Origin of the sequence: Paracoccus yeei ATCC BAA-599 (genome assembly GCF_000622145.1) — a bacterium.
GTDB lineage: Bacteria > Pseudomonadota > Alphaproteobacteria > Rhodobacterales > Rhodobacteraceae > Paracoccus > Paracoccus yeei.
In genome coordinates this window covers 110,984-165,155 of sequence record NZ_JHWH01000013.1, presented here as the reverse complement: position 1 = coordinate 165,155, position 54,172 = coordinate 110,984, and the positions used below count along the sequence as shown (strand labels likewise).

At 68.2% G+C, this 54,172-nt stretch carries 51 protein-coding genes and 1 pseudogene (1 of these 52 only partly in view); 20 read left to right on the top strand and 32 right to left on the bottom strand.

The genetic code is table 11. The features are described 5' to 3' along the window. Positions 1-276 (bottom strand): annotated as a pseudogene (locus BU28_RS0108770) (IS110 family transposase); the annotation flags it as partial. A gap of 232 nt (positions 277-508) precedes the next feature. Here BU28_RS0108770 and BU28_RS0108765 point away from each other — a divergent pair. The 3 genes from BU28_RS0108765 (at position 509) to BU28_RS0108755 (ending at position 3,103) form a co-directional block, all read left to right on the top strand. Further along, entirely contained in the window at positions 509-1,810 is a 1,302-nt protein-coding gene (locus BU28_RS0108765) for a lipoprotein-releasing ABC transporter permease subunit (RefSeq protein ID WP_028719146.1), read from the top strand. After that, positions 1,803-2,465, top strand: coding sequence for an ABC transporter ATP-binding protein (locus BU28_RS0108760; RefSeq protein ID WP_028719145.1), 663 nt, complete (start codon positions 1,803-1,805; stop codon positions 2,463-2,465). The genes BU28_RS0108765 and BU28_RS0108760 overlap by 8 nt, the downstream gene beginning before the upstream one ends. 221 nt (positions 2,466-2,686) lie before the next feature. After that, positions 2,687-3,103: a phosphatase PAP2 family protein gene (locus tag BU28_RS0108755; RefSeq protein ID WP_036762427.1), complete on the top strand. Its 417-nt coding sequence runs from the start codon at positions 2,687-2,689 to the stop codon at positions 3,101-3,103. Positions 3,104-3,784: 681 nt separating this feature from the next. On the opposite strand, the gene BU28_RS0108750 is transcribed toward BU28_RS0108755, so the two are convergent. The 7 genes from BU28_RS0108750 to BU28_RS0108720 all read right to left on the bottom strand — a co-directional run bounded on the left by BU28_RS0108750 (position 3,785) and on the right by BU28_RS0108720 (position 11,288). After that, complete coding sequence (locus BU28_RS0108750; protein ID WP_028719143.1) at positions 3,785-4,063, bottom strand: SH3 domain-containing protein; 279 nt, start codon at positions 4,061-4,063, stop codon at positions 3,785-3,787. An 89-nt stretch (positions 4,064-4,152) separates the two neighbouring features. After that, a complete protein-coding gene (locus BU28_RS0108745) occupies positions 4,153-4,485 on the bottom strand; it encodes a YnfA family protein (protein WP_028719142.1) in 333 nt (110 codons plus the stop codon). Further along, positions 4,482-6,452, bottom strand: a complete 1,971-nt coding sequence (gene parE / locus BU28_RS0108740; protein WP_028719141.1) for a DNA topoisomerase IV subunit B — start codon at positions 6,450-6,452, stop codon at positions 4,482-4,484. The genes BU28_RS0108745 and parE overlap by 4 nt, the downstream gene beginning before the upstream one ends. A gap of 251 nt (positions 6,453-6,703) precedes the next feature. Beyond that, positions 6,704-7,885, bottom strand: coding sequence for a dipeptidase (locus BU28_RS0108735; protein ID WP_028719140.1), 1,182 nt, complete (start codon positions 7,883-7,885; stop codon positions 6,704-6,706). A gap of 216 nt (positions 7,886-8,101) precedes the next feature. Then, on the bottom strand, positions 8,102-9,970 hold the full coding sequence (locus BU28_RS0108730) for a M3 family oligoendopeptidase (protein WP_081791323.1): 1,869 nt from the start codon (positions 9,968-9,970) through the stop codon (positions 8,102-8,104). Between the two features lie 48 nt (positions 9,971-10,018). After that, positions 10,019-10,999: an alpha/beta fold hydrolase gene (locus BU28_RS22460; RefSeq protein WP_051578053.1), complete on the bottom strand. Its 981-nt coding sequence runs from the start codon at positions 10,997-10,999 to the stop codon at positions 10,019-10,021. Positions 11,000-11,003: 4 nt separating this feature from the next. Then, a complete protein-coding gene (locus BU28_RS0108720; protein WP_028719138.1) occupies positions 11,004-11,288 on the bottom strand; it encodes an SCP2 sterol-binding domain-containing protein in 285 nt (94 codons plus the stop codon). A 57-nt stretch (positions 11,289-11,345) separates the two neighbouring features. Between BU28_RS0108720 and BU28_RS22455 the strand changes: the two genes are divergently transcribed. The 5 genes from BU28_RS22455 (at position 11,346) to BU28_RS0108695 (ending at position 16,701) form a co-directional block, all read left to right on the top strand. Further along, positions 11,346-12,023 (top strand): tetratricopeptide repeat protein, encoded by a 678-nt coding sequence (locus tag BU28_RS22455; RefSeq protein WP_081791322.1) that lies wholly within the window; start codon positions 11,346-11,348, stop codon positions 12,021-12,023. Beyond that, positions 12,023-15,052: a helicase-related protein gene (locus BU28_RS0108710; protein WP_028719136.1), complete on the top strand. Its 3,030-nt coding sequence runs from the start codon at positions 12,023-12,025 to the stop codon at positions 15,050-15,052. The genes BU28_RS22455 and BU28_RS0108710 overlap by 1 nt, the downstream gene beginning before the upstream one ends. Before the next feature lie 9 nt (positions 15,053-15,061). Further along, complete coding sequence (locus BU28_RS0108705; protein ID WP_028719135.1) at positions 15,062-15,340, top strand: S4 domain-containing protein; 279 nt, start codon at positions 15,062-15,064, stop codon at positions 15,338-15,340. Positions 15,341-15,518: 178 nt separating this feature from the next. Next, a complete protein-coding gene (fdxA, locus tag BU28_RS0108700) occupies positions 15,519-15,857 on the top strand; it encodes a ferredoxin FdxA (protein ID WP_028719134.1) in 339 nt (112 codons plus the stop codon). Between the two features lie 334 nt (positions 15,858-16,191). Further along, positions 16,192-16,701 (top strand): CarD family transcriptional regulator, encoded by a 510-nt coding sequence (locus BU28_RS0108695; protein WP_028719133.1) that lies wholly within the window; start codon positions 16,192-16,194, stop codon positions 16,699-16,701. Positions 16,702-16,765: 64 nt separating this feature from the next. Here the strand turns inward: BU28_RS0108695 and BU28_RS0108690 are convergent, their stop codons facing one another. Both BU28_RS0108690 and puuE read right to left on the bottom strand, forming a co-directional pair. Continuing rightward, complete coding sequence (locus BU28_RS0108690; protein WP_233144968.1) at positions 16,766-17,614, bottom strand: bifunctional allantoicase/(S)-ureidoglycine aminohydrolase; 849 nt, start codon at positions 17,612-17,614, stop codon at positions 16,766-16,768. A gap of 11 nt (positions 17,615-17,625) precedes the next feature. Next, on the bottom strand, positions 17,626-19,032 hold the full coding sequence (gene puuE, locus BU28_RS0108685) for an allantoinase PuuE (protein WP_028719131.1): 1,407 nt from the start codon (positions 19,030-19,032) through the stop codon (positions 17,626-17,628). A 219-nt stretch (positions 19,033-19,251) separates the two neighbouring features. Here puuE and BU28_RS0108680 point away from each other — a divergent pair, with 219 nt between their 5' ends. From BU28_RS0108680 to BU28_RS24590, 4 genes are all read left to right on the top strand, one after another. Continuing rightward, positions 19,252-20,553, top strand: coding sequence for an NCS2 family permease (locus BU28_RS0108680; protein ID WP_028719130.1), 1,302 nt, complete (start codon positions 19,252-19,254; stop codon positions 20,551-20,553). A gap of 189 nt (positions 20,554-20,742) precedes the next feature. Beyond that, positions 20,743-21,117, top strand: coding sequence for an NADH:ubiquinone oxidoreductase subunit NDUFA12 (locus BU28_RS0108675; RefSeq protein WP_028719129.1), 375 nt, complete (start codon positions 20,743-20,745; stop codon positions 21,115-21,117). A 1-nt stretch (position 21,118) separates the two neighbouring features. Continuing rightward, positions 21,119-21,577: an outer membrane lipid asymmetry maintenance protein MlaD gene (gene mlaD, locus BU28_RS0108670; RefSeq protein ID WP_028719128.1), complete on the top strand. Its 459-nt coding sequence runs from the start codon at positions 21,119-21,121 to the stop codon at positions 21,575-21,577. Then, positions 21,574-22,071, top strand: a complete 498-nt coding sequence (locus BU28_RS24590) for a DUF2155 domain-containing protein (RefSeq protein WP_028719127.1) — start codon at positions 21,574-21,576, stop codon at positions 22,069-22,071. The genes mlaD and BU28_RS24590 overlap by 4 nt, the downstream gene beginning before the upstream one ends. Here BU28_RS24590 and aat read toward each other — a convergent pair. The 6 genes from aat to tkt all read right to left on the bottom strand — a co-directional run bounded on the left by aat (position 22,035) and on the right by tkt (position 28,625). Next, the gene (gene aat, locus BU28_RS0108660) at positions 22,035-22,667 is read right to left on the bottom strand and encodes a leucyl/phenylalanyl-tRNA--protein transferase (protein WP_028719126.1); all 633 of its coding nucleotides are present in this window, start codon (positions 22,665-22,667) and stop codon (positions 22,035-22,037) included. The two genes, BU28_RS24590 and aat, sit on opposite strands and share 37 nt — an antisense overlap. Before the next feature lies 1 nt (position 22,668). Further along, complete coding sequence (accC, locus tag BU28_RS0108655; protein ID WP_036762423.1) at positions 22,669-24,024, bottom strand: acetyl-CoA carboxylase biotin carboxylase subunit; 1,356 nt, start codon at positions 24,022-24,024, stop codon at positions 22,669-22,671. A gap of 8 nt (positions 24,025-24,032) precedes the next feature. After that, a complete protein-coding gene (gene accB, locus BU28_RS0108650) occupies positions 24,033-24,548 on the bottom strand; it encodes an acetyl-CoA carboxylase biotin carboxyl carrier protein (protein ID WP_028719124.1) in 516 nt (171 codons plus the stop codon). Positions 24,549-24,662: 114 nt separating this feature from the next. Beyond that, positions 24,663-25,547: a lysophospholipid acyltransferase family protein gene (locus tag BU28_RS0108645; protein WP_028719123.1), complete on the bottom strand. Its 885-nt coding sequence runs from the start codon at positions 25,545-25,547 to the stop codon at positions 24,663-24,665. Further along, positions 25,544-26,449: a DMT family transporter gene (locus BU28_RS0108640; RefSeq protein ID WP_088239174.1), complete on the bottom strand. Its 906-nt coding sequence runs from the start codon at positions 26,447-26,449 to the stop codon at positions 25,544-25,546. Before BU28_RS0108640 ends, BU28_RS0108645 begins: the two co-directional genes overlap by 4 nt. A gap of 157 nt (positions 26,450-26,606) precedes the next feature. Then, complete coding sequence (tkt, locus tag BU28_RS0108635; protein WP_028719121.1) at positions 26,607-28,625, bottom strand: transketolase; 2,019 nt, start codon at positions 28,623-28,625, stop codon at positions 26,607-26,609. 320 nt (positions 28,626-28,945) lie between these two features. Between tkt and BU28_RS0108630 the strand changes: the two genes are divergently transcribed. Beyond that, complete coding sequence (locus BU28_RS0108630; RefSeq protein ID WP_198944937.1) at positions 28,946-30,439, top strand: nucleobase:cation symporter-2 family protein; 1,494 nt, start codon at positions 28,946-28,948, stop codon at positions 30,437-30,439. A gap of 6 nt (positions 30,440-30,445) precedes the next feature. Here BU28_RS0108630 and BU28_RS0108625 read toward each other — a convergent pair whose 3' ends face one another. From BU28_RS0108625 to BU28_RS0108615, 3 genes are read right to left on the bottom strand one after another with little or no spacing between them, the layout of a single operon-like run. Continuing rightward, positions 30,446-31,417 (bottom strand): tyrosine recombinase, encoded by a 972-nt coding sequence (locus BU28_RS0108625; RefSeq protein WP_028719119.1) that lies wholly within the window; start codon positions 31,415-31,417, stop codon positions 30,446-30,448. 3 nt (positions 31,418-31,420) lie between these two features. Then, a complete protein-coding gene (locus BU28_RS0108620; protein WP_028719118.1) occupies positions 31,421-33,022 on the bottom strand; it encodes a hypothetical protein in 1,602 nt (533 codons plus the stop codon). Then, entirely contained in the window at positions 33,009-33,236 is a 228-nt protein-coding gene (locus BU28_RS0108615; RefSeq protein ID WP_028719117.1) for a hypothetical protein, read from the bottom strand. The genes BU28_RS0108620 and BU28_RS0108615 overlap by 14 nt, the downstream gene beginning before the upstream one ends. A 157-nt stretch (positions 33,237-33,393) precedes the next feature. On the opposite strand from BU28_RS0108615, the gene BU28_RS0108610 reads away from it, so the two are divergent. Beyond that, on the top strand, positions 33,394-33,930 hold the full coding sequence (locus tag BU28_RS0108610; protein ID WP_028719116.1) for a shikimate kinase: 537 nt from the start codon (positions 33,394-33,396) through the stop codon (positions 33,928-33,930). After that, positions 33,927-35,033 carry a 3-dehydroquinate synthase gene (aroB, locus tag BU28_RS0108605; protein ID WP_028719115.1) on the top strand — a complete coding sequence of 369 codons (1,107 nt, stop codon included), beginning with the start codon at positions 33,927-33,929 and terminating at the stop codon, positions 35,031-35,033. Before BU28_RS0108610 ends, aroB begins: the two co-directional genes overlap by 4 nt. On the opposite strand, the gene mnhG is transcribed toward aroB, so the two are convergent. From mnhG to BU28_RS0108545, 12 genes are all read right to left on the bottom strand, one after another. Continuing rightward, positions 35,030-35,512 (bottom strand): monovalent cation/H(+) antiporter subunit G, encoded by a 483-nt coding sequence (mnhG, locus tag BU28_RS0108600; RefSeq protein WP_028719114.1) that lies wholly within the window; start codon positions 35,510-35,512, stop codon positions 35,030-35,032. The genes aroB and mnhG overlap by 4 nt on opposite strands. Further along, a complete protein-coding gene (locus BU28_RS0108595; RefSeq protein WP_028719113.1) occupies positions 35,509-35,790 on the bottom strand; it encodes a K+/H+ antiporter subunit F in 282 nt (93 codons plus the stop codon). Before BU28_RS0108595 ends, mnhG begins: the two co-directional genes overlap by 4 nt. Beyond that, positions 35,787-36,275: a Na+/H+ antiporter subunit E gene (locus BU28_RS0108590; protein ID WP_028719112.1), complete on the bottom strand. Its 489-nt coding sequence runs from the start codon at positions 36,273-36,275 to the stop codon at positions 35,787-35,789. The genes BU28_RS0108595 and BU28_RS0108590 overlap by 4 nt, the downstream gene beginning before the upstream one ends. Beyond that, positions 36,272-37,978 (bottom strand): monovalent cation/H+ antiporter subunit D, encoded by a 1,707-nt coding sequence (locus BU28_RS22450; RefSeq protein WP_051578049.1) that lies wholly within the window; start codon positions 37,976-37,978, stop codon positions 36,272-36,274. The genes BU28_RS0108590 and BU28_RS22450 overlap by 4 nt, the downstream gene beginning before the upstream one ends. After that, positions 37,975-38,319 carry a Na+/H+ antiporter subunit C gene (locus BU28_RS0108580; RefSeq protein ID WP_028719111.1) on the bottom strand — a complete coding sequence of 115 codons (345 nt, stop codon included), beginning with the start codon at positions 38,317-38,319 and terminating at the stop codon, positions 37,975-37,977. Before BU28_RS0108580 ends, BU28_RS22450 begins: the two co-directional genes overlap by 4 nt. Then, on the bottom strand, positions 38,319-41,198 hold the full coding sequence (locus BU28_RS0108575) for a monovalent cation/H+ antiporter subunit A (protein ID WP_028719110.1): 2,880 nt from the start codon (positions 41,196-41,198) through the stop codon (positions 38,319-38,321). The genes BU28_RS0108580 and BU28_RS0108575 overlap by 1 nt, the downstream gene beginning before the upstream one ends. Positions 41,199-41,434: 236 nt before the next feature. Beyond that, a complete protein-coding gene (locus BU28_RS0108570) occupies positions 41,435-42,664 on the bottom strand; it encodes a type III PLP-dependent enzyme (protein WP_028719109.1) in 1,230 nt (409 codons plus the stop codon). Continuing rightward, entirely contained in the window at positions 42,645-42,881 is a 237-nt protein-coding gene (locus BU28_RS0108565; protein WP_028719108.1) for an acyl carrier protein, read from the bottom strand. Before BU28_RS0108565 ends, BU28_RS0108570 begins: the two co-directional genes overlap by 20 nt. 21 nt (positions 42,882-42,902) lie before the next feature. After that, positions 42,903-44,471: an AMP-binding protein gene (locus BU28_RS0108560; RefSeq protein ID WP_028719107.1), complete on the bottom strand. Its 1,569-nt coding sequence runs from the start codon at positions 44,469-44,471 to the stop codon at positions 42,903-42,905. Next, positions 44,468-45,004, bottom strand: coding sequence for a serine O-acetyltransferase (locus BU28_RS0108555; protein ID WP_028719106.1), 537 nt, complete (start codon positions 45,002-45,004; stop codon positions 44,468-44,470). Before BU28_RS0108555 ends, BU28_RS0108560 begins: the two co-directional genes overlap by 4 nt. A gap of 77 nt (positions 45,005-45,081) precedes the next feature. Next, positions 45,082-46,143 carry a glycosyltransferase family 61 protein gene (locus BU28_RS0108550; RefSeq protein ID WP_028719105.1) on the bottom strand — a complete coding sequence of 354 codons (1,062 nt, stop codon included), beginning with the start codon at positions 46,141-46,143 and terminating at the stop codon, positions 45,082-45,084. A 61-nt stretch (positions 46,144-46,204) separates the two neighbouring features. Next, the gene (locus tag BU28_RS0108545; RefSeq protein ID WP_036762447.1) at positions 46,205-47,383 is read right to left on the bottom strand and encodes an SGNH/GDSL hydrolase family protein; all 1,179 of its coding nucleotides are present in this window, start codon (positions 47,381-47,383) and stop codon (positions 46,205-46,207) included. 126 nt (positions 47,384-47,509) lie between these two features. Here BU28_RS0108545 and BU28_RS0108540 point away from each other — a divergent pair, with 126 nt between their 5' ends. Beyond that, on the top strand, positions 47,510-48,367 hold the full coding sequence (locus BU28_RS0108540) for a universal stress protein (RefSeq protein ID WP_028719103.1): 858 nt from the start codon (positions 47,510-47,512) through the stop codon (positions 48,365-48,367). On the opposite strand, the gene proS is transcribed toward BU28_RS0108540, so the two are convergent. Continuing rightward, the gene (proS, locus tag BU28_RS0108535; protein ID WP_028719102.1) at positions 48,364-49,716 is read right to left on the bottom strand and encodes a proline--tRNA ligase; all 1,353 of its coding nucleotides are present in this window, start codon (positions 49,714-49,716) and stop codon (positions 48,364-48,366) included. The two genes, BU28_RS0108540 and proS, sit on opposite strands and share 4 nt — an antisense overlap. Before the next feature lie 126 nt (positions 49,717-49,842). On the opposite strand from proS, the gene BU28_RS0108530 reads away from it, so the two are divergent. The 4 genes from BU28_RS0108530 to BU28_RS0108515 all read left to right on the top strand — a co-directional run. Further along, positions 49,843-51,177: an AI-2E family transporter gene (locus BU28_RS0108530; RefSeq protein WP_028719101.1), complete on the top strand. Its 1,335-nt coding sequence runs from the start codon at positions 49,843-49,845 to the stop codon at positions 51,175-51,177. A 3-nt stretch (positions 51,178-51,180) separates the two neighbouring features. Next, positions 51,181-51,900, top strand: a complete 720-nt coding sequence (locus BU28_RS0108525; RefSeq protein ID WP_028719100.1) for a P-loop NTPase family protein — start codon at positions 51,181-51,183, stop codon at positions 51,898-51,900. Then, positions 51,897-54,062 (top strand): RNA degradosome polyphosphate kinase, encoded by a 2,166-nt coding sequence (locus BU28_RS0108520; RefSeq protein ID WP_028719099.1) that lies wholly within the window; start codon positions 51,897-51,899, stop codon positions 54,060-54,062. Before BU28_RS0108525 ends, BU28_RS0108520 begins: the two co-directional genes overlap by 4 nt. Before the next feature lie 69 nt (positions 54,063-54,131). Continuing rightward, a protein-coding gene (locus BU28_RS0108515) for a Ppx/GppA family phosphatase (protein WP_028719098.1) crosses the window boundary here: on the top strand, positions 54,132-54,172 show its start. It continues 1,501 nt past the right edge of the window; only the first 41 of its 1,542 coding nucleotides appear in the window; its start codon is at positions 54,132-54,134; its stop codon lies off the right edge, out of view.

The following is a 54,172-nucleotide window of genomic DNA, read 5'->3' as shown; positions in this document are numbered from 1 at the left end:
GGCGACATCGTTCTTCTGGCGCTTCACAAAGGGCTTCACATAGGCCGGCGGGATGAGCCGCACCTCATGGCCCAGCTTCCCGATCTCACGACCCCAGAAATGGGCGCCACCGCACGCCTCCATCACGACGACGCAGGATGGTAGCTGGCTGAAGAACGCCAGCACCTGGTCCCGCCGAAGCTTCTTGCGCAGCACCGCTCGCCCAGAAGCGTCGGCCCCGTGAAGCTGAAACACATGCTTCGCAAGATCGAGCCCGATCGTGGTAATCTCCGACATGACCTCTCCCCTCTGTGGATCGTCCCAGACCCACCCTGGCACAGCGAAGCCGTCGGGGGGGCGGTCACATCATCAGAGCCTCGGCAGCCTGTAAGACGCAAACAACGACGAAGTAGCCGACCGTCCGCCATGGCCCCCCTCGCACCATCCCCACGCCCCCCTCACGCCCTTGTAGCCTTGCCTTTCGTGATCGCCCGCGCCAATCAGTCCCGAACCAAACCCAAGGTGACCGATGGCCAGTTCCCGCCCGTTCTCGCGCTACGAATTCCTGATCGCCTGGCGCTACCTGCGCGCCCGCCGGGCCGAGGGCGGGGTCAGCGTGATGACCTGGATCAGCCTGATCGGCATCATGCTGGGCGTGGCCGCGCTGATCGCCACGCTGGCGGTGCGGGCGGGGTTCCGGGCCGAGTTCGTCGACACCATCCTGGGCGCGAACGCCCACAGTTCGGTGTCCTACATGCCGACCTCGGTCTATAACGATCTGACCGAGGAAACCTATGTCGTGCCCGGCACGATCCAGGATGCGGACGCGCTGGCGGCGCGGCTGGCGGCCGTCCCGGGCGTCACCCGCGCGACCCCGGTTGTTCGCGGCCAGGTGATGGTCTCGGCCAACGATTCCAACAACGTGGCCGAGGTCTATGGGGTGACGCTGGCCGATCTGAAGGCCATGCCGCGCATTTCCAACCCCTCGACCGCCGGCGGCAATATCGAGGATTTCGACCGCGGCATCGCCATTGGGGCCGAGCTTGCGCGCGACCTGGGCGTGGGCGTCGGCGACCGGGTGCAGCTGATTTCCCCGCGCGGGGCGCAGACCGCCTTCGGCACCACGCCCCGGATCGAAAGCTATGACGTGGTCTATATCTTCTCGGCCGGGCGCTATGACATCGACAAGACCCGCGTCTACATGCCGATGTCTCAGGCGCAGTCCTATTTCAACCGCGAGGGCGTCGCGGACGAGATCGAGGTCTTCGTGCAGGACCCCGAGCGCGTGGACGCGCTGACCCCGGCGCTGCTGACCGCCGCCGGCGAACGCGCGCAGATCTGGACCTGGAAGGATGCCTCGGGCAGCTTCCTGCGCGCGCTGACGATGGAGGACAACGTGATGTTCGTCATCCTGTCGATCCTGGTGCTGATCGCCTCGATGAACATCACCTCGGGGCTGATCATGCTGGTCAAGAACAAGGGCCGCGACATCGGCATCCTGCGCACCATGGGCCTGACCGAGGGCTCGGTGCTGCGGGTGTTTTTCCTCTGCGGGGCCTTCACCGGGGTGATCGGCACGGTCGCGGGCGTCGCGCTGGGGGTGGCCTTCGCGCTGAACGTCCAGCATGTGCTGGATTTCGTGAACTGGATATCCGGCGGGGGCGCATGGGACGCCTCGGTCCGCGGCATCTATGAACTGCCGGCGCGGCTGCGCTGGGTGGATGTCGCCAAGGCCGTGGGCCTGTCGCTGGCGCTGTCCTTCGTCGTCACCATCTTTCCCGCCCGACGCGCGGCGCGGATGAACCCGGTCGAGGCCCTGCGCTATGAATGACGTTCTGGTTCTGGACGCGATCTCCAAGACCTACGGCAAGGGCGGCCCGGCCCCGGTGCCGGTGCTGTCGGATCTGTCGCTCTCGGTCGCGCGGGGCGAGGTGGTGGCGCTGGTCGCGCCCTCGGGGGCCGGGAAATCGACGCTGCTGCATATCGCGGGTCTGCTGGACACCGCCGACGCGGGCCGCGTGGTGCTGAACGGGCGCGACATGACCGGGCAGGGCGACCGCGCCCGCACCGAGGCGCGCCGCGTCTCGCTGGGCTTCGTCTATCAGTTCCACCACCTGCTGCCCGAATTCTCGGCCGCCGAAAACATCGTTCTGCCGCAGCTGGCGAACGGCGTTTCCCAGGGCGCGGCGCGGGCCCGGGCGGCGGACCTGCTGGGCCGTGTCGGGCTGTCGCACCGCGCCGATCACCGCCCGGCGCAGCTCTCCGGGGGCGAACAGCAGCGCGTGGCCTTTTGCCGGGCGCTGGCGAATGCGCCCGCGCTGCTGCTGGCGGACGAGCCGACCGGGAACCTGGACCCCACGACCTCGGACAAGGTCTTCGACGTGCTGATGGGCCTGGTGCGCCAGACCGGGCTCTCGGCGCTGATCGCGACGCACAACATGGATCTGGCGGGGCGCATGGACCGGGTGATCCGGCTGGGGGGGTGATGGAGCGGCGCAAAGTCCGGTGCATCGCCGGTGTACGGCCGGTGTACGCCCTGTGCACGGCTGTCACAGCGAAAATCCCGGTGATTGCTGGGTTTCTTGCACCGACGCGGCGCGCGGTCACAGCGCGCAACGCACGCAGCCGTTGCGCAACATCGCTGACCCTCGTCGCCGCCCTCGCATCCCCGGCGGCGGCGGACCCGTTCGAACAGTTCGGCACGGCGATGAAATACGGGTTGCCGCTGGCCGCCGCCGCCTGCGCCGCCGATCAGGACCGGCTGGAGGATTTCGCCGTGCGGGGCGCCCTGCAGGCGGCGCTGGTCTGGGGCATGAAGGAATTCTTCGACGGCGCGCCGATCTCGCGCCGCCCCTCGGGCGAGGGCAAGGGCTTCCCCTCGGGCCACACCGCGGCGGCGTTCTTTGGCGCGGGCGATCTGGCGGGGAAGTGTTTCGAGGACAAGCCCTGGGCAGGCGCGGCGGCCTATGGCGCGGCCGGGCTGACCGGCTGGAGCCGGGTGCACGCGGGCGAGCATACCCCGGAGCAGGTATTCACCGGCGCGCTGATCGGGGTCAGCTTCGGCGCGGCGAGCTTCGGGATCGGGACCGAGGGGGTCGGGTTTCGGTGGGGGATGCGGTTTTAAAGCCATTGCTGCCGGTCACGAAGGGGGTAAAGCTCTGGGCAAAGGCTTACAGGTTCAGAGCGGGACATGCGTATCGCATTTTTTGCAGTCACCCTTTTAGCATCTTCATGCGTCGAGCAGCCTGCCTCAGTGGGAGCAAGCCTCGACAAATGCGGGTGGCAGGGTCCGTCACGCCACCCCGACCGCGTATTGGTGGAGCATCCTGCCAGCTATGAAGGAGGGTCATATGTTGGCCTCGCGACTGAAGAATACCCGAAAAAGCCGAACGACCCTCGCGGACATGCGCAGCGGTTCACTCTGATAAATTGCTCTAACTATGACACAATCAGACTAGATGCAGGTTTCATCGAGCCTCCTAACACGCTCGCGGTACCAGAGCTTCTCAAACGGATTTCCGATCTTCGCGAGAGTGATCGCCTGACCAAGCCAGGGAGTCTTCAAAAACTTGGGGAAGAGAATGTTTGGGGGGTATCCGAGGGTAACTCTGCGAACCACAGTCGGGCGCGTTGTGCGTGCAAGAGTCTTCAAGCCGAATGAACAATGGGAAAGGCTGTTAGGCAGGTCTACTCTGACCGGCCGCTCCGTCCCGCAACGCCGACACTTGACGGCCCGCTAAAAGCAATCCGGTATCGCTCCGGCCGGCGTAGCGACCAGAGCCCCTGCTAGCCCGGCAGCGGGAAATCAGGACTCGGACAGATAGTCCGCCGACACATAACCCGACACGCCGGGCTTGGCGGCGAGCGAGACCCGGCACCAGCGTTTGCCGGCTTTGGTCACGCAGTCGTGGCGCGTGAGGCGCGTACCGTCGGGAAGGCCGAGGATGATCCGGTAGTTGAGGCCGGGGCCTTCGCGCAGCTTCAAAAGCTCGTCCGGCCCGGCGCCCTTGACCACGGTGCCGGGACCGGCCGCGCAACCGGCGATGACCATGAGGGAAAGGAGGGCGGCAAGATGTGTTCGCATGTCTGACCTGAATCGTTTCGTTCTGAATACGGCACCGCCGCGCCGAAATACAGCGGGCAGGGGCTGATACGACGCCCGGACAAGGCGGCTCAGGCCCGTGCGCCCGCCAGGACCACTATCGCCCCCGCGATGCACAGGCCGCCGCCGAGCAGGTCCCAGCGGGTGGGCACCTGCCCCTCGGTCAGCCACAGCCAGCCGAGCGAGGCGGCGACGTAGATCCCGCCGTAGGCGGCATAGGCGCGGCCGGCGAAATCGGTCTCGATCCGCGTCAGCGCCCAGGCGAACAGCGCCAGAGACAGCATACCGGGCACCAGCCACAAGGCCGAGCGCCCGAGCCGGGCCCAGGCCCAGAAGGCGAAGCAGCCGGCGATCTCGGCCAGCGCGGCGAGCGCGTAGATCGCGAGCGGCGCGGCCAGCATCAGACGTCCAGTTCCTCGGCATCCGCGAACTGGGCATTTTCCTGGATGAACTGAAAGCGCAGCTCGGGCTTCTTGCCCATCAGGCGTTCGACCAGATCGCCGGTCTCGCCGCCCTCGTCCTCGTCGATGGACACCCGGATCAGCTTGCGCGTCCTGGGGTTCATCGTCGTATCCTTGAGGTCCTTGGCGTCCATCTCGCCCAGGCCCTTGAAGCGCTGCACGTCGATCTTGCCCTTGCCACCCAGGCCACGGGCCAGCATCGCCTCTTTCTCGGCGTCGTCCGCGACATAGACGCGATGCGCGCCCTGGGTCAGGCGGTAAAGCGGCGGGCAGGCCAGATACAGGTGCCCCTTGTCGATCAGCGGCCGCATCTGGGTAAAGAAGAAGGTCATCAGCAGGCTGGCAATATGCGCGCCGTCCACGTCGGCGTCGGTCATGATGATGATCTTGTCATAGCGCAGGTCGTCGATGTTGAAGCGCGACCCCATGCTGACCCCCAGCGCCTGGCAGAGGTCGTTGATCTCCTGGTTCGAGCCCAGCTTGGAACTGGCCGCGCCCAGCACGTTCAGGATCTTGCCGCGCAGCGGCAGCAGGGCCTGGGTCTGGCGTTCGCGCGCCATCTTGGCGCTGCCGCCCGCGCTGTCGCCCTCGACGATGAACAGCTCGGTCCCCTCGCGGTTGGTGGCCGAGCAATCGACCAGCTTGCCGGGCAGGCGCAGCTTCTTCGTGGCCGACTTGCGGGCGGTTTCCTTCTCCTGCCGGCGGCGCAGGCGCTCCTCGGCCCGCAGGACCAGGAAATCCAGGATCGCGCCCGCCGATTTGGTGTCGGCGGCCAGCCAGTTGTCGAAATGGTCGCGCACGGCGCCCTCGACCAGACGCGCGGCCTCGGTCGTGGCAAGGCGGTCCTTGGTCTGGCCCACGAACTCGGGTTCGCGGATGAAGCAGCTGACCAGCGCGCAGCCGCCTGTCAGCAGGTCGTCGCGGGTGATGTTCGCGGCCTTCTTGTTGCTGATCAGCTCGCCATAGCCACGGATGCCCTTGAGGATCGCGGACCAGAAGCCGGCCTCATGCGTGCCGCCTTCGGGTGTCGGGACGGTGTTGCAATAGGACTGGATGAAGCCGTCGCGCGAGGGCGTCCAGTTGATCGCCCAGTCGACCTTGCCGGGGACGCCGAACTTTTCCTTGAAATCGACGCTGCCGGCAAAGGGCCGCTCGGCATAGGTCGAGGCGCCGGTCAGCTGTTCGTTCAGGTAATCCGCCAGCCCGCCGGGAAAATGGAAGCTGGCCTCGACCGGCGTTTCGCCATCGTCGATCTCGGTCTTCCAGCGGATTTCCACGCCCGAGAACAGATAGGCCTTGGACTTTACCATCTTCAGCAGCCGGGCGGGCTTGAAGCGGTGATGGCCGAAGATCTGCTCGTCAGCGTGAAAGCTGACCGTGGTGCCGCGCCGGTTCGGGGCCGCGCCGACCTTTTGGACCGGGCCCTGCGGGATCCCGCGCGAGAAGCTTTGCTGGAACAGCTCGCGGTTGCGCGCGACCTGCACGACCATGCTGTCCGACAGCGCGTTCACGACCGAGGCGCCGACCCCGTGCAGCCCCCCCGAGGTCTGGTAGGCGTCGCCCGAGAACTTGCCGCCGGCGTGCAGCGTGCACAGGATCACCTCGAGCGCGGACTTGCCGGGGAACTTGGGATGCGGGTCGATCGGGATGCCGCGGCCGTTGTCGCGTACGATGACGGTGAAATCGGCGAGCAACTCGACCTCGATGCGGGTGGCATGGCCCGCGACCGCCTCGTCCATCGCGTTGTCCAGGATTTCGGCGACCAGGTGGTGCAGGGCGCGTTCGTCGGTGCCGCCAATATACATGCCGGGCCGCTTGCGCACGGGCTCAAGCCCCTCGAGCACTTCGATCGAGGCGGCCGAGTAGCTGTCGGAGGCCCGGTCAGAGGCGGGGAAAAGATCGTCGGCCATGGCACCTGCTCGTCTGTTCTTGGGCCGGCGTTATCTCATGCCCGGCGGGGCGGGGGCAAGGGAAAGCGCCTTGCCGCGGGCGGATCAGCGGGGCGTTTGATCTGCGTCATGTCGGGCTGCGACAAATTGGACTATTGTCAGGCTGTTCAGGGGTGGCAAAGCGGCGCCGCCGCGGGCGGAACGCCGCTTTGGAAGGGTGGCCAGTGGGGGCCGACCGGCGCCGTCAGGCCGTGGCGTGCCGGTCGGGCCTTTTAGAGGTTCTGCGCCAGATAGCGGATCATGTTCCCGCCCATCACCTTGGCGATCTGCGCATCGCTCAGCCCCGCGTCGATCAGCGCCTGGGTCAGGACCGCCAGCCGCGACGCGTCGAAGGGCGCATCGACCGAGCCGTCGTAATCCGAGCCGAGCGAGACATGGTCCTCTCCGACCAGTGCGATGGCGGCCTTGACCGAGGCCGCGATGTCGGCCGGGGTGCCGCCGCAGTTCACGTCCGCCCAATAGCCGATGCCGATGACCCCGCCCTTGGCGGCGATGGCGCGCACCAGATCGTCCGACAGGTTGCGCGGGCTGGGGCAATGGCCGTGGATGCCGGTATGGGACAGGATCGGGCGGGTGCCGGGCATGGCCAGCACGTCGCGCACCATCTGGGGGCTGGCGTGGGCCAGGTCCACGATCATGCGCCGCTCCTGCATCTCGCGCACGACCTGGCGGCCGAATTCCGACAGGCCCGAGCCGCTGCCGCCTTCGCCATGCAGGCTGCCGCCCAGTTCGTTGTCGAAGAAATGCGTCAGGCCGATCAGGCGAAAGCCCGCGCCGTAAAGCACGCGCAGGTTCGCGATGTCGCCCTGAAGCGGGTGGCCGCCTTCCGAGCCCAGGATGGCGCCCAGGGTGCGCGCACCCTTGCGCCGCGCCTCGAGCAGCGTCTGCAGGTCATGGGCCGAACGGATCAGCATCAGGTTGTCCGGCGCGGCCTCGGCCGCGCGGTTCAGCGCCTCGGCCTGGACCAGCGCGCGTTCCTTGAGGCTGAACCAGCTGGGGATGGGCCGCAGCTGGCCGATGAACAGCGGCGTGATGTTGTCGGGCGCCTCGGCGCTGTTGTGGTCGTAGTTCTGGCCGCGCGGGCTTTTGGTGACGGTGGTAAAGACCTGCACGGCGACATTGCCCTCGGCCAGGCGGGGAACATCGGTGTGGCCGCGGTCCGCGCGCTTCAGGAGGTCGCGATCCCAGAGCAGCGCGTCGGAATGCCAGTCCGCGATGACCAGGCTGTCGTGCAGCGCCTGCGCCCGCGCCGAGACGGCGACCTTGTCCCCCGCGTCGGTCACCGGGTTCAGTCGCCGCTCGATCCAGGCGGGGCCCAGGACCGCGACCAAGACGGCCGCCGCCAGGGCCAGCGCCAGGAGTGTCAGGACAAGGCGCCGCAGGATCCGGATCATGGTTTCTCCCTCGTCTTGTCGGGGGTGGGCGGATCGCCGGCCCCGCCGTTGCCGGGGCTCCGCCCCGCTCGTCGCTGAAAAGCTCCTGCGGACCTTTTCCGGGCGCTCCTCGCCCCCCGGGATATTTGGGCAAGAAAGAAGCACAAGCCGGTCTTCTTTCCTGAAAAAATATCCTCGGGGGGTTCGGGGGGCGAAGCGCCCCCGGGTCGCGGCGCGTCAGCCCTCCATCGCCTCGAGTTCGTCGATCAGCGCCTCGATCATCGACAGGCCCTTGTCCCAGAAGGCCGGGTCCGAGGCGTCGAGGCCGAAGGGCGCCAGCAGGTCCTTGTGGTGCTGCGAGCCGCCGGCCGAAAGCAGGGCGAAGTACTTGTCCTGGAAGTCGGGCAGCCCGTCCTCGTAGGCGGCATAAAGCGCGTTCACCAGCCCGTCGCCGAAGGCGTAGGCATAGACGTAGAAGGGCGAATGGACGAAATGCGGGACATAGGTCCAGAAGGTTTCGTAGCCCGGCATGAACTCGAAGGCGTCGCCCAGGGATTCCGCCTGCACCGACATCCAGAGCGCGTTGATGTCCTCGGGCGTCAGCTCCCCTTCGGCGCGGGCAGCGTGCAGCTTGCATTCGAAATCGTAGAAGGCGATCTGGCGCACGACGGTGTTGATCATGTCCTCGACCTTGCCGGCGATCAGGGCCTTGCGCTGGACCGGATCGGTGGTCTTCGCCAGGAGCGCGCGGAAGGTCAGCATCTCGCCGAAGACAGAGGCCGTCTCGGCCAGCGTCAGGGGCGTCGAGGACAGAAGCTCACCCTGCGCGGCCGCCAGACGCTGGTGGACGCCATGCCCCAGTTCATGGGCCAGCGTCATCACGTCGCGCGGCTTGCCCAGATAGTTCAGCAGCACATAGGGGTGCACGGTCGTCACGGTCGGATGGGCGAAGGCACCCGGTGCCTTGCCGGGCTTTACGCCCGCGTCGATCCAGCCCCGGTCGAAGAAGGGCTCGGCAAGCTCGGCCAGCTTCGGCGAGAAGCCGGCATAGGCGTCAAGCACGGTGGCGCGCGCCTCGGGCCAGGGGATCAGGCGCGGGTTTTCCGTGGGCAGGGGCGCGTTGCGGTCCCAGACCTGCAGCTTGTCGAGGCCCAGCCATTTCGCCTTCAACCGGTAATAGCGGTGCGACAGGCGCGGATAGGCGGCGGTCACGGCATTCCGGAGCGCCTCGACCACCTCGGGTTCGACGTGGTTCGACAGGTGGCGCGCGGTCTGCGGCGTCGGCATCTTGCGCCACTTGTCCTCGATGGATTTTTCCTTGGCGAGCGTGTTGTGGATGCGCGAGAACAGCTTGATGTTCTTGCCGAAGACCTCGGCCAGCGCCTTGGCGCCGGCCTCGCGGCGGGCGCGGTCGTGGTCGGTCAGCAGGTTCAGTGTCGCCTCGATCCCCAGCTCCTCGCCCTCGACGTCGAAGGTCAGGCCGGCGGTGGTTTCGTCGAAGAGCCGGTTCCAGGCGGCGGCGCCGACCACGGAATTGTCGTGCAGGAAGCGTTCCAGCTCGTCCGACAGCTGATAGGGGCGCATGGCCCGCATCCGGTCGAAGACGGGGCGATAGCGCGCCGTCCCGCTGGCCGAGAACACCTCGTCATAGCGGTCGTCCGAGATGCGGTTGAATTCCAGGCTGAAGAAGACCAGCCCCGTCGTCACCTCGGCGATCCTGTCCTGCAGGTCGCCCATCATCTTGGCGCGGGAACCGTCGGTGGTGTTCTGGTAATAGCGCAGCCCGGCATAGGACATGATACGCCCGGCCAGCGTGTCGATCTGTTCATAGCGCTGGATGCATTCCAGCATCTTGGGCGCGTCGAGCGAGGCGAGCTTGCCCTCGTAGTCGCGCGCGAAGCTGCAGCAGGCCCGCGCCAGGGTGTCCAGGTCGGCCTGCAGTTCGGGCGCGTCGGGGGCGGGATAAAGGTCGGTCAGGTCCCATTCGGGCAGATCGCCCAGGGCGGCGTTTGCGGCGGCGGCCACAGGCTGGGCGTTTTCGTCGTGGGGCAGGGACGGGGCGGCGGCCCAGGGGAACAGAAGACGGCTTGCGGGGGAAATCGTCATGAACTTTCCTTTCTGTTGGTCAGGATTTGACGCTTTGTCCCGGCGGCTTCAACCCGTGGCGTGAAAATCCTGCCTGTCGGACGCAGGGCCGGCCTGGCTGGCCGCGAAATGCGCGGTCGCGGCTTCGAGGAAGGCGGCGCGGACTGCCGGGCGCTCCATCATCGCTTCGTGCCGGCAGGATCGCAGGTCCAGAAGCCGCGCGCCGGGCCAGGCCGCGACCCGGTCGCGGATCGCCTGGGCCGAGACGATGCGCTCCCCGTCCCCCAGACCCGCCAGCATCGGCAGGGGCGGTGCGGGGATCTCGGCCAGGCGGCGGCATTCGGCCAGTGCCTCGGCCAGCCAGTGGTGGGTCACGCCGCCGATGGCGAGGTCGGGCCAGGCGTCGGCCTCGGCCACGAAGCGGCCCCAGCGGGTGCCGTCGCCGGTCAGCAGGTTGTCCAGGAAGCCCTGCTTGAGCACGAAGGGCTCGGCCCCGCCCGAGCCGGGTGCGACGCCCTGGTGGCGACCGAAGGTGCGGGCCACGACCACCATGCCAATCGCGATGCGGGTCATGATGTTGGACAGGCTCAGCCCCCACATGGGCGCCGAGAACACCGCCGAGGCGACCGGCAGGCCGCCCGCCAGCGCCGCCAGCCCGATGGCGCCGCCCATGGAATGGGCCAGCAGGTGCCAGGGTCGGGGCAGGCCGATTTCCTGGGCCGCCACGACCAGTTCGACCACGTCGCGCTGATAGTCGGAAAACCGCTCGACATGGCCCAGCCGGGGATCGGCCAGCAGCCGGTCGGACATGCCCTGACCGCGCCAGTCGATGGCCAGGACGTCATAGCCCGCCGCGTTCAGGTCCAGCGCGACGGCGTTGTATTTCTCGACGTATTCGGTGCGGCCGGGGAACAGCAGGACCGAGCCCGAGGCCCCGCCTGCCGCCCAGTGCGCCGCGCGCAGCCGGATCCCGTCCTCGGCCCGCAGCCAGACGGCGCGGGCCATGGGCAGGGGGTCGCCCGGCAGCGTGTTGAAGGGCGCCGGCGTCACCGCGTCAGCCCAGAAGCGCCCCGAGCTTCATCGCGGTGGGCATCGAGCCGTCGACCTTGAGCTTGCCGGTCATGAAGGCCATCGTCGGGTTCACGTCGCCCGACAGCAGCCCCTCGAACGTCTCGCGGCTGGCGGTCAGGGTCACGTCGGCCGCATCGTCCGCCGCCCGGGCGCCCGATGCGTCGATATAGACCGCGCCCTCGCCCTCGATCACGAACTTGGCTGTGCCGTCAAAGCCCTTGGCCTTGGGGTCCAGCGCGGCCACGGCGGCCTCGACCACTTTGCTCATAAGTATTCTCCCTGACTGAGTCTGGAAATGGATTGGTGGGACAGTTACATAGGGATCATGCGCTGGCCAGTCCCCCATTTCCACATTGCCGTGACGGCAGGGTTAATCCTGGGGCTGGCGGTTCCGGCCAGCCTGCTGGCGCAGGCTGACCCCCCCGCCGGCCCGCCTGTGGCCGAGGAGGCGCCCGAATCGGGCGAAGGCGCGCTGGTCGCCCCCGCCGCGCCCGACGAACCCACCGCCAAGGCCCGCCTGCGCGAGCGCGAGGACCTGGACCTGCTGTTTACCGAACTGGCCCAGCCTGAGGGCGAGGCCTGGGCGCGCGCCGAAACCGACATCCTGCGGATCTGGTCGCGGTCCGGCTCGGCCGCGATGGACCTGCTTTACAAGCGGGGCGAGGCGGCGATGGACGCGGGCGACATGCCGGCCGCCCTCGGCCACCTGACCGCGCTGACCGACCACGCGCCCGATTTCGCGGGTGGCTGGTACCTGCTGGGCGTGGCTTATTACCTGAACGGCGACGCCGGGCCCGCCATCGCGGCCCTGGGCGAGGCGCTGGCGCGCGAGCCGCGCCATTTCGCCGCGCTGACCCAGCTGGGCGGCATCTTCGAGGAACTGGGCGACGACGCCCGGGCGCTTGCCGCCTACCGCGCGAGCCTGGCGATCCATCCCCATCAGCAGGACGCGCAGGACGCGGTGCAGCGGCTTGAAGAAACCACGAAGGGCACGGACGCCTGATGCAGGACAGATCTCGGGTGACGGCGGTCCTGGGGCCGACCAACACCGGCAAGACGCATTATGCCATCGAACGGATGCTGGCCCATCGCACGGGCGTCATCGGCTTGCCGCTGCGTCTGCTGGCGCGCGAGGTCTATGACCGCATCGTCAAGGCGCGCGGCCCCAGCGTCGTCGCCCTGATCACCGGAGAGGAGCGGATCGTTCCCGACCGGGTGCAGTACTGGGTCGCCACCACCGAGGCCATGCCCGAGGTCGGCGCCGATTTCGTCGCCATCGACGAAATCCAGCTGTGCGCCGACCCCGAGCGCGGCCATGTCTTCACCGACCGGCTGCTGCACATGCGGGGCCTGCACGAAACCCTGCTTCTGGGCAGCGACACCATGCGGCCCGCCATCGCGGCGCTGGTGCCAAGCGTGCAGTTCATGCGGCGCGAGCGGTTCTCGACCCTGTCCTGGGCGGGGTCGAAAAAGATCAGCCGGATGCCGCCCCGCTCGGCCATCGTGTGCTTTTCCGTCGACGAGGTCTATGCCACGGCCGAGCTGATCCGCCGGCAGAAGGGCGGCTGCGCCGTGGTCATGGGGGCGCTGTCGCCCCGGACCCGCAACGCCCAGGTCGCCATGTACCAGCAGGGCGAGGTGGATTACCTGGTCGCGACCGACGCCATCGGCATGGGCCTGAACCTGGACATCCGGCACGTCGCCTTTTCCGCGACCGAGAAATTCGACGGCCGCCGCTATCGCCCGCTGTTCCCCCATGAACTGGGCCAGATCGCCGGGCGTGCGGGGCGGCACACGGAACCCGGCACCTTCGGCGTCACGGGCGACGCGGGCCCGCTGGACGAGGGGCTGATCGAGGCGATCGAGAACCACCGCTTCCAGCCGATCAGCCGGCTGATGTGGCGCAACGCCGCGCTGGAGTTCGGCACCGTCGAGCGGCTGATCGCAAGCCTCGAGGCCTCGCCCGGCAGCGAGTGGCTGGCCCGGGGCCGCGAGGCAGACGACCTGCGCGCGCTGAAGGCGCTGACCACCATGCCCGAGATCCGCGACCGCGTGACCCACCCCAAGGACGTGCGCCTGCTGTGGGACGTGTGCCGGATTCCCGATTTCCGCTCGATCTCGCCGGCCGAGCATTCGACGATGCTGGCGCGGATCTTCGGCTTTCTGCAAGACGGCGGTGTTCCGGGCGACTGGCTGGCCACGCAGGTGTCCCGCATCGACAAGACGGCGGGCGACATCGACACATTGTCGAAACGTTTGGCATATATTCGCACTTGGACCTATGTCGCGCAGCGTTCGGGGTGGGTTTCGGACGAAACCCATTGGCGGGCCGAGACGCGCGCGGTAGAAGATCGACTGTCGGATGCGTTGCATGCCGCATTGACGCAAAGATTCGTGGACCGGCGCACCTCAGTGCTGCTGCGCCGGCTCAAGCAAAAGGAGAGCCTTTTGGCCGAGGTGAATGACAAGGGCGAAGTGACGGTCGAGGGCGAGTTCGCCGGCCGTCTGGAGGGATTCCGCTTTCGCGCCGATCCGAACGCAACCGGGGACGAGGCGCGGATGCTGTCCCGCGCCGCCTACGAGGCGCTGCGCCCCGAGTTCCATCTGCGGGCCGACCGGTTCTACAACGCGCCGGACACCGAACTGGACTTTACCGAACAGGGCGGCCTGATGTGGGGCAGCTCGGCCGTCGGCAAGCTGGTCAAGGGGGCCGAGGCGCTGAAGCCCGGCGTCGAGCCCTTCGTCGACGAGGAGGCCGGCCCCGAGATCGCCGAAAAGGTCCGTCGCCGGTTGCAGCACTTCATCGACCGCAAGGTGGCGACCGCCTTCGAGCCGCTGCTGGCGCTGAAGAACGACGAGACGTTGACCGGGCTTGCGCGTGGCTTCGCCTTCCGTCTGGTCGAGGCCTTGGGCGTGCTGCCGCGCGAGGGCGTGGCCAATGAGGTCAAGGAGCTGGATCAGGACGCGCGCGGCCACCTGCGCAAGCATGGCGTGCGCTTCGGCCAGTTCACCATCTTCCAGCCGGCGCTGCTGAAGCCCGCGCCGACCCGGCTGCGGCTGGTGCTGTGGGGGCTGGACCAGGGGCTTTCCGAATTCCCCGAAAGCCCGCCGCCCGGGCTGGTCACGATCCCGAACCTGCCGGACGTGCCCAAGGGCTATTACACGCTGTCGGGCTATCACCCGGCGGGCGAGCGCGCGATCCGTATCGACATGCTGGAGCGGCTGGCCGACATGCTGCGCACCCAGGACAGCCGCGCGGGATTCGAGGCGACGCCCGACATGCTGTCGATCACCGGCATGACGCTGGAGCAGTTCGCCGGCCTGATGGGCGGGCTTGGCTATCGCGCCGAGAAGGCTGAGCGCCCCAAGGCCCGGACCGAGGTCGCGCCGCCGGCGCCGCCCGCGCCCGAAGACGCCGACCACGAACATCCGCTGACCGAGGAAGAAAGCGTCCTGGCCGCCGAGACCCGCGCCCGCTGGGAGGCCGAGCAGGCCGCCCGCAAGGCCGCCGATGAGGCCGCCGCGGCCGAAGCCGGCGAGGGCACGACGACCGAGGGCGAGCAGCCCGCCGCGCCCGAACTTGAGGTGTTCTATACCTTCACCTGGGCTCCGCGCCCGCGCGGCAACCGCCGTCCCGAACGGGGCGAGCGTCCGCAGGGCGACCGTCAGGACCGCGGCCCCCGCCGCGACCGCGACAACCCGCAAGGCGGCCCGCGCCAGGGTGCGCCGGCCGAGGCGGGTGGGCGCGACGGCGCTGCCCGGCAGCAGGGTGGCCCGCGCGAAGACGGCAAGCCCCGGGGCGAAGCCCGCCGGCGCGACGAAAACCGCGCGGACCGTCAGGGCGGCGGCGACCGTCAGGGGCAGGGCGGGGAACGCCAGGATCGCGGGCCCAAGGGCAAGCCGCGCTTCGACAAGGGCAAGCCCCGTCACGAGGGACCCAAGACCTTCGAAGCGCGTCCTCCGCGGCCCGAAAAGAAGGTCGACCCCGACAGCCCCTTCGCGATTCTCGCCTCGCTCAAGAACAAGACGTGAGCGGGACGCGTGGCTGAGCTCGAGGGCGCGGCCAGCATCCGCCTGGATCGCTGGCTGCATCACGCTAGGATGTTTCGGACCCGTACGCTTGCCGCCGACGCCATTGCGGCCGGCGGCATTCGCCTGAACGGAAAGCCCTGCGCCAAGCCGGCGCAGGTGCTGCGCGGGGGCGATCTGGTCACCGTCGCGGCACATGGGCGGGTCCGCGTCCTGCGGGTCCTGGACCTGGGAGAGCGGCGCGGCCCCGCGACCGAGGCAGCAACCCTTTACGAGGAAGTCGAAATGTGATTCTTGCGCGGCATCAGGGCCGCACAAGGAACAGCGTTTCGCCCGACAGCCGCATTCTGGATCACCGTCCCCGGACCGGCTGCTCCGCTTCGGATGCCGGTCTTTTCGGTCGGGCCGGCCTTGAATGATGAACCCACCGGGCGTAACTAGCCGGGCAGGAAACAGGAATAGACGCGCCATGACCTATGTCGTCACCGATAACTGCATCATGTGCAAATACACCGACTGCGTTGAGGTGTGCCCCGTGGACTGTTTCTACGAAGGCGAAAACACGCTGGTGATCCATCCCGACGAATGCATCGACTGTGGCGTGTGCGAACCGGAATGCCCGGCCGACGCGATTCGCCCCGATACCGAGCCGGACATGGAGCAGTGGGTCGAGTTCAACCGCAAGTACTCCGAGCTTTGGCCCGTCATCACCCGCAAAAAAGACCCCATGCCCGGCTACCAGGAAATGGACGGGCAGCCCGGCAAGCTGGAGAAATATTTCTCTCCCAACCCCGGCGAGGGCGGTTGATCTGTCGCTGCGTCAGGGCGGCGCGATTCGGGCTTCCCTGACCTCGAAAGTGCTTGCGATGTTCCTTGTAAGGTACTGGGAACATGACGCATAAGGCTTTTGCATTCTTGTTGGCCTCGGGCGATCCATCGGCTTTGATTCCGGCCTGAATTTATGTTATGTTCATGACATACCGCCGATCAGGCCGCTTTGGTGGCCCGACCGGCGATGTTGTCTGTCCAGGTTGTCTGCCCCTGCCTGGATCGCAATACACCGATGGTGGCCCAAAAGGTCGGGAGCATGCCCGCCTTGGGGCTTTTTGCGCCGCGAACGGCGCCGCTGTGAAGGAAGTTCTATGTCGAAAGCCAAGAAGACCGAATTCCGTCCCGATGACTTCGTGGTCTATCCGACCCACGGCGTCGGCCGCATCGTTTCCATCGAGGAACAGGAAATCGCGGGCCTGCGCCTCGAGATGTTCGTGATCTCGTTCGAAAAGGACAAGATGACACTGCGCGTTCCGACCTCGCGCGCGACCGAGATCGGCATGCGCGGCCTGGCCACTCCGGACCTGATCGACCGCGCGCTCGAGACGCTGAAGGGCAAGGCCCGCGTCAAGCGCGCCATGTGGTCGCGCCGCGCGCAGGAATACGAACAGAAGATCAACTCGGGCGACCTGATGTCGATTGCCGAGGTGGTGCGAGACCTGCACCGCAACGACGACCAGCGCGAACAGTCCTATTCCGAACGCCAGTTGTACGAGGCCGCCCTGGACCGGCTGACCCGCGAAGTCGCCGCCGTCAGCGGCATCGACGAGGCCGGCGCACAGAAGAAGGTCGAAACCGTGCTGACCGCCCGCGCGGCCTGAGCCGACCGTTCCGACATGACAAAACCGCCGGCGTGCTGCGCCGGCGGTTTTTCATTGCGTTCCCTTATTTCCAAAGGGGCGCGTGGCGGTTCACGTCCTTGTACAGCAGATAGCGGAAGTTCCCCGGCCCGCCGGCATAGCAGCACTGCGGGCAAAAGGCGCGCAGCCACATGAAATCGCCGGGCCCGACCTCGACCCAGTCGCGGTTCAGGCGATAGACGGCCTTGCCCTCGACCACGAACAGCCCGTGTTCCATGACATGGGTTTCGGCAAAGGGGATCGAGCCGCCGGGCGTCAGCGTCACGATGGTGATGTGCATGTCATGGCGCATGTCCGTGGGGTCCATGAACCGCGTGGTGGCCCAGCTGCCGCCGGTGTCGGGCATCGGGATCGGGGCGATGTCGCGTTCGTTGGCGATGATGACATCGGGCTTGTCGAGTCCCTCGACCGCCTGCCAGCGCTTTCGCCACCAGTGAAAGCGCGCGGTCTGATCGCCGTTTTCCACCGACCATTCGGTTCCGGCGGGAATATAGGCAAAGCCGCCCGGCGTCAGGTCGTGCACCGCGCCCGCCACGGTCAGCCGGACGCCGCCGTCGGTGACGAAGATCGCGGATTGCGCGCCGTCGTCCACTTCGGGACGGGCCGAGCCGCCCTTGGGTTCAAGCTCGACGATATACTGGCTGAAGGTCTCGGCGAAGCCCGACAGAGGGCGGGCGATCATCCACATCCGCATGCCGCGCCAGCCGGGCAGGAAGCTGGTCACGATGTCGCGCATCGTGCTGGCGGGAATGACGGCATAAGCCTCGGTGAAGACGGCGGTGTCAGTCGACAGGTCGGTCTGCGGAGGCAGGCCCGCGAAGGGGCCGGCATAGGTCGGGGCGGGCATGGGGCTGCCTTTCGGAATGTGGTTCATCGGGTCCTCCCTTATTTCAAGGCATCGCGCAGCCGCAGCTCCGCGATGCGCATGACCTGACGCTCGGCCTCGGCGCGCTCGGTCGGGGTGTCGTTGGCCAGCCGGCGCTGCATGGCGGCCAGGATGCCCGCCTTGTCATGGTCGCGCACTGCGATGATGAAGGGGAAGCCGTGCTTTTCCACATAGTCGGCGTTGATGCGCTGGAAGGTCTCGCGTTCGGCGTCGGTCAGCGCGTCCAGACCGGCCGAGGCCTGTTCGGACGTGCTTTCCGCCGTCAGCCGCTTGGCCTGTGCAAGCTTGCCGGCAAGGTCCGGGTGGGCGACCAGCACGCCCAGCCGTTCCTGGTCCGAGGCGCCGCGGAACACCTGCGCCATGCGCGCGGCCAGGCCCGCCGGTGTGTCGTGGATCGCACCCATCTCACCGTCCCAGACCCGTTCGGCGATGAAGGGCGAATGTTCGTAGATGCCGCCGAACTTTTCCACGAACTCCTCGCGTCCCATCTGCGAGGGGCGCTGGCGGGGCTGATACGGATGTTCGCGCGCCCAGTGCCGCGCGATGTCCAGCCGGGTCGCGAACCAGACGCCGTCGTGGCTGCGCGCGTGGTCCAGGAAACGCTGGATCGCCATGGCGCGGCCGGGGCGCCCGGCCAGGCGGCAATGCAGGCCGATGGACATCATCTTGGGCGCGCCGGCCTCGCCTTCGGCATAAAGCACGTCGAAGCTGTCGCGCAGATAGTCGAAGAACTCGACCCCGGTGCCGAAGCCCTGGCCGCTGGAGAAGCGCATGTCGTTGGCGTCCATCGTATAGGGCACCATCAGCTGCGGCTTGCCGTCATGGACATGCCAATAGGGCAGGTCGTCGGCGATGGTGTCGGCCAGGTATTCGAAGCCGCCTTCCTCGCATCCCAGCGCCACCGTGTTCATCGAGGTGCGGCCCTGGTAGAAGCCGCGCGGCCGTTCGCCGGTGACGCGGGTGTGCAGCTCGACGGCGCGGGCGATGTGCTCGGCCTCGACCTCGCGCGGGACGTCGCGATAGTCGATCCACTTCAGCCCGTGGGTCGCGATCTCCCATCCGGCGGCCTGCATGGCGGCAACCTGTTCGGGCGCGCGCTCAAGGGCGGTCGCGACACCGTAGACGGTGATCGGCACGTCCTGCAACATGCGGTGCAGCCGCCAGAAGCCGGCACGGGCGCCATAGTCATAGATCGATTCCATGTTCCAGTGACGCTGGCCGGGCCAGGGCTGGCAGCCGATGATCTCCGACAGAAAGGCTTCCGAGGCGGCATCGCCGTGTTCGATGCTGTTCTCGCCGCCCTCCTCGTAGTTCATGACGATCTGGACCGCGATCCGGGCGCCTCCGGGCCAGCGCGGGTCCGGGGTGTTCTGACCATAGCCGATCATGTCGCGGCTGTATCGCATCGCTTGCTTCCTTCTTGTCGTAAGGCTTTAAATGCACTCATCATCCTGCCGCCCTTCGAGGCAAGGCGCGAATTTCTATAAACAGAGCACCAGTTTCGTTGAAAATCCTGGCTTTCTTAATAAACCATTGAAACTCTGTCGCTGGAGCCGGCATAGGCGTTGAAGATGCGGGGTTCTAGTGTCGCTGTCACGGCGGGCCAACCGCCGGTGGGAGGTTACATGCTAGAAAAACAGTTCGGCCTTGCGGCCAACGGAACCAGCGTCAGGACCGAGGTGATCGCGGGGATCACCACCTTCCTTACCATGGCTTACATCATTTTCGTCAACCCGGACATCCTGTCGACGACGGGCATGGACCGGAACGCGGTCTTCGTGGCGACCTGCCTTGCGGCGGCGCTGGGTTCGGCCATCATGGCGCTTTGGGCGAACTGGCCCATCGGCATGGCGCCGGGCATGGGGCTGAACGCCTTTTTCGCCTTCACGGTCGTCGGCGCGCTGGGGTTTACCTGGCAGCAGGCGCTGGGGGCGGTCTTCATCTCGGGCCTGGTGTTCCTGTTCCTGTCGGCGACGGGGATCCGGCGCTGGCTGATCGCGGGCATCCCGCATTCCATGCGCAGCGCCATCGCCGCGGGCATCGGCATGTTCCTGGGGCTGATCGCGCTGAAGAACGCGGGCATCGTCGTCGGCAACCCCGCGACCCTGGTGGGTCTGGGCGACCTGACGGCGGCGGGCACGCTGTTGGCCATCGCGGGCTTTTTCATCATCGCCGCGCTGGACGCGCTGAAGGTGCGTGGCTCGATCCTGATCGGCATCCTGGTGGTGACGGTGGTGTCCATCCTGATCGGGGCAAGCCCGTTCGGCGGGATCGTGTCGATGCCGCCGTCGATTGGGCCGACCTTCCTGCAGCTCGACATCGCCGGTGCGCTGACCGTGGGCATCTTTCACGTCATCCTGGTCATGGTTCTGGTCGAGGTGTTCGACGCCACCGGCACCCTGATCGGCGTTGCCAAGCGCGCCGGGCTTCTGACCAAGGGGCCGGCGCATACGAACAAGGGGCTGAGCCGCGCGCTGATGGCAGACTCGACGGCGATCCTGGCGGGCTCGATGCTGGGCACCAGTTCGACCACCGCCTATGTCGAAAGCGCCTCGGGCGTGCAGGCGGGCGGGCGCACCGGGCTGACCGCGCTGGTCGTGGCGGGTCTGTTCCTGCTGGCGATGTTCTTTGCCCCGCTGGCCGGGTCGGTGCCAGCCTATGCCACCGCGCCGGCGCTGCTGTATGTCGCCTGCCTGATGGTGCGCGAGTTCGAGGAGATCACCTGGGGCGATGTGACCGAAAGCGCGCCGGCCGTACTGACCGCGCTGATGATGCCGTTCACCTATTCCATCGCGAACGGCCTGGCCTTCGGCTTCGTCAGCTACGCGGCGATCAAGCTGCTGACGGGCCGCGCGCGCGAGGTGCATCTGGCGACCTGGATCGTGGCGGCGCTGTTCGTCATCCGGTTCGCGTTCTTCATGGAGTGACGGCGGCGCTGGAATTGGGGGGCTTTGCCCCCCGCCTCTGCCCGCCCCTCAACGGGGCGTGCAGAGGCTCCCCCCAGGATATTTGAACAAGAAAGAAGCCCGGGGCAGCGCGGAGGTCAGCGCCTCTCTGGACCTTGGGCGCGGTTTGCGCCATATCTCGGCCAGCACCGATCCAAGAGGTTTCCGCCCATGTCGTTACTTTTGCGCGCCCTGACCTGGTGGAACAGCCAGACGCTCAACACCCAGCTATGGACCCGCCTTTACGGCGAACGGGTGGGAGAGGACGACCAGGGCAATGTCTATTACCAGTCCAAGGGCGGCAAGCGGCGCTGGGTGATCTATAATGGCGAGGCCGAGGCCAGCCGCGTGTCCCCCGAATGGCACGGCTGGCTGCACCACACCTACAAGGAGCCGCCGACCCGGCAGCCCTTGCCGCACAAGCCCTGGGAAAAGCCGCATGCCCCGAACCAGACGGGGACGCCGGCGGCCTATCACCCGGCGGGGTCGCTTTATCGGGCCGAGCCGGCCGAGCGGCGCGACTACGACGCCTGGCAGCCGGAATAAGATGCAGTCGGCGGCGGAGAAAGCCGAGCTTTGGGCCGGGGCGGCGGTCCTGGCCGTGGCCGCCGGGTTCCTGTTCTGGTCCACCGACCTGGGCCGGCCGCTGCGCGACGGCTATGAATTGCGCGCGGCGTTTCCCAATGTGGACGGCATCGAGGTCGGGACCGAGGTGCGCGTCGCGGGCGTCAAGGTGGGCCGGGTCAGCGCGGTCGACCTGAACCCCCAGACCTATCTGGCCGAGGCGCGGCTGACGGTTCCATCGTCCATCCGGCTGCCGACCGACAGTGCGGCGCTGATCCAGTCGGACGGGCTGCTGGGCGGCGCCTATATCGAGCTTCAGCCCGGCGGCGCGGCCGAGGACCTGGCCCCCGGGGACGAGATCGAGGATGTGCAGGGCGCTGTCAGCCTGCTGTCGCTGATGATGAAATTCGTGGACGCGCAGGCGTCCGAGGGGGCGGAATGATCGCAAGCCTGTCCCGCGCCGCACTGTGCCTGATGCTGCTGGCGCTGCCCGCCCTGGCCCAGGACGATCCCGAGCCCGCGCCCGACGATTCGCTGATGGTCGACCCCGCGCTGAGCGACGATCCGACCGCCGTGGCCCCGGCCGAGCCCTCGGCGGCCGAGCGCGAGGCGGCCGTGGCGGCGGCGCGCGGTCCGGCCACCGCGCGCGGCGCGGGCGCCCTGCTGCGCGGCCTGGACAAGGTGACGGGTCAGACCCAGGACTTCCTGCTGTCGGCCGGGCAGGCGGCGGCCTTCGGGCGGCTCGAGGTGCGGCTTGCGGAATGCCGCTATCCCGCGGCGGACCCGTCGTCGGATGCGTTCGCGGAACTGACCGTGGTGGACAAGCGGGCCAACAGCACCGTCTTTTCCGGTTGGATGATCGCCTCGTCTCCCGCGCTTTCGGCGCTGGACGATCCCCGCTATGACGTCTGGGTGATTTCCTGCAACAGGGCCTGAGCCTCGGGCAGGGCGGTCGTTTCGAAGCGGACGGGCTGGCGCACCGCCCGCGCCAGTCGGCGGCGATAATCCAGCCGGCTGATCGCCGTTCCCCCCATCGAGGCCAGGTGCGGTGTCGGATATTGCGTATCCCACAGCGTGAAGCCGCAGGCGCGCAGGTGATGCGACATCCAGATCAACGCAGCCTTTGAGGCGCTGGGGCGGCGCGAGAACATGCTTTCGGCAAAGAAGGCCGCGCCCAGCGACACGCCATAGGTTCCGCCGATCAGCGCGTCGCCCTCCCATACCTCCAGCGAATGGGCGTGACCCATGCGGTGCAATTCGGCATAAAGCCCGATCAGCGGAGCGTTGATCCAGGTCTCCGGCCGGTCGGCGCAGCCCGCGATCACGCCCAAGAAGTCGCGGTTCACCGTCGCACGCCAGCCCGCCCGGCGCAGCAGGCGCCGCATCGAGCGCGAGACATGCACCCCGCCCACCGGCAGGATGCCGCGTTCGGGCGGGTCGAACCAGTAAAGCTGCGGGTCCGACGCCGACTCGGCCATCGGAAAGACGCCTTGCGCATAGGCAAACAGCAGTCTTTCCGCCGAAACCGTCATCTCAGGACGATGGGCCCGCCATCTGGGCCAGCCATTTTTCCAGCCAGTGGATGGAATAGTCGCCCCGTTGGATATCGGGGTTTTCCAGCAGCGCGCGGAACAGCGGAACCGTGGTGTCGATTCCGTCCACGATCAGCTCGCCCAAGGCGCGGTCCAGACGGGCCAGCGCCTCGGGCCGGTCGCGGCCGTGGACGATCAGCTTGCCGATCAGGCTGTCGTAATAGGGCGGAATGCGGTAGCCGTCATAGATCGCGCTGTCCATCCGCACGCCCAGGCCCCCCGGCGCGTGATACTGGGTGATCCGGCCTGGCGAGGGGGTGAAGTTCGGCAGCTTTTCGGCGTTGATGCGCACCTCGATGGCGTGGCCGCGGATCTGCAGGTCCTCTTGCCGGAACTCCATCTCGGCACCGGCGGCGACCAGGATCTGCTGGCGCACCAGATCGACCCCGAAGATCGCCTCGGTCACCGGATGTTCGACCTGAAGCCGGGTGTTCATCTCGATGAAATAGAATTCGCCGTCCTCGAACAGGAACTCGATGGTGCCGGCGCCGCGATAGCCCAGCTTGGCCATGGCATTGGCGCAGATGCCGCCGATCTCGGCGCGCTCGGCAGGCGTGATGGCCGGGCCGGGGGCCTCCTCCAGCACCTTCTGGTGGCGGCGCTGCAGGGAACAGTCGCGCTCGCCCAGGTGGACGGCGCGGCCGCGGCCGTCGCCGAAGACCTGGATCTCGATATGGCGCGGGCGCTGCAGGTATTTCTCGATATAGACCTCGTCATTGCCGAAGGCGGCCTTCGACTCGGCCCGCGCGGTGCGGAAGGCATTTTCCAGGCTCGCTTCGTCCAGCGCCACCTTCATGCCGCGCCCGCCGCCGCCGGCGGTCGCCTTGATGATGACCGGATAGCCGATCTGGGCCGCGACCCGCTTGGCCGAGGCCACGTCGGGAACGCCGCCGTCCGAGCCGGGGACGACCGGGATGCCAAGCGCCTTGGCGGTGTCCTTGGCCGTGATCTTGTCGCCCATGATGCGGATGTGTTCCGCCGAGGGGCCGATGAAGGCGATGCCGTGATCCTCGACCATCTGCACGAATCCGGCGTTTTCCGACAGGAAGCCATAGCCCGGATGGATGGCCTGCGCGCCAGTGATTTCGCAGGCCGAGATGATCGCCGGCATCGACAGGTAGCTGTCGGTCGAGGGCGGCGGCCCGATGCAGACCGATTCGTCGGCCATGCGGACATGCATCGCGTCGGCATCAGCAGTCGAATGGACCGCGACCGAGGCGATGCCCATCTCGCGGCAGGCGCGGATGACACGCAGCGCGATTTCGCCGCGATTGGCGATCAGGATCTTGTCGAACATATGCCCGCTCACTCGACGACCATCAGGGGGGCGCCGAATTCGACCGGGCTGCCGTCGTCGACCAGGATGCGCTTGACCGTGCCGGACCGGGGCGAGGGGATGTGATTCATGGTCTTCATTGCCTCGACGATCATCAGGGTCTCGCCCTCCTTGATCTGCTTGCCGATGGTAACGAAAGCCGGCGCGCCCGGCTCGGGCGACAGATAGGCCGTGCCGACCATGGGCGAGGTGACGATGCCGGGCAGGCTGGCCGGATCGTCGTTGGCCGCCGCGGCGGGCGCGGGGACCGAACCGGCCGCGGCGGCGATCGCGGGGGCCGCCGCCGGGGCCGGGGCCGCGACGGTCTGGATCACGGCCTTGCCCTGTTTCGACAGGCTGACCGTGAGGCGGTCGTTTTCGCTGTATTCGCGCTTGACGGAAAGCTCGGTCAGCTCGTTGCGGTTCAGCAGTTCCGCCAAGGCCTGGATGAAGGCCACGTCGTCGGTGCCGCTGCGCGCGCCGCTGGGGGTGTTCTCGTCGCTCATGCCGTCCTCTGGATCTTGTTCGTTGGGGCCGCGTGGGGGGCCTTGCGGCGGTTTGCGCCGCTTATAGCCTGTGCGCGAAGCCGAGGGAAAGGGTTTCGCCCGCCGATAGAGCGTTCAGGATCGCTGTTTCCAGCGCCGGTGGACCCAGAACCATTGCTCCATATGGGCGCGGACCAGGGTTTCCAGCTGGTCGTTCAGGGCCTGCATCATGGTTTCGGGGTCGGAATGGGGGATCGGGGCGGCCGCCTCGACCACAAAGCCCAGTCCGTCGGGCTGGCGGATGCCGGCGATGGGCACCAGCAGCGCGTCATAGCGGATGGCAAGCTCGGCTGGGGTCAGGACGGTTTTCGTCGGCAGGCCGAAGAAGCGCAGCTCGGCCCCGTGGCCGTCGTACTGGTCATAGCCGAGCGCCATCCAGCCCCCGCCCCGAAGGAACCGCAGCATGGCCGCAAGCCCGGCCCGCCCGCGCGGGAACATGGGCTGGGCGATGGCCTGCATGGCGGGGATATAGTGGCGGTTGAACGCCTCGTTGTTCATGGGGCGGTAAAGCGCGCCAACCGGCCAGCCGCGCCCGGTCAGGGCGGCGCGCATGGCGTCGTAATTGCCGAAATGGGCGACCGCCAGGATGACGGGCCGGCCGGCATCGGCGGCCTGTTCCAGCGCGGGCAGGCCCGGGCCGGCCAGGGGATCGGCCTGGTGGATGCGGGTGGTGAATTCCTCGCCGGAATAGATCTCGGCCAGGGCACGGCCGGCATTGTCGGGGACGGCGCGGCACAGCCGGCGGACCTCGGCCGGCGAGAGGTCGGGCCGGGCCTTGGCCAGGTTGTCGCGGATGCGGCCGCGCCAGCCCGCCAGCGGGCCCAGCACATGGGCAAAGAACCAGCCCATGGCCGGGATGCGCAGGCGATAGGGCAGCACCCTTACCAGTCCCATCAACGCAAGGAACGCGCCGTTCGCCAGCCGGTCGCGCAGGGGCACGGGGTCTTCGGTCTCGGTCATGGGTCCATCCGCTGCATGGCGCGGGCTTCGCGCATCCAGACATAAAGGCCGGCGACGACGATGATCAAGGCGCCGAGGATCGTCCAGCGGTCGGGCACGGTGCCCCAGAACAGCCAGCCCCACAGCCCCGCCCAGATCAGCCCGGTATAGCCGAAGGGGGCGATGGCCGCCGCCTCGGCCAGGGCGAAGGCGCGGATCAGCAGTGCCTGCGCCACGGTGCCGAACAGCCCCAGCAGCAGGAACGCCCAGGCGTCGCCGGCGGCAATGGGCTGCCAGAAGAACGGCACCAGGGCCGAGGTGGCGAGCGTTCCGACGATGGCTGACCACAGGATCGAGGTCGCGGTGGAATCGCCCCGCGCCAGCCGGGTCAGGATCGCGCCGGCCGCGTAGGTGAAGGCGCCCAGCAGCGGCAACAGCGCGGCCGGCTGGAAGACGCCCGCCCCTGGGCGGATGATGATCAGGGCGCCCACAAGCGCCGCGGCGATTCCCAAGGCGCGTCGCAGCCCGATCCTCTCGCCCAGGAAGAGCGCGGCGGCCAGGGTGATCAGCACCGGGTTGATGTCCATGATCGCCGTCGCCTCGGCCAGGCCGATGTGCTGGAGCGCGGTGAAGAACAGCCCGACCGAGCCGAGCTGCGTCAGCGCCCGGCAGAACTGGATGCCCGGGCGGGTCGAGCGCAGCGTGCGGCGCAGCCGTGGCCCGACCAGCAGCCCGACGATGACCAGGTTTGCCACGAAGCGCACCCAGACGACCTGGACAGGGTGATAGGTCTGGGTCAGGTGCTTGGCCGTCGCGTCCATCAGCGTGAAGGTCATGATCGCGGCCAGCAGCAGCAGGATGCCGCGCAACTGCGTGGCGCGCGCCGGATCGCCCGGGGGCGCGATGATGGCGGATTGGCTCATGATGCTTCCTCGCGGAGGCTTGTGCATGCCGTGGGGGCAAGGGTCCTGAGGGCGGTGCATCCGGCCGGCGCCGGAATCGGGTATTTGGAAAACGGTGAAAGGCCGGTCGCCGCGCCCAAGGGGCGGCCGCGCCGCGATGGGCGCGGCCGTCGCCGGATCAGTCGAGCAGGCGGCGGGCCTCGGCCACGGTGGCCTCGGCGGTGATGCCGAACTCGCGATAGAGCACCGGGGCCGGGGCCGAGGCGCCAAAGCCGGTCATGCCGATGAAGCCCGCCTTCTTCGAGCGGCCGCGTTCCCCCAGCAGGAGCCAGTCCCAGGGCTGGCGCACCGCCGCCTCGATGGCGATGCGGACCGGGCCCTTGGGCAGGACCTTGCGGCGATAGTCCTCGGGCTGGTCGCGGAAAAGCTCCATCGAGGGGACCGAGACGACGCGCGTGGGCACGCCCTGGGATTCCAGCGTCTCGCGAGCGGCAACGGCGATTTCCACCTCGGAGCCCGAGGCCATCAGGATCACCTGCGGCTCGGCCGAGGCGTCGCGCAGCACATAGGCGCCGCGCGCGGTCAGGTTCTCGGCCCCGTCCTCGCGCAGGGTGGGCAGGTTCTGGCGCGAGAGCGCGAGGACCGAAGGCGTGGCCTTCTGGCTCAGCGCGATTTCCCAGGCCTCGGCCGTCTCGACCAGGTCGCAGGGACGCAGGGTCAGCGTGTTCGGGGTGGCGCGCAGCATGGCCAGATGCTCGACCGGCTGGTGGGTCGGGCCATCCTCGCCCAGGCCGATGGAGTCGTGGGTCATCACATAGACCACGGGCAGGCCCATCAGCGCCGAAAGCCGCATGGCGCCGCGCGCATAGTCGGTGAAGCACATGAAGGTGCCGCCATAGGGGCGGAAGCCGCCGTGCAGCCAGATGCCGTTCATCGCCGCCGCCATGCCGTGTTCGCGGATGCCGTAGTTGATGTAGCGCCCGGTCCGGTCGACGGGCGAGAAGGTGCCCAGGTCCTTGGTCCGCGTGTTGTTCGAGCCGGTCAGGTCGGCCGAGCCGCCCATGGTTTCGGGCAGTTCGGGGTTCAGGACCTCGAGCACCATCTCGCTGGCCTTGCGGGTCGCGATCTTGGGCCGGGTCTGCAGCGCCTGTTCCTTGAGCGCGGCGATGGTCGGCGCCAGCCGGTCGCTGACATCGCCCGAGATGCGGCGGGCGAATTCCTCGCGGTTCTTCGCGGCATCGACCCGCGCGGCCCAGGCCTCGCGCGCGGCCCGGCCCTTCATTCCGATGGCGCGCCAGTCGGCCAGGATGTCGTCGGGGACGATGAAGCTTTCGTGTTCCCAGCCGTAGGCCAGGCGCGTGGCGGCGATTTCCTCGGCCCCCAGCGGCGAGCCGTGCGCGCCCGAGGTGTCCTGCTTTTTGGGCGCGCCGTAGCCGATGATCGTCTTGCAGGCGACCAGCACCGGGCGGTCGTCCTTGCCGGTCGCGGCGTCGGTCAGGGCGCGTTCGATATCGACCGGGTCATGGCCGTCGCAGGCGAGCACACGCCAGCCCGAGGCCTCGAAGCGCTTCATCTGGTCGGTGGCGTCCGACAGCGACACGCGGCCGTCGATGGTGATGTCGTTGTCGTCCCAGAGCACGATCAGGTTCTTCAGCTTCTGGTGGCCGGCAAGCGCGATGGCCTCCTGGCTGATGCCTTCCATCAGGCAGCCGTCGCCGGCGATGACCCAGGTGCGGTGGTTGCACAGCCCCTCGCCGAACTGGGCGCGCATCGCTTCCTCGGCGATGGCCATGCCGACGGCGGTGGCCAGGCCCTGGCCCAGCGGGCCGGTGGTCGTCTCAACCCCCTCGACATGGCCGTATTCGGGATGGCCCGCCGTGATCGCGCCCCATTGGCGGAAGTTGCGGATCTGCGCCAGGCTCATCTGTTCATAGCCGGTCAGGTGCAGCAGGCTGTAGAGCAGCATCGAGCCGTGGCCCGCCGACAGCACGAAGCGGTCGCGGTCGAACCAGTTCGGCGCGGTGGCATCGAATTTCAGGTGGTTGCGGAAAAGCACCGTGGCCACGTCGGCCATGCCCATGGGCATGCCGGGATGGCCCGAGTTCGCGGCCTCGACCGCGTCCATCGAAAGGGCGCGGATGGCGGCGGCGAGGCGCCAATGGGCGGGATCGGCCTTGCGGCGGGCGGCGATGTCCATGTCGGGTGTCCGTGCTGATGGTAGCGGCAACTCCTGATATTCAGGGCGGCGCGCGGTTGCAACCCGCCAGAGGGCCGTGGGACGAGGGCGCGGACCACGATCTGCCGTGCCGGGCGGCAGGCGATGCCCGTCCGGCGGGCACGCCTGCGCCTTTGGTCTGCTGGAAGGCGCGGGCCAAGCGGTTGAAACCGCGCCCTTCGCGATGCCTGGAAAATGGGCGCGGGTTGGCATGGTGCGGGGCGGGGCACAAAAGAATTGCCTTTTTCCTTGGCAGGGCCCTAGCTGGATCAAAACGACCTTGAACAGGGAAAGGGGACATCATGGCTATGGCCGAGGGCCGCGCCGTCGATCCGGTCGACGAGATCCTGCCGCCGGTACGGTTGGCGACGCTGGGATTGCAGCATGTGCTGGTGATGTATGCGGGCGCCGTCGCCGTGCCCCTGATCGTCGGCCGCGCGCTGAAGTTGGCGCCGCAGGACGTGGCCTTCCTGATCTCGGCCGACCTGTTCTGCTGCGGCATCGCCACGATCATCCAGTCGCTGGGCATGACGCGCTGGTTCGGCATCCAGCTGCCGGTGATGATGGGGGTGACGTTCGCCTCGGTCGGGCCGATGGTGGCGATGGCGAACGCCTATCCCGGGCCGGACGGGGCGCGCATGATCTTTGGCGCGATCATCGGCGCGGGCGTCGTCGCCATGCTGATCGCGCCATTCATCGGGCGGATGCTGAAGTTCTTTCCGCCGCTGGTGACGGGCACCGTCATCCTGGTGATCGGCGTCACGCTGATGCGGGTGGGCATCAACTGGATCTTCGGCAACCCGGTCGGGCCGACCGCGCCCAAGATCGTCGATCCGGTCGCCTCGGGCTGGCTGAACCAGTTGAAGGAACTGGCCGACACCGGCGCCGTCCCGGCCCTGCCGCAGGGCTTTGCCCCCGCGGCCAGCGTGCAGAACCCGCTGTATGCCCAGCCGGTCAATATTGCGATTTCGGGCGTGGTGCTGCTGGCGATCCTGCTGATCGCCCGCTTCGGCCGGGGCTTTGTCGCCAATATCGCCGTGCTGCTGGGCATGCTGGTGGGCGCGGTGCTGACCATCGTGCTGGGACAGATGACCTTCGACAAGGTGGCGGAGGCGGCCTGGTTCGGGATCGTGACCCCGTTCCACTTCGGCATGCCGATCTTCGACCCGGTGCTGATCGTGACCATGGTGCTGGTGATGATCGTCGTGATGATCGAATCGACCGGCATGTTCCTGGCGCTTGGCGACATGACGGGCCGCCGCATCACGCCCGAGCGGCTGACCGCCGGGCTGCGCACCGACGGTCTGGGCACGGTGATCGGGGGCATCTTCAACACCTTCCCCTATACGTCATTCTCGCAGAACGTGGGCCTCGTCGGCGTCACCGGCATCAAGAGCCGCTATATCTGCGTCGCCGGCGGCGTCATCCTGATCCTGTTCGGCCTGGTGCCCAAGATGGGCGCGGCGGTGGAATCGCTACCGACCTCGGTCCTGGGGGGCGCGGGGCTGGTCATGTTCGGCATGGTCGCGGCGACCGGCATCCGCATCCTGTCCACGGTCGATTTCGCGGGGAACCGCAACAACCTGTTCGTGGTCGCGGTGTCGCTGGGCTTCGGCATGATCCCGTTGATCGCCCCGGACTTCAAGCAATGGATGCCTCATGCGATCCACCCGCTGATCGAATCCGGCATCCTGCTGGCGACCATCGCGGCGGTGGCGCTGAACGCCTTCTTCAACGGCACCGGCGGCAACAGCGTCGAGGACGCCCGCCGCGCCGCCAGCATGGCCGACCACTAGCAGGCGTCAGCCCTCGGGCTCGGTCCCGCTGTCGGGCCGGGCCAGCGGGTGGTGGTTCATCACCAGGTCCCGCATGCGGTGGTCCATGACATGGGTATAGATCTCGGTCGTGCCGAGATCCGCATGACCCAGCAGGCTCTGGATCGCGCGCAGATCGGCGCCGCCTTCCAGCAGATGGGTGGCGAAGGCATGGCGGATCACATGGGGCGAGACCCGGGCCGGGTCGACGTTCGCCAGCAGCGCCAGCTGGTTCAGCAGCTGGTTCACCGCCTGCCGGGTCAGGTGGCCTTCGCGGGATGAGGCGGGAAACAGCCAGCGCCCGCCGCGCCCCGCGACCAGTCGGCCCAGCGTGGTGTCGGGGGGCGCGTTGTCGCGCAGCGAAAGCCAGCCCGCCAGCGCGTCGCGCGCGGGATCGTTCAGCGGCACCATGCGTTCCTTGCCGCCCTTGCCCCGGATCAGAAGCAGCGCCGGATTGCCCCGGCAGGCCGTCACGGGCAGCGTCACAAGCTCGCTGACCCGCATGCCGGTGGCATAGGCCATCTCGAACAGGGCAAGGTTGCGGCGGCGCTCGACCTCGGTGCGGCCAAGGCGGGGCAGGGCATCCAGCATGGCCTGCACCTCGTCGCGCGACAGCGTCTTGGGCAGGCGCTGCGCCCGGCCGGGGCCCGCGATGCGGCCGGCGGGGTCGTCCTCGCGCCAGCCTTCCTCAAGCGCAAAGCGGGTCCATTGCCGGATGGCCGACAGCCGCCGCGCCCGGGTCGCCCGCGACAGGCCCAGGTCGTCGCAATGGGTCAGGTATTCCTCGACGTTCTCGCGCGTCATCGACCGCAGGCCCAGATCGCGTCCGGCCAGCCAGCCGGTGAAATCGGCCAGGTCGCGGCCATAGGCCAGCAGCGTGTTGCGCGCGGCCCCGGATTCCGCCGCCTGCGCGTCCAGAAAGGCCGAGATCATGCGCCGGTCCTCGGCATCGCCCGCCATGGCCTAGCGCTCCGGCATCAGGACGGGGGCCAGCACCAGTTCGACCAGCGCCTGGCGCGCGATCTCGCCCTGGCCAAGCGCGCGCAGGACCCGCAAGCCCTGCGCGGCGCGCGGCAGGTCGCCGTCCAGTCCGGCGTCGGTGTCGGCGATGGCGGCCAGCATCGCCTCGCCCCGGCGGTTGGCGCCGATCTGTTCGGCCGCGCGCTGGGGCAGGGGCGTGCCCTGGCGGAAGCCGCCCAGCAGCAGCCCGGCGCGGTCCAATCCATCGCCCGCCGGAGGGGTGGCATCGGCAAGGCCGCTGGCGAAATCCAGCAGCCAAAGGTCCAGCGCCGCGCTGTCGGCCGGCGGCTTTGCCACGACCTGCCATTGCCCGGCGGCCAGCGCCAGGCACAGCGCGATCTGTCCCGCGCGCCCGTCCAGGGCCAGGGCGCCGACCTGCGCGCCCGCCATGTCGGCCAGCGCCGGGCCCAGGCCCGCCGCCACCATCGCGTCGAAGGCCGGGGGCAATGCCTGCGCGACCTGCGCCGTGTCCCGCGCCTGCAGCGCCGCGTCCAGCGCCTGAACCGCGGCCGCGCGGTCCCAGACCCCGCCCGAGGCAGCGGGCTTCTGTTCGACATAGATGCTGCGCAGCTGCGAGGCGGGGATGGCTCCGGCGCGGGCCAGACGCTCGGCGGAATCCAGCCGCGCCTTCCAGCCGCCGTTCTGGTCCAGGTCGGCCAGCGCGAAGGCCAGCGGCAGGTTCGCCGAGGGCAGGGGCTGGCCCACCGCCTCGTGCAGGCGCAGGTCCAGCGGCGTCACCACCAGCGGCGGCGCCAGATCCTCGGGGCGGTCGGCATAGCCGTCGTCCAGATACTGCGCCAGCAGCGCGGCCATCTGCGGCTGGATCAGCCCCATCGCGTCGGCGCCGTGAAATACCAGCGCCGCGGCCGCCCAGTCGCCGCCAAGCGCCAGACAGAAGATCTGCGCGGGAAAGCTGGGCGCCACGCCCGGGGTGCGGCCCATGATGGCGCAGGCCTCGACCTCGTCCCCCGACAGCAGGGCCACGTCGAACAGCCGGCGGAACCGCTCCTGATCGGCGGGGCCCGCGGCCTGCAGCAGGCTTTTCGCGGCGCCCGTGGCGCCCATGTCCAGAAGCTTGTCGACGCGGGCCAGGAACAGTTCGCCCTCGGCCCCCGGCGCGGTCGCGGGCGGGTTCAGCTGCGCGGCCAGGATGCGGCGCTCCAGCCGGCGCAGCACCGGCAGCCGCGGGTTCGAGGCACGCACCAGCGCCGCGAGCGTCGCACCGTCGCTTGCCCCCCACAGGTCGGCGGGCAGACCGGCGGCCCGGGGCGACACGGTGCCCTTGCCGTCGGGATTGCCCTCGCCTAGGCGGGTGACGCCCACCGGCTCGACCGCGCCGGACCGGGCGGTGCTTTCTGCCGATTTGCGCCGCAGATCGGCCGGGCGGCCGTCGCTGGGGCGCCAGGCCGAGATGGTGCCGGGGTCGCGCGTGCTGCCCGACAGCCAGTCGCTGGCCGACAGCGGCGGCTGGGCGGTCGCCGTCCCCGCCGCCAGCACGATCCCGCCCAGCAGCGCCAGGCCGCGCAGGCGATCAGTCCAGGTCATTGCTGCCGGCATTCGGGGCGGGGGGCGTGGGGACCGCCGGGGTCGCGGCCGGTGCGGGTTCGGGGGCTGGCGCGGGAACCGGCTGGCCCAGATCCAGTTCGACCGGCAGGCGCGTTTCGCGGGGATCGGCCCGCATGTCCCCGAAATAGGCATAGCCGGCCAGTCCGCCCAACAGCAGAATCACCAGCACCGCCACCACGCGCAAAAGCCTCATTGCCTGTCCTTTCAGCCTCGTTCCAGCATTCCGCTGCCGGTCTGACGCCGGCTCGCGCGAAATATATATGGCATTTCCCGAAAGATCACGCCATTCAGTGCCACCAATATTTGCCTGTGCGGCCCGCCGGGCAGGCAGTTCGGACAACGGGGGGGTGATGCGCCGCAATATCGTGCTGGTCGGAATGATGGGGGCGGGCAAGACCGCCATCGGGGCCGAGCTTTCCCGGCGCCTGGGCCGTCCGTTCTGGGACACCGACGCCGAGATCGAGCGCGCTGCCGCCATGACCATCCCCGAGATATTCGCCCGCGACGGCGAGGATTTCTTTCGCGCCCGCGAATCAGAGGTGCTGTCGCGCGTGCTGGCCGGGGGCGACAGCATCGTCTCGACCGGCGGCGGGTCGTGGATGCGCGAGATGAACCGCCAGCGCATTGCACAGCACGGCATCTCGGTCTGGCTGGATTGCGATCTGGAAACGCTGTGGCACCGCGTCCGCAACCGGCCGACCCGACCGCTGCTGCAAACCCCCGATCCGCGTGGCACGCTGGACCGGCTGCTGCGCGAACGCGCGCCGGTCTATGCGCTGGCCGATGTCCGCGTCCCCGCCGTCCGCGGCGACACGGTCGAGGATACCGCGACCCGCGTCATCGACGCCATCGGCGCCCGCCAGCCCCCCATCCTGGAGACGAAATGACCATCCAGACCGTGCGCGTCGACCTGGGCGCGCGTTCCTATGACGTGCGGATCGGCCAGGGCCTTCTGGACCGCGCCGGGGCCGAGGTCCTGGCGCTGGCTGGCCGCCGCCGCGTCGCGATCCTGACCGACCGCACCGTGGCCGAACGGCACCTGCCGCGCCTGCAAGAGGCGCTGCGCGCCGAAGGGATCGAGGCGCCTGCCCTGATCCTGCCGGCCGGCGAGGCCACCAAGTCCTGGTCCCACCTGGGCGAGGCGGTGGAATGGCTGATCGCCCAGCGGATCGAGCGCAAGGATCTGGTCATCGCGCTTGGCGGCGGCGTCATCGGGGATCTGGCGGGCTTTGCCGCCGCGATCCTGCGGCGCGGGGTGCGCTTCGTCCAGATCCCGACCTCGCTGCTGGCGCAGGTGGACAGTTCCGTCGGTGGCAAGACCGGCATCAACAGCCCGCAGGGCAAGAACCTGATCGGCGCCTTTCACCAGCCCGCGCTGGTTCTGGCCGACATCGACGTGCTGGCCACGCTGTCGCCCCGCGATTTCCGCGCCGGCTATGGCGAAGTCGCCAAATACGGGCTTCTGGGCGACGAGTCGTTCTTCGACTGGCTGGAAGCGGCCGGTCCTACGCTGTCCCGCGACCCGGCGGCCCTGCAGCGCGCCGTGCACCATTCGGTCGCGATGAAGGCGGGGATCGTCCAGCGCGACGAAACCGAGCAGGGCGAACGGGCGCTGCTGAACCTGGGCCACACCTTCGGCCATGCACTGGAATCCGCGACCGGCTATTCCGACCGCCTGCTGCATGGCGAGGGGGTGGCCGTCGGATGCACCTTGGCCTTCGAGCTTTCGGCCCGGATGGGGCTTTGCAGCCAGGAGGCACCGTCCCGCGTCTCGGCCCATTTCGCGGCCATGGGGCTGCCGTCGCGCATCGCCCAGATCCCGGGCGACCTGCCGGACGACGCGGCGCTGATCGCGCTGATGGGGCAGGACAAGAAGGTGCAGGACGGCAAGCTGCGCTTCATCCTGGCGCGCGGGATCGGGCAGTCCTTCGTGACCGACGCCGTGGACGCGGCAGACCTGCGCGCGGTGCTGGCGCAGTCGCGGCTTTAGGGGCTGCGTTCCCCGGTTCCGGGCTCGGGCTCGGCCTGTCCCGGCGGGGCCAGGACGCCTCCCTCAGGCACGTCCTCGCCCAGGTGGGACAGGTCGCGGGCGGGTTCCGTCGCACGATCCTCGGGCGCGACGCGGGGCGGGACCAGTTCGTCATGGCCCAGCTTGGCGTCCCTGTCGCGCCGCAGCGCCGCGCGGCCCAGCATCAGCAGGGTGATGGGCGTGGTGATCAGCAGGAACACCCCGATGATGATCTCGTGCAGGACGGGGCGGTTTTCCAGCAGCGAGAACATCGCCATCGAGGCCAGGATGATCAGGAACGCGCCATAGCTGTAGGCCAGGGTCGGCGCGTGCAGCCGCTGGTAAAAGCTGCGCAGCCGCACCAGGCCCAGGCTGCCCAGCAGCGCCAGGGACGAGCCGACGACGACGAAGACCGCGATGATCAGCGCGGCCGTGGGCGGCAACTGGTCCAGATGCCTCATTCGATCACCTCGCCGCGCATCAGGAACTTGGCCGCGCAGACCGTGGTGACAAAGCCCAGGACCGCGATCACCAGCGCCCCTTCAAAGAAGAATACGTTGCCATTGCCCATGCCGATCAGCAGAAACAGCAGCATCGCGTCGAAATACATCGTGTCGAGCCCCAGCACCCGGTCCTGCGCGCGCGGCCCCCGCAGCATCCGCCAGCACGCAAGCCCCAGGGCCAGGACCATGGCGATCTGCGCATAGGTCAGCGCGTATTCCAGGATCAGGGCGCTCATTCGAAAATCTCCATCAGCAGGGCCTCGTAGCGGTCGCGGACCAGTTCCTGCCATTCCTCCTCGCTGCGCAGGTCCAGGATATGCAGCAGCAGGCGGCCGCCTTCCTGTTCGTATTCCAGCCAGGCGGTGCCGGGCGTCGCGGTCAGGATGATCGCCAGCAGCGCCAGGGCGTTCTGGTCGCGCAGCTGCAGCCGCAGTTCGACGAAGCCCGAATGGAACTTGGGGTGGTTCGGGCCCAAAAGCAGGACGCGCGCCACCGAGATGTTGGACTGCAGGATATCCCAGGCGACCAGCGCCATCAGCCGGGGGATCGCGCTCCAGCGGCGGATGCGGGGACGGGCGGGGTGCAGGTGCTGGACCGCCCATCCCGCGACCAGACCGATGACCGTGCCCAGGACCAGGTGCCCCGGGCTGAACTGGGTCAGGACCAGCCACATCAGCACCAGCGCGGCCGAAATCAGCGGATGGGGAACCAACCGGGTCATCGCGCATCCTCGGGCACGGTGACGGGCACATGGTTCTGGGCCGGCGCGGCGTCCAGGCGCGAGGCGTCCTTGAGCACGGCCTTGCGATAGATGGCCGGCTCCAGCAGCAGGTCGGCGGTGGCGCGGGTATAACCCAGCACCGCGTCGGCCCGCAGCGTCAGGACCAGGATCATGCCCAGCAGGATCAGCACCGGCGCGACCTCAAGCGCAAGGATGCGGGGCGCGGGGCCTTCCTCGGCCCAGAAGCGGCGGATGCCGAAGCGGATCAGCGCGATCAGCGCCCCCAGGCCCGACAGGATCAGGACCGCCATATAGATCCACAGCATCACGGGCAGGTGCCCCGACAGCGCCATGTTGCCGTCGACCGCGCCGCGCAGGATCGCGAACTTGCCGATGAAGCCCGGCATCGGCGGCAGGCCCGCCAGCATGGCGGCAATCAGGGCAAAGCAGATCGCCATGGTCAGCCAGGACACGGTGCGTTGGCTGGCCGGGGCGGTCGTGTCCTCGACCGTGTCGAGGCCCATGGGCGTCCACTCCCAGCGCTCGGCCAGGGGCTCGGGTTCGTCCGGCGCCCCCTCGTCCGATCCGGTGTCGTCGCGCGACACCGGCTCGGCGATCAGGAAAAACGCCGAGACGGCGGCGGTCGAGCCGATCAGATAGTAAAGCGCGCCGCCCAGCAGCGCGGGCCCGCCGCCGGCCTGGGCAAAGCCCACTGCCGCCAGCACCGTCCCTGACGAGATGATCGCCAGATAGCCGCCCTTGCGCACCAGTTCGGGCGTGCCGAGGATGCCGATCATGCCGAAGGTCATGGTCAGCACGCCCCCGATCATCAGGACCGGCGCGCCGAAGCCCGCCGAGGCGCCCGCATCCGGCCCCAGGATCAGAAGCGACAGGCGCAGGATCACATAGATCCCCACCTTGGTCATGATCGCCATGATCGCGGCCGCAGGCGGCGAGGCCGAGGCATAGGTCGGCGGCAACCAGAAACACAGCGGCCAGATCGCGGCCTTGACCAGGAAGGCAATGCCCAGGAACCCGGCCGCGGTGTGGAACAGCAGCCGCGGCACATCGTCCAGTTCGCGCACCGCCCGGCCGATGTCGGCCATGTTCAGCGTGCCGGTGGTGCCATAGACCAGCGCCACCCCGATCAGGAAGAACAGCGAGGCCGCCAGGTTCACCGCGATGTATTGCAGCCCCGCCTTGACCCGCGCGGCCCCCGACCCGTGCAGCATCAGCCCGTAGCTGGCCGCCAGCATGACCTCGAAGAACACGAACAGGTTGAACAGATCGCCTGTCAGGAACGATCCGTTGACGCCCGCCAGCAGGAACTGGAACATGCTGTGATAGTGCTGTCCCTTGCCGTGCCAGCCGGCCGCCGCATAGATCAGCGAGGGCGCGGCCAGCAGCGCGGTCAGCATGACCATCATCGCCGACAGGCGGTCCAGCACCAGCACGATGCCGATGGGCACCGGCCAGTCGCCCAGGCGGTAAAGCTGGACGATCGCGCCGCCGGCGGCGCCCAGTTCCTTGGCGTCGCTCATCAGCTCGACCGAGGACAGGAACATCAGCCCCACCGCGACCAGCCCCATGACCAGCTTGGTCTGGCGGTTGCGGTCGTTGTAGAACAGCATGATCGCCCCCGCGACCAGCGGGATCAGGATCGGGGCGATGATCAGGTGGTTGGGCAAGACAGAGGGATTCATGGGCTGCGCTCCCGCCCGTCGACATGGTCGGTGCCGGTGATGCCGCGCGACGCGATCATGACCACCAGGAACAGGGCCGTGGTGGCAAAGCTGATGACGATGGCGGTCAGCACCAGCGCCTGCGGCAGCGGGTCGGCATAGGCCGTCGGATCGACAAAGCCGCCCTTGGGCATGATCGGCGCCGCGCCGACGTAAAGCCGTCCCATCGAGAAGATGAACAGGTTCACCCCATAGGCCAGCAGGCACAGCCCCACGATCACCTGATAGGACCGGGGCCGCAGGATCAGCCACACGCCCGATCCGGTCAGTACGCCGATGGCCAGGGCCAGGATCAGTTCCATCAGGCTTTCCCCTCGTCAGCGTCGGCCTTGCGCGGGCGCGGGGCGACGCGCAGGCTTTGGTGGGCGATGGCGATCAGCATCAGCACGATCGCCCCCACCACCAGCGAAAACACCCCCAGGTCGAACAGCATCGCGGTCGATGCCGGAACCTTGCCCACCAGCGGCAGGTCCAGATACTGGTAATGCGTGGTCAGGAAGGGCATCCCGAAGATCCAGGAGCCCGCGCCCACGGCCGCCGCGATGCACAGGCCGGTCCCCATCCAGCGCACGGGCAGGACCGTCAGCCGCGCCTCGACCCAGCGGACGTTGGTTGCGACATATTGCAGCAGCAGCCCGATGGCCAGCGTCACCCCGGCCGCAAAGCCGCCGCCCGGCAGGTCGTGGCCGCGGAAGAACAGATAGGCCGCCAGGGCGATGATGGGGGCGAACATCCACTGCATCAGAACTGCGGGGACGAACAGATAGGCTTCCAGCGCCTGCTCCTCGGCCTCGAGCTGGGGACGCGGCCGCTCGACGCTTTCGGGGGCCGGGCGGAAGCGGCGCAGCAGCGCATAGACCGTCAGCCCGACGATGGCGAGGACGGTGATTTCCCCGAAGGTGTCGAAGGCCCGGAAGTCGACCAGGATCACGTTGACGACGTTGGTGCCGCCGCCTTCGGCATAGGAATGGCGCAGGAACCAGTCGCCGACCGAGGTCCCCGGCTTGGTTAGCAGCACCGCCAGCGCGATCGCGGTCATCCCCAGCCCGCAGGCCAGCGCGATCAGCAGGTCGCGGAACCGCCGCAGCCGGGGCCGGAAATTGTTGTCGCCGACGATTTCCTCGTCGCGCTTGGGCAGCCAACGCAGGCCCAGCAGCAGAAGCGCGGTGGTCGCGATCTCGACCAGCAGCTGGGTCACGGCAAGGTCCGGCGCCGATAGCCAGACGAAGGTCGCGCAGGTGACAAGCCCCGCCGCACCCATCAGGATCAATGCGGCAAAGCGGTGGTACTTCGCCTGCCAGGCGGCGCCAAGGGCGCAGGCGCCGCCGATCAGCCACATAAGGGCGAACACCACCTCGCGCGAGGTGATCGCGGGCAACGGGATGTTCCAGTCCAGCGGCCCGGTGGCGAACCAGGCGGCGGCCATGCCCATCAGGACCATCACCCGCAGTTGCGCCTGCAATCCCGGCGCCGAGACATAGCGCATGCCGGCCTGCGGCAGCCGCTTGCCGACCATATGCAGCGCCCAGTCGAAGGCCGCGCCAAAGTTCAGGGCGCGCATCAGCCAGGGGCCTTCCTCGCCGCCGTCGATCCAGCGGCGCGGCAGCAGATAGATCAGCCCGCCCAGCGTCATGGCGATCAGGCTCATGATCAGGGCGGGGTTCACGCCGTGCCAGATCTTCAGGCTGAAATGCGGAAGCTCGGGGCCGAGGATGGCGATGGCCGCGCTTTCCAGCCAGCCGCCCAGCATCGCCTGCGGCGCGATGCCCACGGCCAGGCAGATGGCGACCAGCAGCGCGACCGGCAGGCGCATCAGGACCGGCGGCTCGTGCGGCTCATGCGGCAGGTCGCGGGCCTCGGGACCGAAGAACACGGTGACGATGAATCGCAGCGAATAAGCCGCGCTCAGCGCGCCCGCCACCACCGCGACATAGGGCGCGGCATTGTCCAGGGGGCTGCCGTTGTTCCAGACATAGGTGGCCTCGAAGAACATCTCCTTGGACAGGAACCCGTTCAGCAGCGGCACCCCCGCCATCGCGGCCGAGGCGATGATGGCCAGGGTCGCGGTCACCGGCATGGCGCGGGCCAGGCCCGACAGCCGGCGCATGTCGCGAGTGCCGGTCTCGTGGTCGATGATGCCGGCGGCCATGAACAGCGAGGCCTTGAAGACGGCATGGTTCACGATGTGAAAGATCGCGGCGATCAGCGCCAGGGGGGTGCCGATTCCCGCGAGGGCCGTGATCAGGCCCAGGTGGCTGATCGTGGAATAGGCCAGCAGGCCCTTGAGATCGTGCTTGAACAGCGCCACCAGCGCGCCCAGCAGCAGGGTGATCAGACCAGCGCCGGTCACGACCTGGAACCACAGCTCGGTTCCGCCCAGGGCAGGCTGGAACCGCAGCAGGATGAAGACGCCGGCCTTCACCATGGTCGCCGAATGCAGATAGGACGACACCGGCGTCGGCGCGGCCATCGCGTTCGGCAACCAGAAGTGGAACGGGAACTGCGCCGATTTGGTAAAGGCCCCCAGCAGGAACAGGCCCAGCACCACCGGATAAAGCGGATGGCTTGTGATCCGCCCGCCCGCCGCCAGCACGTCATCCAGCTGGTAGCTGCCGACGATCTGCCCGATCAGGATCATCGCGACCATCAGGCACAGCCCGCCGGTCGCCGTCACCACCAGTGCCATCTTGGCGCCGTCGCGCGCGTCCTGGCGCTGGAACCAGTAGCCGATCAGCAGGAAGGACACGATGCTGGTCAGTTCCCAGAAGACCACCAGCACGATGATGTTGCCCGACAGGACCAGCCCCGACATCGCCCCCGCAAAGGCCAGCAGGCAGGAATAAAGCCGCGGCACCGGATCCTCGGGCGCCATGTAGTAACGCGCGTAAAGGATCACCAGCAGCCCGATTCCCGCGACCAGCACCATGAACAGCCAGGCAAATCCGTCGATGCGGAAGGTCAGGTCCAGCCCGATGCTGCTGGCCCAGTCGAAGGTGCCGATGATCCGCCCGCCCTCGGCCACCGCCGGGAAAAGCACGGCCAGGATCGCCAGCGCGATGACCATGGTCAGCCCGGCCAGCCAGGTCTCGGCGTTGCGTGATCCTACGGGAAGCGTGGCGGCAAGCGCCGCCGAAACGAATGGTGTCAGAACAAGCAAGAGCAACAGGTTCTGTTCGACCATCGGATCCTTCGCCAGTTCTGGATTACGCCCCACCATAGAGGCGAGGACCGGGAAATGACAACCGCGAGCGGCACGAAAAAGACGTGTTTCTGCACCGACCTACAATTATTTTATCACGCCATCGGCCGCGCGCGCCGTACCGCGCACCATCGGCCCCCTGGCGTCTTTCGTGTTCAAATATCCCCGCCGGAGGCACCGGCGTCGCCACCCGCGACCCCGCCGCCCGTCGGGCCCGGTCAGCCCCGGATGCGGGTCACGTCGCGCAGCTGCCCGCCGGTCACCAGCACCTCGGCCGGCAGGGGATGGCTGATGAAATGCAGCGGGCTGGCCGTCGGTCCATACGCGCCCCCCGCATGGATCGCCAGCAGGTCGCCTTCGTCCAGCCGCGGCAGCAGGACCCCGCCGCCGAGCTTGTCGATCGAGGTGCAGAGCGGCCCCGAGATGTCCTGCTTTTCCTCGGCGCGGTCACCGGGGTCGCCGACGCGGTGCATGACATAGTTCCGCCGCAGCACCATGCCGAAATTGCCCGAGGCCGCCAGGTTCCCGTTCAGCCCGCCGTCGCAGATCGCGATGCGGCTGCCGCGGGATTGCTTGACCGAGACCACGCGGGTCACGAAATAGCCCGCCGGTCCGACCAGATAGCGTCCCAGTTCCAGGATCAGCCGCGTGGATGGGAAACGGGCCTGGAACCCGTCCAGTTCGGGCCCGATCTCGGCCGCGATCTGCTCAAGGTCCAGCGCGGCATCGCCTGGGTGATAGGGGATCCCCAGCCCAGAGCCGAAGACCAGCTTTTCGGGTGAAAGCCCCATCGCGTCGCAAAGCTCTGCGAAGACGGCCATGAAAATGGACCAGTTTTCGCAAATCGCCTGCGGCTTCAGGCTTTGCGTGCCCGAGTAGATGTGCAGGCCCGCGATGCGCAGATGGGGAAGGGCGGCGATCCGGGGCAGGATCTCGGCCGCGTCCTCGATGTCGATGCCGAAGGGGCTGGGCCGGCCCGCCATCTGGTCGCCAAAGCCCTTGGGCACGCGGTCGGGGGCAATGCGGATCAGGATGGGCTGGACCAGCCCCAGTTCGGCCGCGATGGCATCGGCAAGCCGCGCCTCGCGCAGGCTTTCGACGACCAGTTCGCCCAGACCCTCCTGGATGACGGTGCGCAGCTCGGCCTCGCGCTTGGCGGGGTCGGTGAAGCTGACCAGCGCCGGGTCCCAGCCCGCCTGCCGTGCCAGGCCGAATTCCCCGCCCGACGAGATGTCCAGGTAATCCAGCCGGTCCCGCATCCAATCCAGCAGGGCGGGGTTCGGGTTGCTTTTCACGGCATAGCTGACCGCGAACCAGCGGCCCAGGGCGGCGCGCAGCCCGGCCAGCCGCGCCTCGATCACATCGGTGAAATAGACATAGGTGGGCGTGCCGAAACGGTCGGCGGCCGCGGCCAGATGGCGGTCGGGATCAGCCGAGGCTGGCGACATAGGCCACGATCCGGTCCACGGTGTCGAAATTTTCCAGCGTCACGTCGCCGGGGGCGATGGTGGACCCGGTCTGTTCCTCGATGAATGTGATCAGGCCGACCATCGACACCGAGTCCAGCAGCCCGCTGGAGAAAAGTTCGGTTTCCCCGTCGATCGGGTCCTCGATGTTCAGTTCCCGGTGCAGATGGTCGATCACTTGATCCCGGCTCAGGCTCATGCTGCTTGCCCCTATGATTTGTCAGACGGTTGCGGCCTTGGCGGCCGAGATGATCGCGGGGCGGTCCAGCTTGCCGCTGGCCGTCCGGGGCATGGCGCCTTGCCAGGCGTGGACATGCTGGGGTCGCATATAATGGGGCATGGTCCTTGCACAATGCGCAATCAGCGCGGCCGGGTCGGCATCGGGCAGAAAGCTGACCGAAACATGAACGGCCTGGCCCCGGTCCGCATCTTCGACCCCATAGGCCACCACGTCCGTGACCAGCCCGCTTTGGGACAGCGCGTCCTCGACCTCGGTGGGGGACAGGCGAAAGCCCAGGGTCTTGATCATCTCGTCCATGCGGCTGACGAACCACAGGTCGCCATCCTCGTCCACGCGGACCAGATCGCCGGACCAGACCACAGGCGCGTCGCCGATCACGGACGCAAGCTCGGGGCAGGGGCGGATCTTTTCGGCCGTCACCTCGGGCTTTTCCCAGTATCCCATGCTGACCAGCGGCCCGGCATGGACCAGTTCGCCCTGTTCGCCGGGCCCGGCGATGCCGACCCCGTGCTTGATCGCAAAGACCTGGGCGTTCGGAATCTGTCGCCCGATCGAGCCCATCTTCTGCGCGAACCGCTCGGGCGGCAGGTAGGTCGAGCGGAACGCCTCGGTCAACCCGTACATCAGGTAGATGTCGACGCCGGGAAACACCTTGGGCAGCAGTTCCAGGATGTTCGGGGGGATCTTGCCGCCGGTGTTGGTGATGCGGCGCAGGCTGGGCAGGGGCGTTGGGCGTTCGTCCAGCAGGCGCACGATCTGGTTCCACAGCGGCGGCACGCCGGCGATGCCGGTCACGGCCTCGGCCGCGGCCATGCGCACGATCTCGGCCGGCATGGTCAGGGGCTGGTGGACGATGGTGCCGCCGGTCAGCAGCATGGTGGTCAGCTGGTTCAGCCCGGCGTCGAAGCTGTAGGGCAGCACCGACAGCAGCCGGTCATCCTCGGCCAGCCCCAGGTAGTCCGCGACCGAGATCGCGCCCACGCGGATGTTGCGATGGCTGAGCATCACGCCCTTGGGCGCCCCGGTCGAGCCCGAGGTATAGATGATCATCGCCAGCCCCTGCGGGTCGGGTTCGTCGGGCGCAGAACCGCTGTCGGCGGGAAGCGCCGTCCAGGGGTCTGCGCCCTGGGCCAGGCCCTCGGCCTTGCCCTGTACCAGAAAGGCGGTGCCCGACGGCAGCGCGTTGTCGCCCGCAAGGCCCCGCAGCGCGCCCGGCGGCAGGATCACGGCCCTTGCCCGGCAGTCGCGCGCCACATAAGCCAGTTGCTGCGCGGTCCAGTGGCTGTTGACATTGACCACCACGGCGCCGGCCTTCCAGGCGCCCAGCATGGCCACGACCTCGTCGATGCCCTTGCGCAGGTGGACGATCACCCGGTCGCCCGGGACGATGCCGCGGTCGCGCAGCCAGTCGCAGACCCGGCCCGCCTGCGCCGCCAGTTCGGCATAGGTTGCGCTGCGGCCGGCATCCACCGCGGCCACCTTGTTCGCGCGATGCGCAAGGTTGTCGGCCAGCAGGCGCCACATGCTGCGGTCGAAGTCCTTGATCATTCCTGGGCCTTTTTCTTCTGGGCAAAAATCGGCAGGCTGGGATAGATCCGCGCCGGAGAGCCGACGACCACCGAATCCGGCGGAACATTGGTGGTGACGGCGGTGTTCGCCGCGATGCGCACCCGGTCGCCTATCCTGATCGGTCCCAGCACGGTCGAGTTCACGCCGATGAAGACATCGTCCCCGATGACCGGCGCACCGCCCCGCATGTTCGTGCCGATGGTGACATTGTGCATGACCCCGCAACGGTCGCCGATCACCACGTCGGGATGTATCGACAGCGAGCCCTCGGCATGGATGATGTGGAAATCCTTGCCGAGCTTGACCCCGGGCGGAATCCAGACCTTGGTGACGTTCAGGACGACCACCTTGAAAAAGCCATAGACCTTGTTGGCCAGCCAGCGGCCCAGCGGATTGCGCACGCCCAGTGCATAATGCCCCCACCGATAGATCAGCAGCGAAACAAAGGCGGCTTCTGTCAGGGAACGACCGTGGCGGATGTAATCCCCCCGGATAACCTCAAGCAAGCTCATACCAAACACTCAGAACGTCAATGAATCCGTTTCTGATCATATCATTCCGTCCGCTCGCGAAAAATTCAACCTGCCGTTTAGGACGGGTTTGCAGCATTTTCCGCTTGGACAAGCTCCAGCGTCGCGACCACCTCGCCCCAGTCGATGCGGAAGGATTCGGCCTGACCCCGGCCCACGACCATGGCGAACCTCTGCTGCCAGCGGTCCGTCAGAAGCTTCATGGCGGTCGTGGCGCGGTCCGGAGGCTGCAGCGTCAGCAGCGTGCCGCCCGGCGGCATGGCGGCAATGCCGTGGTTCAGCTGGCTTCCCTCGACGCCGGCGACAACGCTGGCATTGGCGCAGGCAGCCATCAGCGCGTCTACGCTGTGATCCTCCGGGAACATGATGCGAAAGCCGTAGTCGTCCCCCAGGCGCCGGGCGATCTCGGCCTCGTTTTCCAGCAGGCGCCGGTCGCCCGACTGGCCCCGCATCAGAAAGACGCCCTGACGAGGTTCCGGCGTCACATGCCGCGTCAGGCGGGACCGCATGTCCTGCGCGCGCGCCAGGCGGTTGGTGTTGTTGGCGTGGTCGTCGAACACCACCAGCTCGTCGAAATGGGCATCAGTGATGCGACGCGGGTGCATGCCCAGCCTGAATTCATAGTCGGGCACATGGCCCCCGCGCGGCGGCATGGTCGTGACCGGGGTGCCCGCCTGTTCGGCCAGCCGATAGGTCAGGCAGTCGTCCAGCAGCCAGTTGCCGAACCAGCGGTTGCCGACCCAGCTTTCATAGGCCGCCCCGGCCGGGATGGATTCCAGATGACCCAGCGACATGCGGTGCCGGCGCTGGCGCAGGTGCAGCGTGTAGCCGTGGGAATAGACGACGCCGTCCACGATATCGACATCCGCCAGGCGGTAAGCGGTCGTGGGCCCGATCGGCTCGGCCGGATCGCCGTGCAGCGACTGCATCAGCAGGGGCAGGGTGGTGAACTCGGCCCGGGTGAAGCGCTCGGCCTGACCGGGCAGGATGATGACGGGCGGCACGCGGCGAAACTCGGCCGGAGCGATCTGCCATTGCTCTTCGGCTGCGGCGGCAAGCTCGGGTTGACCCAGGCCAAGCAGCAGGCCGATGCGATAGGTCAGGGGACGCAGGGAAATCATCGGCGAGGCACCAGACAAAACCGATTAACGAGAAACTTCGGAAAACAGGGCAGCCGGCGGTCTAGGATTCGCCAGCGGCCAGAATGGCGGCCAGGATCTGGTCACGGATCATGGCATGATCGTCGGCCGAAGGATGCCAGAAACAGGCCGTCCGATCAAGCTTCGGCAGCACCACCAGCACGGCGCGGGCACCGTCGGCCTTGAGGCTGTCCAGGGCGGCGCTGTAGGGCGACACCAGCGGCGCGCCGTATTCGCCGAAGGCCAGCAGGACCTGCAGGGCGCCCGGGTTTTCCCGCACGCGTTCGCGCAGGAAGCGGACCAGCGCGGCCTGGAAATCGCGGCTGAGCGCCTGCTGGTCTGTCCAGGGTTCGGACAGGTCGAAATCCGATCCGAAATCGTTCGATCCGAGGCCCGTCACCACGATGTCGGCGGGTTTCTGCGGCAGCCGCGTCGCGGCCGGCTCGCTGGGCAGGGCCAGGCCATAGCGGCTGGCCATGGTCGCCCCAGGCTTGGCGCCGCCATAGTTGCGCAAGAGCCCGATCCCTGAACGCGCGATGATGCGGTAATCCGCACCCAGCGCCTGCGCGACCTGGGGCCCGAAGCTGCGCGTGGTGTCGGTCGAGGAGAACACCTCGCCTTCGGTGCAGTCGCGCCATTCGGCGCCATTGGCAAAGCCCACGGTGTCGGAATCGCCGATGAACTCGATCAGTCGCGCGCGCGGCTCGGGCGCGGGCAGGCCACGGGTGCCCGGTCCCGCCAGGACGCCGCCGAAACTGGCGGGCATCGAGCTTTCGCTGGTCTTTTCCACCCGCAGCCGGTGTTCGCCGTCGCTCAGGCCGCGCAGGCGCAGATCCTGGGCGCCGGGCCGCGACAGGTCGATGCGTGCGGTCCGGCCCTCGTCCACCAGAACCCGCCAGCGGTTGCTGGCATCCTGGAACCGGACCCGGATCTCGGTTCCGGAAAAGCGCGCCTCGACGTGAAAGCCGGGCCATTCCTGCATCAGGGCCCCCTTGGCCCCGGCCGAGGCGCGGCCCGTCACCAGCATCGGCACCACGGCCAGCCCCTCGGCCGGGGGCACAAGCTCGATGGCCACGCCGCCGCCGGCACTGCCACGCGCGATCTCGATCGTGGGCACCACCTGCGCCGGACGCGGCGGCGCCGGCCAAAGGCGAAAGGTCCAGAGTCCGGCGACCCCCAGGACCAGCGCCAGCAGCGCCAGCCTTACCACCATCTTGTGCATGATGCCCCATGTCCGAATCGGATGGATCATCCCTTGCCGGCCATGGGCCTGTCCATCTGCCGAAAAGGCAGGTGGCTTTCGGTGCCGGGGAAACCGGGCTAGGCTGGCCCGAAAGCGAGAGGTGGAATGCGCAACTATCTGGTGGCAAGCGATCTTTCCGGCCGGTCCGATCACGCCCTGGCCCGGGCGGCGGCGCTGGCGCGGGGGGACGACGACGCCCGGATCACCCTGCTGCACGTCATCGACGAGGCCGGGCCCGCCAGTGCCGAGGCCGAGGATCGCCTGCGCGCCCAGGCTGCGCGCGTGGTCCCTGCGGGCGTCGCGCTGCGCTGCGTGACCCTGCCCGGCGATCCGGACGAGGCGATCCTGCGTCTGGCCCGGGAAACCGGCGCGGCGCTGATCCTGATGGGCGTGCCCCGGCCGCGCCGCTTTCTGCAGGGCCTCGCGGGCACCACGGCCGAGCGGGTGCTGACCGCCGCGGCCTGCCCGGTCGCCGTGGTTCGCCACCCGGCCGACCGCCCCTGGCACCGCATCCTGCTGGCTTTGGCCGAGGACCGCAGCGCCCTGCCGGTCGCCCGCGCGCTGGACCGGCTGGGCCTGGTCCGGGGCGCGGATATGACCGTCCTGCACGCCACGCACCTGCCCAGCCCGCCGACGCTGCGGACCGGGGGGCTAAGCTCGGTCTCGCTGCAACGGCTGGACAACGAGGCGATGGCCCATCTGGAGCTGCGTCTGCGTCGCCGTCTGCGGCCGGTGCTGAAGGCGGCGGGCCATCTGCACTATGCCCTGCGCCACGTCGCGGTGCCCACGGCCCTGGCGCGGATGCAGCGCGAGGATCGGTTCGACCTGCTCGTGACCGGGGCGCGCGGACAGGGCGCGCTGCGCCGGCTGATCCTGGGATCGACCAGCGCCGAGATGATCCGCAATGCCGAGATCGACCTGATCTGCGTGCCGGTCGGCCCCTTGCGCAAGCCCGCGCTCTAAAGGCCGGCCCGAAGCACCGGGCGATAGAGCTCGGTCAGGCGGGCGACGGCGTCCTGAGGCGACATCTCGACCGATTCGCCCGTGCGGCGCGAGGTCAGTTCCACCTTGTTCGCGGCCAGGCCCCGCGGGCCCACGGTGATGCGCCAGGGCAGCCCGATCAGGTCCATAGTGGCGAACTTGGCCCCGGCGCGCTCGTCGCGGTCGTCGTAAAGCGGGTCCAGCCCCTGGGCCTTCAGCTCGGCGTAAAGCGCCTCGCAGGCGCTGTCGGTCGAGGCGTCGCCCTGCTTCAGGTTCACGATGCCGGCGTGGAAGGGCGTCACCCCTTCGGGCCAGATGATGCCCTTGTCGTCGTGGCTGGCCTCGATGATGGCGCCCAGAAGGCGGCTGACGCCGATGCCGTGGCTGCCCATGTGGACCGGCACGCGGGCCCCGTCGGGGCCGACCACGGTGGCGCCCATCGGCTCGGAATACTTGGTCCCGAAATAGAAGATCTGGCCGACCTCGATGCCGCGCGCGGTGCGGCGGCGTTCCTCGGGGATCTGGTTGAACAGCGCCTCGTCATGGGTCTCGTCGGTGCGGGCATAGCGGCTGGTGAATTCCTCGAGCACCGCCTGGCACTGTTCGACGCTGTCATAGTCGATGGCGCGGTCGCCGAACTTCAGGTCGGTGATCTGGCTGTCATAGAAGACCTCCGATTCGCCCGTCTCGGCCAGCACCAGGAATTCGTGGGTATAGTCGCCGCCGATGGGCCCGCCGTCGGCACGCATCGGGATCGCCTGCAGGCCCATGCGCTCATAGGTCCGCAGATAGCTGACCAGGTGCCGGTTGTAGGCGTGCAGCGCGGCTTCCTTGGTCAGATCGAAGTTGTAGCCGTCCTTCATCAGGAACTCGCGCCCGCGCATGACGCCGAAGCGGGGCCGGATCTCGTCGCGGAACTTCCACTGGATATGATACAGGGTCAGCGGCAGGTCCTTGTAGGACGACACATGGCTGCGGAAGATGTCGGTGATCATCTCCTCGTTCGTGGGCCCGTAAAGCAGGTCGCGCTTGTGGCGGTCCTTGATGCGCAGCATCTCTTCGCCGTAATCGTCGTAGCGGCCGCTTTCGCGCCACAGGTCGGCCGGTTGCAGCGTCGGCATCAGCATGGCGATATGGCCCGCGCGGGCCTGTTCCTCGTGCACGATGCGCTGGATGTTGTTCAGCACCTTGAACCCCATCGGCAGCCAGGAATAGATGCCCGCTGCCTGCTGCTTGATCATGCCGGCGCGCAGCATCAGCCGGTGGCTGACGATCTGCGCCTCTTTCGGGTCTTCCTTGAGGACGGGCATGAAATAGCGCGACAGACGCATGGCGGAATCCTTCCTGATGGGCCTAAGCGAGTTAGCGCAGAGCGTTCAGGGGGGCAACGGGCTTCCTTGCATAGGGGGCCGCAACCGTCCAAATAGGTCGCGACGCGCGAACATCAGGAGAGGCGCATGAGGCTCCCGGCACAGAAACAGGTCTGGTATTGGGGCGGGGCGCTGGCCGTCCTGCTGCTGGCGCTATGGGCGCTGGGAAATCAGATGATGCCCTTCATCCTGGGGGCGGCGGTGGCCTACCTGCTGGACCCGGTGGCCGACCGGCTGGAACGCCTGGGCCTGTCGCGCACGCTGGCGGTGGTGGTCATCACGCTCGTGGGCGTGCTGATCATGGTCGCCGTGGTGCTGATGCTGGTTCCGGTGCTGGTCCGCCAGACCACGCAGCTGGTCAATACCGCCCCGCAGATGGCCGAGCAGCTGCAGCAGTTCCTGATGAGCCGCTTTCCCCAGGTCTTTGCCGAAGGCAGCACCGTCAACACCGCCCTGACCAACGTCGGCCAGCGGGTCAGCGAAAGCGGGATGCAGGTCGTCTCGACGGTGCTCGGCTCGGTCATGGGGGTGTTCAGCCTGCTGGCGCTGGTGGTGATCGTACCGGTCGTGGCCTTCTATCTGCTGCTGGACTGGGACAGCATGGTCGCCCGGCTGGACGAGCTTCTGCCGCGCGAACATGCCGACACGATCCGGGGCCTGGCCCGCGACATCGACCGGGCGCTGTCGGGCTTCGTGCGCGGGCAGGGGCTGGTGATCCTGACCCTGGGGACGTTCTATTCGGTCGGGCTGGGGCTGGTCGGGCTGCCCTTTGGCGTGGCGATCGGGGCGCTTGCGGCCTCGCTGTCGTTCATTCCCTATGTCGGCGTGCTGATCGGGGGCGCGACGGCCATCGGGGTCGCGCTGTTCAGCTTCTGGGGCGAGCCGGTCTGGATCGGGGCGGTGGTCGCGATCTTCGCCGCCGGCCAGTTCATCGAGGGCAACTTCCTGCAACCCAAGATCGTCGGCGGCTCGGTCGGGGTGCATCCGGTCTGGCTGATGCTGGCCCTGACCGTTTTCGGCACCATGTTCGGCTTTGTCGGCCTTCTGGTCGCGGTGCCCATCGCGGCGGCCCTGGGCGTTCTGGTGCGCTATGCCGTCGGGCGCTACAAGGAAAGCGCGCTTTACACCGGGCGCGAGGTGCCGGCCCCGCCCGCGCCGCCCATGCTGATCGAACTGGTGCCGCGCGGCACGGTCGCGAACCTGCGCCGCCTGGCCCAGCTGTCCCATGACGTGCGCGTGGCCGAGATCCAGCGGCAGGAGGAGCTGGCCGAACTGGTCGAGGACCGCCAGGACCGCGCCCGCAAGCAGAAAGAGCCGCGGCACGCCCCCGAGGGCCCGCCCTCGCCGGTGCAGCTTCACATCGAGGCGCGCCGGGCCGACGAGGAGGACCGCCAGCGCGAGAAGCAGAAGAAGGACGGCTGATCCTTGGCCCGCCAGCTTGCCCTGGACCTGACGATCCCGCCCGCCCTGTCGCGGGACGATTTCCTGACCACCGCCGCCAACCGCGACGCGCTGGCCATGCTGGACCGGCCCGCCGCCTGGCCCGGGGGGCGGCTGTTGCTGATCGGGGGGCCGGGTTCGGGCAAGTCGCACCTTGCGCGCTTCTGGGCCGAGGAGAACGGCGCCCAGGTCCTGCGCGCCGCGACCGTCTCGCCCGGGGACGTGGATGCGCTGCTGCCCTGGGGCGGCGCGCTTGCGGTCGAGAACGCCCATGAGATCGCCGGGATCACCGAGGCCGAGGATGCGCTGTTCCACCTGTGGAACCTGGCCGGCGCGCGCCAGGTCCTGCTGCTGATCACCGGCCGCACCGCGCCGCGCGACTGGGGGATCGTCCTGCCCGACCTGCTGTCGCGGCTGGAATCGGCCGCCCAGGCGGTGCTGGGCCCGCCCGACGACGCGCTTTTGCCCGCCGTGCTGGTCAAGCTGTTCGCCGACCGCCAGATCCAGGTCGCGCCCGACGTGGTCGACTGGCTGGCCCTGCGGATGGAGCGCGACCTTGGCCTTGCCCGCCATCTGGTGGCCGCCATCGACCGCAAGTCCCTGGCCGACCGCCGTCCCGTGACCCGCCGGCTGGCGGCCGAGCTTCTGGACAAGCTTGCGCCGTCCGAGCCATCCTCTGCCCCCTCATCGCACGAGGCACCATGACCCAGGCCGACTATCTTCGCACCCCCTACCTGCCGCCAAAGCAACTGCCCGAGGGCACGCCCCAGGGTCCGGCCCGCTTCTTCAACCGCGAGATCAGCTGGCTCAGCTTCAACTGGCGCGTTCTGGACGAAGCGCGCAACCCCCGCGTGCCGCTGCTGGAGCGGTTGCGCTTCCTGGCGATCTCGGCGACGAATCTGGATGAATTCTATACCGTCCGGGTGGCGGGCCTTCGCGAGCTTGTGCGCGAAGGAAACACGACGCTATCGGACGACGGGCTGACCGCCTCGGAACAGCTGACCATGGTCAACGCCGACGCCCGCCGCCTGATGGGGGCGCAGCAGGCGGTCTGGAACGGGTTGCGGCGCGAGATGGAGCTGGCCGACATCACCATCCTGTCGCGCAGCGCCATGACCCGCAGCGAAGAGGAATTCCTGCGCCGCTACTTCATGGACCAGGTGTTCCCCGTGGTCTCGCCCCTGGCGATAGACCCGGCGCACCCGTTCCCCTTCATCCCGAACCTGGGCTTTTCGCTGGCCGTGGACCTGGCGCGCGAAGGCGACGGGCGCCAGATGCAGGCCCTGCTGCCGATCCCCCAGCAGATCGCGCGCTTCATCACCCTGCCGGGCGGCAAACGCTTCGTCCGGCTTGAGGAAGTGCTGCTGATGCACCTGCCCAGCCTGTTTCCCGGCTATCGCGACATCGGCCATTGCGCCTTCCGCGTGCTGCGCGACAGCGACCTCGAGGTCGAGGAAGAGGCCGAGGACCTGGTGCGCGAGTTCGAGACCGCGCTGAAGCGCCGGCGGCGCGGCAGCGTCATCCGACTGAAGATCACCTCCGGCGCGCCCGATCGGCTGCGCAAGCTGATCATGCAGGAACTGGCCGTCACCCCCGAGGAGGTGGTCGAGGTCGAGGGCCTGCTGGGCATGGCCGACCTCAGCGAACTGGTGCTGGACAGCCGCCGCGACCTGCAGTGGCCGTCCTTTACCCCGCGCGTGCCCGAGCGCGTGCAGGACCACGACGGCGACATGTTCGCGGCGATCCGGCAAAAGGACATGCTGCTGCACCACCCCTACGAGACCTTCGAGATGGTGACGCGCTTTCTGGCCCAGGCCGCCGCCGATCCGAACGTGGTCGCGATCAAGCAGACGCTTTACCGCACCTCGCGCGACAGCCCCATCGTGGACGCGCTGTGCGAGGCGGCGGAATCGGGCAAGTCGGTGACGGCCCTGGTCGAGCTGAAGGCCCGCTTCGACGAGGCCGCGAACATCCGCCAGTCCCGCCGGCTGGAGCGGGCGGGGGCGCATGTGGTCTATGGCTTCATGCAGTACAAGACCCACGCCAAGATCAGCGCCGTGGTGCGGCGCGAGGGCGAGCAGCTTGTCACCTATACCCATTTCGGCACCGGCAACTATCACCCGATCACCGCGCGCATCTACACCGACCTGTCGCTGTTCACCTGCGATCCCGCGCTGGGGCGCGATGCGGCCAAGGTGTTCAATTTCCTGTCCGGCTATGTCCAGCCCGAGGGGCTTGAGAACCTGGCGATCTCGCCCATCGACCTGAAAGAGCGGCTGATCGACCTGATCGGGCGCGAGGCGGAATATGCCCGCCGCGGCCGCCCGGCCGAGATCTGGGCCAAGATGAACAGCCTGATCGACAAGGAGGTGATCGAGGCGCTTTACGATGCCAGCAACGCCGGCGTGCGCATCAGCCTGGTCATCCGCGGCATCTGCGGCCTGCGCCCGGGCATCGCCGGCCTGTCGGAAAACATCCGCGTCAAGTCCATCGTCGGCCGCTTCCTGGAACATTCCCGCATCGTCTGTTTCGGCAACGGCCACGGCCTGCCGTCCAAGAAGGCGCGCGTCTTCATCAGCTCCGCCGACTGGATGGGCCGCAACCTGAACCGCCGGGTCGAGGCGCTGGTCGAATGCATGAACGAAACCGTCAAGGCCCAGATCACCAGCCAGATCATGGCCGCGAACCTGGGGGACGAGGCGCAAAGCTGGCTGCTGCAGCCCGACGGCCGCTATCTGCGTTATCTGCCCGCCGGCAAGGACGATTTGTTCAACTGTCACAAGTTCTTCATGGAAAACCCGTCTTTGTCCGGAAGGGGGACCAAGGGGGCGCGCGACGTGCCGGCTCTGACCCATTCGGCGGATTGACGAACAAAAGTTAATGAACCATGCATCGCTTGCCATCGTTCAGGTGGTAACGGAACCGAGAGGAAACCGATGAACGGTGTTGTGACCGCAAGCGGGGAAACCATCGAGCC

Bases quoted from the DNA above. Each gene is read 5' to 3' on its own strand.
- BU28_RS0108765 (WP_028719146.1), top strand. From the start codon at position 509: ATGGCCAGTTCCCGCCCGTTCTCGCGCTACGAATTCCTGATCGCCTGG.
- BU28_RS0108760 (WP_028719145.1), top strand. From the start codon at position 1,803: ATGAATGACGTTCTGGTTCTGGACGCGATCTCCAAGACCTACGGCAAG.
- BU28_RS0108755 (WP_036762427.1), top strand. From the start codon at position 2,687: ATGAAATACGGGTTGCCGCTGGCCGCCGCCGCCTGCGCCGCCGATCAG.
- BU28_RS0108750 (WP_028719143.1), bottom strand. From the start codon at position 4,063: ATGCGAACACATCTTGCCGCCCTCCTTTCCCTCATGGTCATCGCCGGT.
- parE (WP_028719141.1), bottom strand. From the start codon at position 6,452: ATGGCCGACGATCTTTTCCCCGCCTCTGACCGGGCCTCCGACAGCTAC.
- BU28_RS0108735 (WP_028719140.1), bottom strand. From the start codon at position 7,885: ATGATCCGGATCCTGCGGCGCCTTGTCCTGACACTCCTGGCGCTGGCC.
- BU28_RS0108730 (WP_081791323.1), bottom strand. From the start codon at position 9,970: ATGACGATTTCCCCCGCAAGCCGTCTTCTGTTCCCCTGGGCCGCCGCC.
- BU28_RS0108720 (WP_028719138.1), bottom strand. From the start codon at position 11,288: ATGAGCAAAGTGGTCGAGGCCGCCGTGGCCGCGCTGGACCCCAAGGCC.
- BU28_RS22455 (WP_081791322.1), top strand. From the start codon at position 11,346: ATGCGCTGGCCAGTCCCCCATTTCCACATTGCCGTGACGGCAGGGTTA.
- BU28_RS0108710 (WP_028719136.1), top strand. From the start codon at position 12,023: ATGCAGGACAGATCTCGGGTGACGGCGGTCCTGGGGCCGACCAACACC.
- fdxA (WP_028719134.1), top strand. From the start codon at position 15,519: ATGACCTATGTCGTCACCGATAACTGCATCATGTGCAAATACACCGAC.
- BU28_RS0108695 (WP_028719133.1), top strand. From the start codon at position 16,192: ATGTCGAAAGCCAAGAAGACCGAATTCCGTCCCGATGACTTCGTGGTC.
- BU28_RS0108690 (WP_233144968.1), bottom strand. From the start codon at position 17,614: ATGAACCACATTCCGAAAGGCAGCCCCATGCCCGCCCCGACCTATGCC.
- puuE (WP_028719131.1), bottom strand. From the start codon at position 19,032: ATGCGATACAGCCGCGACATGATCGGCTATGGTCAGAACACCCCGGAC.
- BU28_RS0108680 (WP_028719130.1), top strand. From the start codon at position 19,252: ATGCTAGAAAAACAGTTCGGCCTTGCGGCCAACGGAACCAGCGTCAGG.
- BU28_RS0108675 (WP_028719129.1), top strand. From the start codon at position 20,743: ATGTCGTTACTTTTGCGCGCCCTGACCTGGTGGAACAGCCAGACGCTC.
- mlaD (WP_028719128.1), top strand. From the start codon at position 21,119: ATGCAGTCGGCGGCGGAGAAAGCCGAGCTTTGGGCCGGGGCGGCGGTC.
- BU28_RS24590 (WP_028719127.1), top strand. From the start codon at position 21,574: ATGATCGCAAGCCTGTCCCGCGCCGCACTGTGCCTGATGCTGCTGGCG.
- aat (WP_028719126.1), bottom strand. From the start codon at position 22,667: ATGACGGTTTCGGCGGAAAGACTGCTGTTTGCCTATGCGCAAGGCGTC.
- accC (WP_036762423.1), bottom strand. From the start codon at position 24,024: ATGTTCGACAAGATCCTGATCGCCAATCGCGGCGAAATCGCGCTGCGT.
- accB (WP_028719124.1), bottom strand. From the start codon at position 24,548: ATGAGCGACGAGAACACCCCCAGCGGCGCGCGCAGCGGCACCGACGAC.
- BU28_RS0108645 (WP_028719123.1), bottom strand. From the start codon at position 25,547: ATGACCGAGACCGAAGACCCCGTGCCCCTGCGCGACCGGCTGGCGAAC.
- BU28_RS0108640 (WP_088239174.1), bottom strand. From the start codon at position 26,449: ATGAGCCAATCCGCCATCATCGCGCCCCCGGGCGATCCGGCGCGCGCC.
- tkt (WP_028719121.1), bottom strand. From the start codon at position 28,625: ATGGACATCGCCGCCCGCCGCAAGGCCGATCCCGCCCATTGGCGCCTC.
- BU28_RS0108630 (WP_198944937.1), top strand. From the start codon at position 28,946: ATGGCTATGGCCGAGGGCCGCGCCGTCGATCCGGTCGACGAGATCCTG.
- BU28_RS0108625 (WP_028719119.1), bottom strand. From the start codon at position 31,417: ATGGCGGGCGATGCCGAGGACCGGCGCATGATCTCGGCCTTTCTGGAC.
- BU28_RS0108620 (WP_028719118.1), bottom strand. From the start codon at position 33,022: ATGACCTGGACTGATCGCCTGCGCGGCCTGGCGCTGCTGGGCGGGATC.
- BU28_RS0108615 (WP_028719117.1), bottom strand. From the start codon at position 33,236: ATGAGGCTTTTGCGCGTGGTGGCGGTGCTGGTGATTCTGCTGTTGGGC.
- BU28_RS0108610 (WP_028719116.1), top strand. From the start codon at position 33,394: ATGCGCCGCAATATCGTGCTGGTCGGAATGATGGGGGCGGGCAAGACC.
- aroB (WP_028719115.1), top strand. From the start codon at position 33,927: ATGACCATCCAGACCGTGCGCGTCGACCTGGGCGCGCGTTCCTATGAC.
- mnhG (WP_028719114.1), bottom strand. From the start codon at position 35,512: ATGAGGCATCTGGACCAGTTGCCGCCCACGGCCGCGCTGATCATCGCG.
- BU28_RS0108595 (WP_028719113.1), bottom strand. From the start codon at position 35,790: ATGAGCGCCCTGATCCTGGAATACGCGCTGACCTATGCGCAGATCGCC.
- BU28_RS0108590 (WP_028719112.1), bottom strand. From the start codon at position 36,275: ATGACCCGGTTGGTTCCCCATCCGCTGATTTCGGCCGCGCTGGTGCTG.
- BU28_RS22450 (WP_051578049.1), bottom strand. From the start codon at position 37,978: ATGAATCCCTCTGTCTTGCCCAACCACCTGATCATCGCCCCGATCCTG.
- BU28_RS0108580 (WP_028719111.1), bottom strand. From the start codon at position 38,319: ATGGAACTGATCCTGGCCCTGGCCATCGGCGTACTGACCGGATCGGGC.
- BU28_RS0108575 (WP_028719110.1), bottom strand. From the start codon at position 41,198: ATGGTCGAACAGAACCTGTTGCTCTTGCTTGTTCTGACACCATTCGTT.
- BU28_RS0108570 (WP_028719109.1), bottom strand. From the start codon at position 42,664: ATGTCGCCAGCCTCGGCTGATCCCGACCGCCATCTGGCCGCGGCCGCC.
- BU28_RS0108565 (WP_028719108.1), bottom strand. From the start codon at position 42,881: ATGAGCCTGAGCCGGGATCAAGTGATCGACCATCTGCACCGGGAACTG.
- BU28_RS0108560 (WP_028719107.1), bottom strand. From the start codon at position 44,471: ATGATCAAGGACTTCGACCGCAGCATGTGGCGCCTGCTGGCCGACAAC.
- BU28_RS0108555 (WP_028719106.1), bottom strand. From the start codon at position 45,004: ATGAGCTTGCTTGAGGTTATCCGGGGGGATTACATCCGCCACGGTCGT.
- BU28_RS0108550 (WP_028719105.1), bottom strand. From the start codon at position 46,143: ATGATTTCCCTGCGTCCCCTGACCTATCGCATCGGCCTGCTGCTTGGC.
- BU28_RS0108545 (WP_036762447.1), bottom strand. From the start codon at position 47,383: ATGCACAAGATGGTGGTAAGGCTGGCGCTGCTGGCGCTGGTCCTGGGG.
- BU28_RS0108540 (WP_028719103.1), top strand. From the start codon at position 47,510: ATGCGCAACTATCTGGTGGCAAGCGATCTTTCCGGCCGGTCCGATCAC.
- proS (WP_028719102.1), bottom strand. From the start codon at position 49,716: ATGCGTCTGTCGCGCTATTTCATGCCCGTCCTCAAGGAAGACCCGAAA.
- BU28_RS0108530 (WP_028719101.1), top strand. From the start codon at position 49,843: ATGAGGCTCCCGGCACAGAAACAGGTCTGGTATTGGGGCGGGGCGCTG.
- BU28_RS0108520 (WP_028719099.1), top strand. From the start codon at position 51,897: ATGACCCAGGCCGACTATCTTCGCACCCCCTACCTGCCGCCAAAGCAA.